Below are 56007 nucleotides of genomic sequence, written 5' to 3'. Positions count from 1 at the left end.
GATGGCTGCGCCTGTAGCCAGCACGCGCCGCGGGCTGTGCCGGCCTGCAAGAATCCAGGCCCAAAGCAATAGGGCACACCAGAAGAGCAGCGCCGGCGTGCTGTAGCGCGAACTCGTGGCTTGGCCATATCCAAAGGTGAAGCGCCCAGCCGCTGTCGCTGCGGCCGACAGCACGATGAAGCCCGCGAGGCCGAGCAACACCCATTCGGCCGGCGCCACGCGCTGTCGTATGCGCAACGCTCGGATCCCCAGGAACGCCGCAAGCGCCAACCCCGCCGAGCCGATCACGGCAGAGGCCAGGATCGGCATTCCGCCAGGAGAGGGGATTCCCAGAACGTGCAACGGCCCCGCCCCAATATAGGTCGCAAGATAAATGGCGACCCGCCAGGGCTGCCGCAGCGCGTCGCCCGGGGAACTGTGACCTGGGACGGGGACATGCGTCGCGACGAAGCCGATGCCGACAGCAAGTGCGGCCACGCTCAGCGCGGCCACCTGCTTCCAGGGCCGGCCAGCCAGAAAAGCCAGCACCGTCGCGATCGGCAGGATGAAGACGCCGTTGGCCATGGTGAGCACAGCGGCGGCGCCGAGCAGGCAAGCCCCCGCCGTCGCTCCCGCGCCAACGCCGCCGAATAGCAGAACGGCGAAGCAGGAGGTGGCCAGGGCGAAGACCCCGACGAACTGGGTCTGGAAGCCCCAGCTCAGATTCTCGAATTGCTGGGCCGAGAAGACGATGCAGAGCGAGAGGCCGAGGGCGAGCGGATCGGGCCATCGCCTCTTGGTGGCGATTGCCGGATCGTCCGACGCGACATTTCGCCCGGCCGCTGCCACCCAGGCCAGAAGCACGGCGTGAAAGGCCTGGATCAGCTGTATCGTCGCGATGTTCACCCCGTTTCCGCCGCGCGTCAGCGCAAGGTCCAGTAGGAAGCCCAGCCGCGGCAACACGATCAGGTGCTCGTTATGGCGCTTGAACAGGTCGCGCTGGATTTCGCCCGGCGTTGGGAGGTCCAGCTGGTCCCAGACCGGAATCGCCGTATGCAGCGCGACCAGCGCTGCCAGGAGTTGCGCGACCACGGCGACCGCGGCAACGAGCGCGACAGCAGCCAGTACCGCCATGGTCCAGCGTGCGTGGTACGGCCTGATCGCGAACAGCCCGTCGATCATGCTCATCGTGTTCCCCGCCGACGGAAGGTGAAGGACTTATGGCCCCGGAAGCTCAACGCGACGGGGCTGAGCACGCCGATCACATGCGCCACGGTCTCGGCGTGCCACGTGAAGCCCATGGCGGGGAAGACCAGCCGCGCCAGCCCGACGCTGACCAGCCAGACCACTGCGAAGGACACCGCGTTCACGGCGGCGAAGCGCAGGAACTCGCCCTCAACGCGCCCGCCGGAGGCGCCGAAGACGAAGCGGCGGGCCAGCAGGAAGGCCGTGACCATGCCGATCAGATAGGCGATCGCCACGGCAAGCTCGAAGGCCATCAAGGGCTGCAGCACGTAGCGCGAGCCCATATTGGCCAGCGCCGCGACGCCGCCGGTCAGCAGGAAGCGCAGGAACTCAGGCATCGACAGGCCCCTTCGCCGTCATGTCCTCCGCCATGCGCCGGCCCATCCGCACGCTCTCGGCGATGCCGCGGTCCTCGGGGTAGTAGAAGCAGGTATCGGCCACCTGCAGCCCTCCGATAGCGGTCTGTACGGGCGGCAACTTCGCCAGGAAATCCGGGCCACAGACGGGCTGGGCGTACCGAAGCCGCCCGACGCGCACGCCGCGTAGGTCGCCGTCCGTCAGGGTGGGGTTCACGCGGCGGATCGCCGCAAAGGCCTCGTCCACGAAGGCGTCGTCGCCCCAGCTCCATTTGGAATTCGTGGTCGGCATGTAGTACGGAACATACACGAAGGTCCCATCGAGCGGGCGCAGGTTGGAGAACTCGATGATGCCCGGAATCGGGATCTCCGGGTCCACGATGTTCACCCAGAAATGTCGCGTCACCGGCCGTGCCAACCGGAACAGCAGGCAGACCACCCCCATGTTGGGGATCGCCGCATAGGCATCCTTGGCTGCCTGCGGCAGGTCCGGAACCAGTTCCGGCACCAACTGCACCGGCACGGTGGAGATCACCGCATCCGCGGCGTAGCGCCGGCCCGATTGCGTACGCACCGCGACGACGTGCCCGCCTTTCGTCTCCACCGCCGCGGCGGCGTCGCCCAGGTGGATCCGTCCGCCCTTCGCCTCGATCGCCTGGACGAGGGCCTGCACGAGCGTCTCCGACCCGCCCTCGATGTAGCCGAGTTCCTCCTGGAAGATGGAGCGGCGGGACGTGCCGACGCGGCGGATGCGCGTCGCGATCCAGGATGCCGAGATGCCGTCTGCCAATTCGTGGAACTTCAGATCCATTAGGCGCCGCCACAGCGTCTCGTACACGGTGCGGCCGGAGCCGTGCTCAAGCCATTCGCGCGCGGTCAGGTGTTCGATCGCGGCGAAGTCGCGGGCGCGTGTGGTCACGAACATCTGCAGCCCGGTGCGGATCTTCGATACCAGGCCGAGATGCGGGAAGGCGAGCAGCGCCAGCGGGTCCCCCCACCGGTGCACCCGCCCGCCCATGAAATAGCCCATCGAGGTCGGCATCCAGCACATCCGGTCACCTATGCCGAGCTCCTCCATCAGCGCGAAGGTCGGCGCGTCGGAGCGGCAGACGAAGTGGTAGAAGCGCTCTATGGAGGTGCCGTCGAAGTCGAAATGCGCGGCCATGCCGCCAGCCACGGCGCCGGCCTCCAGCAGATCGACCTCGTGGCCGAGCCCGACGGCGCGGTGCGCCGCCGCAAGTCCCATCGGCCCGGCCCCGAGCACAAGGATCCGCGCCATGCCAGGCCTACTCAGAAATCCAGGACCAGCGTGCCGTAGCGCGGGTCGAGGTAGGTCTCCTCTAGCGCGGCGCGCAGCGGCGTCGTCGCCACGCCAAACAGCGTCGGCCAGTCGATGACGGGGAAGGTCTCCGGCAGCGCGAGCGCCTCAAGCTGCCGGGTGGTGAAGGGCGGGTTGCGGTCGATCAGCGCGTAGGCCCAGAGCATTGCCCAGAACGCGGCATAGGGCACATGCACGATGCGGGCGCGCGGGCGCACTATGTCGTGGATCAGCCGAATCAGGTCGATATAGGTCACCTGCTCGCTGCCGGAGATATCGTGCACTCCGGCGGGCCGGTGGTCGAGGCAGGCGGCGATGACCGCTGAGAAGTCGCCTGCATAGAGCGGTTGGCGGATGTAGCGGCCGTGCCCGGGTACCGGGAAGACGGGCGTGCGGTCCATGAAGCGGCGAAGCCATCCCAGATGTTTGCGGTCGAACCAGCCGAACATCAGCGTCGGCCGCAGCACCGCCATCGGGATGCCGCTGGCCAGCGCGATGCGCTCCTGCTCCACCTTGGTCTCCACATAGAGGTCCTGGGCCATCGAGTTAACGACGGAGGAACTGATGTGAACGATGTAGGGGACGCGATGGCGCGCAGCGGCCTCCAGGACGCGCTCGGTCGCTGTGAGGTTGTTCCGCACGAATTCCTCGCGCCGCAGTCCGCCGATCTGCGCTTGGTTCAGCACCACGGCATCGGCGCCCGCGAGGGCCTGCTGCCAAGGGCCCGGCTCGGCGAGGTCGGCCTCGATCACGGTGATGCTCGGGTGCAGGCGGCGCAGGATGGCCGTGTTGGTCGGATGCTTGTCGATCGCGACGAGGTCGAGCGCCCGCTGCTCGACCAGGCGCGCCACTAGGTTCTGCCCGACCAGTCCGGCGGCGCCGGTGATGACGATTCGCCGTGCCATTCAGATGTCGAGCCTGTTGAAGATGCGCGCGGGGAGATGGCGGATGACCAGCATGATGGACCGCCAGCGCCCAGGCGCGTAGATGATGGGCCCGCCGCGGTCGGCGGCGCGTCGGATGATGCGTGCGACATCCTCCGGGTCGGCCCAGGTGGCGCCCTCGCGCATCATGCCCGCCGTCATGGCAGTGCGCGTCGGCCCCGCCTTCACCAACACGGCGCGGATGCCGGGCGGCGCCCCTGGTCGGCCGAAGCGGTGCGCGATGCCCTCAATCAGGACGGCGATCCCAGCCTTGGCCGCGCCATAGACGAAGTTCTTGCGCCGCCCGCGATCCCCCGCGACCGAGCCCAGCACGATCAGGCTGCCCCGGCCCTGCGCCTCCATCAGGGCAGCGGTGGCAAGCGCCCAGAGAGCGGCGGAACTGAAGTTCACATCCAGCGTGTGCCGTGCGGCGGCCAAGTCGCGCTCATTCTCGGCCTGGGGGGCCATACTGCCATAAGCCAGCAGAACGTCGTCCAGGCCGCCAAGCGTGGCATTCATCTCCCTGAGCCGCGCCGCCGGATCGGCCTCGTCTGCGAGGTCGAGCACGAAGATCGGGGCTACGGTGGCACCGCGCGCCATGAGATCGGCGGCCACCGCCTCCAGCCGCGCGCCATCGCGCCCAGCCAGCCCGATCGCGGCGCCCTCGGCGGCATAGAGCCGCGCGGCCGCCACCGCGATGCCCGAGTTGCCGCCCAGGATCAGGACGCGTCGCGGCGCCGTCATGGCTGGGACACGCGCCGCCAGAAGGCGGAAGAGAAATGCGGATCCATGTGCTCTTTCAGTCGTTCCCACGCCGGGTAGCCGGCGCGGAACATCTTGGCCGACATGCGACCATCCTTGGCAGGATAGAGCCGTCCCCCCGCCTCGCGCGTGATCGCATCGAGCCGGGCAAGCAGCGCCAGTGTCGGCGTGCCCTTGTTGGCGAAATCAAGCGCCAGCGTCGTGCCCTCCATCGGGAAGGAGAGCAGCCCGGGCGAAGGCAGCGCGCCGAAGTTCTTAAGCACGGCGAGGAAAGATCCCTCGCCGGCCGCGGCGGTCGTGGTCAGCATCTCGCGAACTGCATCGCGCGAGGCAGCGGGCGGGACGACGCACTGGTATTGGAAGAAGCCCCGCTTGCCATAGAGGCGGTTCCATTCCGCAATGCCGTCCAGCGGATAGAAGAAGGAGAGGTAGGGGGCGTTGCGCGCGCGCCCCGAACGCCATCGCCCCATAGCCAAATAGAGCGTGTTGAAGGCAGTGAGCGTGAGGCGGTTCAGCGCAAAACCGGGCGCGTCTAGCGGCATTCGCCACAGCTTGGTTGGCTCCTCGGCGCGAAGCCCGCCCGCGGTCGCATGCCGACCGCGAGAGAAGATGCCGCGCCCGAGGGCCGCGCCTTGCCCCAGGCAATCCACCCAAGCCACGGTGTAGTCCCAGGTCGCCGAGGCCTCCGCCAAGCGGAAGTAGCCGTCCAGATCCTCGAAGACCTCGTCTTCCACTTCCATCCGGGAACTGGCGATGGGCAGCAACGTCAGCTCGACCCAGGTGATCAGCCCGGTAAGGCCAAGGCCGCCGACTGTGGAAGCGAAGAGCGCGTCGCCCGGCACCAGCGTGTGCACCGCTCCATCCGAACGCAGCAGGCCAATCGCCCGCACCCAGCGCCCGAAGGTACCTGCGCCGTGGTGGTTCTTGCCGTGCACATCGTTGGCCACAGCGCCACCCAGCGTGACATGCCGCGTGCCCGGCGTGACCGGCAAGAAGAAGCCGTTCGGCACCAACCAGGCCAGCAGCGCTTCGAGGCTGTGCCCGGCCTCGGCGCGTAGGATTCCCGCCTCAGGATCGAAGGCGATGGTGCGGTCCAGGCCCGCGGTCAGCACCACTGCACCGTCGGGGTTGAGCCCGCTGTCGCCATAGGAACGGCGCAAGCCCATGGGCAGCACGCCATGCTCCGGCCGCGCTGCCGCCGCCGCACGCAGCGTCGCCGGCAACTCGTCCGGCCAGGAGGGAACGAAGGCAAGCTGCTGCGGCCGCAGCAGGCGACCCCAGCTTGTTAGCTCCGAGGTCTCGACACCACGCACTCGGCTCATAGGGCGAGCAGATAGGCGACACCGACCGCCGTCCCTAGGACCCAGCTTGTCCGGTCACGGATGGCGAAGCTCACGGGGTCGTCCAGCATCTCGCCGCGATGCGACAGCAGCCAGATGCGCCCCATCCAGATGGCGATCAGCAGGGGCGGCACCCAGAGCCACGAGGGATCGGCATAAGGCACGCGCACGAAGGCATCCTGCATCAGATAGACCACGAGCACGATCAGCGAGCCAAGCGCCGAGGCTACGCCGACCATGAGCGTCAGCTCCGAATCGGCTGGCCGGTAGCCGCGGGCTGCCAGCGCGGCCGCGCCATCCGGCCGGGCGCGCAGGATCTCGGTGTGCCGCTTCGCAGTCGCAAGCGAAAAGAAGAAGAACAGCGCGAAGGTCATCAAATAGGGCGAGACCGGCTGCCCCAGTGCGGCCACGCCCACCAGGATGCGCAGGCCAAAGAGCAGCGCGATGATGAGCGTGTCGAGCAACGGCACGCGCTTCAGCCCGAAGGAATAGGCGAGCGTCAGCACCAGGTAGGCGGCGAGGCCGATGAAGAGCGGCACGGAGACCAGAAGGCCCGCAAGCAGTACGACCGAGACACCGCCCAGGCCGCTGGCGAGAGCGGCACGGATCGAGATGCGCGCGCTGCTGATGGGCCGATGGCGCTTTGACCAATGGGCGCGGTCGGCGCTCAGGTCTGCCAAGTCGTTCAGCAGGTAGGTGGAGGAAGTGAGAAGCAGCAGCAGTGCGAAGCCCAGCAGGGCCTCCATCACACTGCCCATGTCCCGCCAGCCCTGGCCCAGCACAAGAGGCAAGAAGACGACCAGGTTCTTCGGGGCATGGTGCAGCCTAGCGGCGCGAAGCCAGTCTCGCGGCGTGGCCTGTTCGCCCACAATCTCGGCAATGATGGGTGGGCCGAGCCGCCGTGCTGCTGCGGCCGTCGCCGGCGCGGCGTTGACCAGGACGATCCCGGCCGCCTGTCGCCATACCTCGAGGTCAGCGCGGCTGTCGGCAGCATAGATGAAGCCGCCGGGAAAAGCGCTCGTCAGGGCTGCGGCCTTGGAGCACCCCTTGAGGTTGTGCTCGGTGGAGCCGGTCACGCTCTCGAAGAGGCCAAGATGCCCCGCCACCGCATCGGCAACCGATTGATGCGCCGCCGTGCAGAGATGCAGCGCGTGGCCTTCCGCAGCGCGGCCGCGCAGCCAGGCGAGCAAGTCCGCGCGCACCGGCAGGCTGGCCGGGTCGAGCGGGACCGCGCGGGCCAGGACCTCCTTTACGGCGAGCCTGCCGCGGGGCATGGCGAAGAGCGCAGCGGTGGCCGTGGCGGGCTGGTGGAAAAGGGCACGCACAAATGTCTCGTCCAGCGTGTCGGTCCGCAGAAGGGTATTGTCCAGGTCTACAACGATAGGAAGCGGGGCTGGCTGCACGACCATGCCTGAAGCGTCATTCCTCTTCGCAACGGGTCGGGGAGACGGTTGCGCAACGACCGTGGCGGGCTGGTTGGCAGCATCATGTCCGCCGCGGGCGGCGTATGGTTGACTGACCTGCGGCATTTCAGGCCCTATCCGCGCGCGTTTCGGCCATGTCGCTCCCTGCCGCGCGGCGCCGGACAGAGTCCTGGCTTAGCTTGTGAAGATTGTGCGGGGCGGCCTGCAGATCCCACTCGCTCTTGCACGCCGCGAGGCCGTGAAAAGATAACTGCCCAGCGCGCTGGCGGCTCTTTAGCTGGCCGAACACCGGCTCTACCGAGGCGCCACGCAGGGCGTAGCTAGCGGCACCGCGCTTTGTCCGATGCTTGCGTTGCATGAACTGGCGCGCCGACGACGTCTTCGGCATCCGCCCGCGTGGTGATGCCGCATCGTTCCACTCGGCCCGCTGCCTGCGGTCCTGGCGCGTGGCGATCAACAGTTCGCATTCTTCCGTCACGCTCGTCGCATGCGCCGGCGACCAGTGGACGACGTCCGCAACCGCGCCACCTGGCACGCTATCCTCGCCAAGCACCAACTCGACCATGCCCAGCCTCCTGGTGAGTATCACCCCCAGCTGTCGCCAGTCGTTCCGTACAAGGAACAAAATACTCGCCTTGGGATTGGGCTCGGAACGCTCTCCAGGAGCAGATTCTTGCCGTTTCGTATTGATCGATGGCCTCTTTTCGCGTGATAGAGGACCAGCAGATAGGGCAAGCGCTCTGTTCTTATCTCGAAGCGCCTCCGTTGCGGTCAGGTCGAGCAAATCAGTGCCCCCCCCCGCTCGGTCGAGGTCAATGCAGGCAGTAAGGAAATGCGCATCTCAGATCAACCCCCGGTAAAATGCCGCGCGTTTCCATCCAACGAGGTAGTTGCCGCCATAGGGTTTGGAAAACATCAGGCGTCTGAAGTCATTCGACTCCTGCGCGCTCAATTGATGTGCAATACTTTCCACATCCGCCACCGAAAGCATGCCGCGATAAAGCGCATCGAGCTTCACGAGCGGCATGCCAAGGTGATGAAGAAGAATGTTGTTCTGATGAATTTGAGAGCCGCTCAGAAAGCATTCCATCAGATCGTTTTTAACCTCTTCGAAGACTCGTTCTTTGAGGTTCTCCACGTTTGATTCCTTAACCCACGTTTCTATTGCCTTGATGAGTCCCTCTACTCTATCAACGAAATAGATCGTCTTGGCTTCCAAGTTCGCTTCTATGCTAGCCTCAATATTCGCCAAGCCTGGATCAATATGCAGGTATTTATTCATCAGGCGCCCGGCGGCTGCTTTTAAAGATGGTCGCTTCCAGCCATTGATTTCGCAGACGCGATAGAATTCGGAAATGCGAGACAGAAATTCTCGATCTTCCGTGAGGCGGCTGGCCAGCCAGGAAAGATTAAAGCGCGCCGCGAATTGATCTGGGGAGCTGACACAGCCACGTAGTGTCTTTGACAGCTTCATCTCACCCCTTTTTATTACTTTTGGTCTAATATCTGTGTTTGAATAATTCTCCCAATATCGCCTGAACTGGTTCTGCTGAAGTATGCTTTGGCCGATGGATATGCAAAAAGATCCCACGTGGTGCTCTATTTCGTGGTTCTCGGTAGCGCCCAAAACCTCGATGCGCGTATCAATCATCTGCCGCAGAAATGGCTCGAGATTCGATTTGCTGTAGAACAGGCTGTCGTTGAGCATCAACAACCGTTCGCATTGTCGCATCCACTCGTTCCGATAGGCGTGCAAAAATCCTGCTTTATAGCTGCCGAAATCACGCCCGAAATTCGGTCGCTCGATATAACAGTCGATCTTGTCTCTCAGGCGATCTGGATCAAGCAGGCTCAATGTATTGACTGCCAATACATACATATCCAGTGATTTAGCCGTCGCGACCAAATTTTCAATGTCAGGGCGCAGGCGCCCTTTTTCATATAGCGCCAGCAATAGAATTTTCTGGCCTCGATAGGGTTGCCCGAAATGGACAATAGGTTTTTTGCCGGCGGCTTTCACGCGTGCTGCAACTGATTGAGCCGAAATAATTGAATGCGCCACCGCATACGGCAGCGCATCGCTGATTTTTGGGACGGAACTCATGAAGAAGCCTTCGCGTCTGTAAATCTGACAGAAGCTGCGTCGTAACCGCTCAACTCCCTCTCCTTTGGAACCGACCGTGCGGAACAGGGATGCGTTGGCGTACTCGACGTGACCACGGCGGCGTTAATTCACGATCGGGATGGAGCGCCTGCCCGACCTGTTGACCCTTTCCCCCGAGCAGAAGGACGCGCTGATGCACCCGCTCTAGACTCACGTGCAGGCGCTGCGAGCGCAGGTTGGGATCCGGGCGCCGGGAGTCAGGCGCTCGCGCGCCGCCTCGAGCAGCACCTGCGCACCGCGACGTTGGTGCGGATGAACTCCGCCGGCCCCTTGATCGCGCGGTACACACGGCTTTCGGCAGCCAGGTACATCAACACTTGCGGACGTCATTTGGAAAAGGCTGCGCGCACCTCTTCCGCATCGCAGATGTCTGCCTTGAGGTGGACATGCCGCCGATGCCCGCGCGCCCCCTCCAGAGCGTCGTTGCTCGCCGTGTGGGTCTCCTTGTCCACGTCTACAACCACGTGGTCTGTGGTGCGGACCAGCCAGCGATCACTGCGGAGCCGACGAAGCCGCGGCCGCCAGTCGGCAGGATGTTCATTGCCCCTTGTCCTCCGTCGCCAGCAGGCCTTCCAGGTAGCGCCGAGAGCTCAAGAAGCCATCGCCATTGTTGTCCCCGCTTGCCCGCGCCGCCTGTTCACGGGCTCGCGCCGCACTTGATGGCGCGGCGTGATGCCGCGTGCCCGCAACCGGCTGACCCCGCGTGACGGTCGCACAGCATTGCGACGACTGCTCGAAGACTCTTGTTGACTCTACGGCAGCGCGCGAGGTGCCTCGGTTCGGGCCCAGTTGGAGTCGGGGTTGACGCGGTTTCGTGGACACCCCGAGGCTTGTGCACGGCGGAGAGAAAGTCGGTTGCTGAAGCGGCGGCGGTTCTGTTGCATCCTTTGCTGCCCGGTCAGGTTGAGGCGAAGCTTCGGCATTGCTGGACGACAACTGCAGAAGCTTCGAGCGGAGTAGACCTTCAAGGGCCGGCAGTTCACCGCCGAGGTGATCCTAGGTCGTGTTCCGGGGCGTGGTGTAGGAGGGACGGAGCCCGGGGCGCGAAGCGAAGCCCCTGGGCGAGCGTAGCGGAGCGCCCCGCGATGGCCGAGACGCTGAGGCCCTGCCGGGCGAGATCCAGGACCGTCGCGAACTCCCCAAGGGTGACCACCGCCTGCTCCCATGATCCGGTCGGCATCCTGGCGCATGGTAGGCGCCGCCCGCGCCCGACGGCTCGCCACAGTTCAGGACGGCGTGTCGCCCATGGCGGTTGCCAGCTGAGTTGCTCGCGGATTTGCCACGGCTGATCGACCCGGCGAGGTGCGGCAGGCACAGCTTTTCGTGGCCCTGCTCGGCGCCTCCAGCCTGATCTACGCGGAGGTGCGGTGGAGCCAGGGGCTGGCGGATTGGGTCGGCTGCCACGTCAATGCGTTCGCCTTCTTCGGCAGCGCGGCGGGGCAACTCATCTGCGACAACCTCAAGGCCGGCGTCACCGCGGCCTGCCGGCATGAGCCCGGGATCAACCGCACCGACCAGGAGAGGGCGGCGCATAACGGCGCGGCCGCCGGCACTTCCAGGGGTAGGGCGCCCTGAATTCCGGCATCCCCGACACCTCCGTCTGAAGCCTCCGGGTGTCCACGAAAACAGGTGGACTTCAAGTTCATGGCTCCGATCAGGCGGGGGTGGCGGGAGTCTTGTCCAATGGAAGTGGAGGCAGCAGGCCACCGCAAATATGTAACCATAACGATTACAACCGATCAGTCGGATCGGCATCGACGATATTATTACAAACGACCTACTAATAGTTTGGTAAATGAAATGTAATTGCTTTTCGCTCCCCGAATTTCGTATCAAGTATTCGTGAAGACGGAGGAGGCGTGGGTGATTGGCTGGCCTCCGCATCCTCCTTCAAAGGCGGCCATCATTGGATTTGTCGCCGCGGTGCTGTGGGCCTGCGGCCTGCTCTACACGGCTGAGGTGGTCGGCGACTGGCTCATTGAAGACGCGCTGACCGACGCGGAGCATCGGGCAGAGGGGATGTCCCGCGCGGCAGAGCAATTCGCTCTGCGTACCCTCGGCGACGCCAGGGTGCCGCACGCGCTTGCCCAACGCTGGGCTGAGTTGGCCCCAGACGCCCCGCAAGCTGCCAGGGCCGAACTCGAAATCATGATGAACAGGCGGCTCATGAGGCATGGGCAGAGCGTGCAGTACATCGTGATTTTCGATGCGAAGGGAGAAGTGGCCTGGGCGTCACCAGGCGCGCCGCAGGCCATGCGGGATCCCGATTTCGCATCGATCCGGAACCACCCATTTTTCCTGGACCACCGCGATCGCGGCATCCGCGAAACCGTGGCGACGAGCCGCATCAGCAGCATGACCGGCGCCATCATACTGCCGTTCTCAGGCCGACTGGACGATAGCCAAGGCAACTTTGCCGGTGTGCTCTACGCTCCGCTCACGTCGAGTAGCCTGAGCGCAGCCCTGGCCACTGTGGATTCAAGGGCTGGCGATGTCGCCAGCATCGTAGGTGACGACGGGTACATCGTTGCGCGCAGCGCAGGCATGGATGGCATGGTCGGCCAGTTCGTCCTGCCGCCAAACACCACCGTCTCCGACGCGAATTTCTTCAGGACGACCCAAACGACCGGCGCCGTTTCCGGCCGGCCCGTCACTGTAGCCAGGCGGCGTGTCGAAGGCACCCAACTTGTGGCCGTATCCACGGTCGACATGGCGACGGCAACCGCTGAAGCGGCGTTCTCGCGCAATCTGACAAGGGCACTGGCGGTCGGCATCGGAGGCAGTGCTTTCGCGACGGTCATCGTGTTCTTCGTCATGCAGCGGCGTCGGTCGCGTGAGATGGCGGCGGAGGCTTGGCGTGCCGGGCGAACCGAGATCGAACGTCTTCTGGACGGGTTGCCGGCGGTGATTTTCTTGCGTGTCATCGACAAGGATGGCCGGTCAGAGCAGCTCTATCGAACCGGCGACCAGGAGGGGGTTTCGGGCTGGCCGCGTTCGGTCCTGGCGCCCGATGGCGACTTGTCGCATCTCGCCGAGCCAGGCACGGATTTCAGTGAATTGCTGGGCGCGATGGTTCTGGCCGAAGAAGCTGTGAAGGTATGGCGCATTCGTCAACCCGATGGCTCACTGGCCTGGTTGCGGGCCACGTTGCGCCTGCTGGAGCGGCGGCCTGATGGAAGCAGCCTCGTGGTCGGCTACATCGTGAATATCACAGCGGAGCGTGACGCCGAGGCGAGGTTGATGATGGCAACACGCATGGCATCGCTTGGGGAAATGGGTGCGGGGATCGCGCATGAATTGAAGCAGCCCTTGACCGCCATTTCCCTGGCCGCCGACGTCGCGGCCATGTTGTTGCGCAAGGGTGACTACGAACGACTGCCGCAGCGCCTGGATCGGATCATCGAGCAGACACAGCGCGGTGCGGCGATCATCGAGAACCTTCGTCGCTTCGCTCGCGGTGTCGATGAAAGCGAACAGCCGGGCATCGTCTCACTGGATCAGGCCATTGCGAATGCGTTGGCCATGATAGGCAACAACCTTCGCGCCGATGAAGTGGGCATCGAGGTTGTCAATGGCGAGCCACCACCACTGGTCGTCGGGCACTCAATTGCGCTGGAACAGGTGATCGTCAACATCCTCTTCAACGCCCGCGATGCGCTGCTCTCGCAGGAATCTGGGCAAGACAGGCAGATCCGGATCGACACGACGGGCCGGGACGGAAACTTCGTCATTCTTGAGATCTCGGACAACGGGACAGGCATTGACCCCGCCATCATCGGCAAGGTTTTCGATCCCTTCTTCACGACGAAAGCTCCAGACAAGGGCACCGGCCTGGGGCTCTCCATATGCGATGGGATCGTGCAGTCGATGGGCGGCAGGATCCAGGCGCGAAACCTGCCTCGCGGCACCTGCTTCACCATCATGCTGCCTGGCCACCAGCCTGACGATGTCGCGCCCAATTCAGCAGGCGACAACCAGGTCGAGCACGCGGCTTGATGAGTGCCGCTCCAGGAGTGGCCGACGTTACTCCTACACCGGCGCTGAATCGCAAGATGGTTAAGGTGAACGGCGCTCTGCCCATAGGCTTGGCAGCGCTCCTGCGGCTTGTCGCTTTGGCCGCCTTCGCCACGCTCTCCGCCTTGGGATCCTATCGCGCCTCCGACGAGGCGAGCCTGCGCGACACCGCGCGCGCGTTGGCCGCGGCGGCGGACGCGAAGCTCGGCGCCTACGTGGCGGCGCTCGAGACGCTGGCGACCTCGCCGCTCCTCGATGGAGACCTGGATCCGGAAGCGTTCGAGGCGCGGGCGCGCCCCGTCGGTGCTCTCCTGGGTGGCACCATCGCTCTGCTAGGGCCGGGTCCCGAGTATGCAGTGCTTGTCACAACGGGACGTCGGCCCAATAGCCCCCTGTCGGACGCGCTCCAGATGGCGCTTTCCGCAACGATAGGGGCAGGCGAGCCAGGGATTTCAGACCTGTTCGAGGGACCAGCCGTCCCGCGGCCATTGCTTGCCGCCGCAGTGCCCGTGGATCGAGTGGGACAACCACGGCGCGGTCTCGCGTTGACTTTCGAGCCTGCCACTTTGCACGCCTTGCTGGCTCGGCAGACCTTCTCGTCTGGCACGTTCGCAGCTGTTGCGGATGGGCAGATGCGCATCCTGGCGCACAGCGCCGACCCGGGAGGCCGTCTGGTCGGCGTGCCGGCACCCGAGTGGGTCGCTCCCGGCTGGAGCGGGCCGGACAACGTCTATGCAGTGGAGCGCCTGACGCGGGCTCCCGATTGGGCGGTCGGGGTCTACGAACGCCGCGCGGCACAGCAGGCCTCCGCCTGGGCGGCCTTGCGCTGGCTGATCGCCGGCGGTGCCGTTCTCGGTCTGGGGCTTGCAGTCGTGGTCTGGGCCAGCCGGCGCGAGGCGGTGCGCGATGCCCGCCGCGAGGCCGAGGCCATGCGCGCCGGCCGCGCCGAAGCGGAAAGGCTTCTCGGCGGGCTGCCCGCGGCGATCTTCCTGCGCGAGGTGGCGGCGGACGGCTCCTCCCGGCTGGTCTATCGCGGCGGCAACCTTGAGACGGTGATGGGTTGGCCAACGGCGGAGTTGGCGACGCGACAGAACTTGGAGGGCCTGATCCATCCTGAGGACACAACCCTGACGCGGCAGATGCCGCAGCTGCTGCGCGAGGGCCAGGTGAGCTACGAGTGGCGGATGCGCCAGCCCGCTGGCGGCTGGCGGCTGGCGGACGCTGCATACCCTAGCCCGGGTGTTGGCGCGGCGGCCCGACGGCGGCGCCGAGATCGTTGGCTACACCGTCGATGTGACGGCACAGCGCCAGGCGGAGAGCCGGGCCGAGGCAGCCCAGCGAGAACTGGAGCAAATGCTTCAATACGCACCCGTCGTCGTATTCCGTGGTCGGGTGTGGCCGGACGGGAGCTGCTCCCGTTCGTACATCAGCCCGGCGATCGAGAGGATGACCGGCTGGCCGATGGACCGGGTAAGCGGGCCTGGCCAATTGTCACAGCTCTTCGCGCCTGAAGATCGGGCGGGCGCGCCTGACGACATGCGTGGCTTGGTACGCAACGGCTCGGCCGCCTGCGACAAGCGTCTGCAGCACGCTGACGGACGCTGGCTGCTTGTGCGCATGCAAGCGTCCGTCATCGGTCGGTACGAGGACGAGAGCGTCGATGCAGTGGGCTACATCCTTGACGTGACAGCAGAGCGTGAGGCGCAAGCGAGGGCTATAAACTCCACACGCCTTGCTTCGCTCGGTGAAATGGCGGCTGGCCTGGCGCATGAGATGAAGCAACCGCTGCAGGCCATCTCCCTCGCCGCCGAGATCGCCCAGATTGCGTCCCACCAGGGCAACGCCGCGACCGTGGACGAGCGCCTCAATACCATCGTCGAGCAAGCGGGCCGCACGGCTGACATGATCGACCATTTGAGGCGCTTCGCGCGCGGCGCGGAGCAGGATGCCGCGCCGGAGGCAGTACCGCTCGAGGCCGCCATCCGGGGTTCTCTTGGTCTGGCAGGCGCTGCGCTGTACGAAGCGGGCATCACTGTTGAGTTGGCGCTCGGCGATCCTTCACCGACCGTACGTGGGCAGTTGATGCTGCTTGAGCAGGTGTTGACGAATCTGTTGCTGAACGCTCGCGACGCGGTGGCCTCGCGACCTGCAGGCATGCCGCGACGGGTCCGCATTGCAGCCGCGCTGGGCGCGGAAGGTACGGTGCACCTGACCTTGGCGGACACGGGCGGCGGCATCGCGCCGGAGGTGATGGGCCGCCTGTTCGAGCCATTCGTCACCACCAAGGGGCCCGATACGGGCACCGGCCTAGGGCTGTCGCTCACCTGCAGCCTGATCAAGGGTATGGGCGGCACCATCGAGGCCCACAACGACACCGACGGCGCGGTCTTCGTCATCACGCTGCCGAGCGCGTAGGTATTGATATCTGTTGCTATCGCATACCGATCAGAAACCAGATGCCGAGGCGCGTTGCTTGGTGGCCATGAATGTGGGGTCGTGTCGCGGACACCGCCCAAGAGACCGTTTGAGAACACCGGCGGGTCGGTTTCGCTGGGATTTTCCGCGCTGGGCTTTTCCGCGCCGGGGTCGTGCCGGAGGCACGCCTGCGGCGCGTCTCCGGACTTGCCGATGCAACCAGCATCGGCGGCGCCCGGCTCCTCCCCAGGACGAAAAATCCCCCACGAATCCTCAGCCGCTGGCATTCTCAAACAGTCACTGACCCAATGACTGTCCACAAAAGCGGGGCAAGTCCACCTGTCGGTGTGTCGGATCGTGAAGGGGCTTCCTTCGGCCAGCACTCATACGCAGGCTGGCACATTCCTGATCAGTAGAGAGACGAACTGTCAGCGAGCCTATGCACGACCGGTGATGCCATGGTCAGGCCTTCGCCTCTATCAGTGCCCAAGGTGGCTTGATCGAAATGAAGCTCGACGCGGACGCCTGCGCCGACATTAGCCACTGTCACCTGCCCACCCATGGCAAGAATCGCCTGCCAGCATTTGGCGAGGCCAAGCCCGCCGCTCGGTGTCCAGGTGCGGATCGGCGCAAACGGCACGAAGACCTGGTCCATCAGCGCTTCGGGGATCGGCCCGGCGGCGTCACTGACAGTCACCACCGCCTCATCCTCCGTCAGTCTGGCTGCAACAGTGATGGCCCTCATCGCGTCACCATCCGGCGCTGCCTGATACGCAGCGATGGCGGCGCGCGCAGCGCCTGCGCATGAATGGGCCACCCCTTCGATGCACGGTGAAACCACGGGCCATGATGGGCGGGGGTATGTACGATTTGAGTAAATCGTCGAAATGTTTCGCCGATTCTCTGATTTCGCGTTATGTTTTTCTTGGTTTGTTCTTTCTGGCGCGCATGAAAAAGGCCGGATCGCGTTAGACATGTCGCGATCCGGCCCAGCATCTTCAGGCACTTAGTGACACCTGCCGCTGCGTGTCGCGGCTAACGTCAGGTGTCCCTAAGTGAATGTTCCGACAAGGAAAATCTTGTCAGACCGAGTAGTACATCTCGAACTCGACGGGGTGCGGGGTGTGTTCGAACTTGTACACATCCGTCCACTTCAGCTCGATGTAGCTCTCGATCTGGTCCTTGGTGAACACGTCGCCGGCGAGCAGGAACTCGTGGTCGGCGGCGAGCGCACCCAGCGCCTCACGGAGCGAGCCGCACACCGTGGGAATGCCCTTCAGCTCCTCCGGCGGCAGGTCGTACAGGTCCTTGTCCATCGCCTCGCCCGGATGGATCTTGTTCTTGATGCCATCGAGGCCGGCCATCAGCATGGCGGCGAAGGCGAGGTAGGGGTTCGCACCCGGATCCGGGAAGCGGACCTCGACGCGCTTGGCCTTCGGGCTCGTCGCGTAGGGGATGCGGCAGGAGGCGGAGCGGTTGCGGGCCGAATAGGCCAGCAGCACGGGGGCCTCGAAGCCCGGGATGAGGCGCTTGTAGCTGTTGGTCAGCGGGTTCGTGAAGGCGTTCAGCGCCTTCGCGTGCTTGATGATGCCGCCGATGTAGTACAGCGCCGTCTCGGACAGGTCGGCATAGCCGTTGCCCGCGAAGATCGGCTTGCCGTTCTTCCAGATGGACTGGTGGACGTGCATGCCGCTGCCGTTGTCGCCATAGATCGGCTTCGGCATGAAGGTCGCCGTCTTGCCGTAGCTGTGGGCGACGTTGTGCACGCAGTACTTGTAGATCTGCATGAAGTCGGCCTGTTCGACCAGCGGGCCGAACTTGGTGCCGAGCTCGTGCTGGGACTGCGCGACCTCATGGTGATGCTTCTCGATCGGCAGGCCCATCTCGCCCATCGTGGAGAGCATTTCGGCGCGCAGGTCGGTCTCGCTGTCCACCGGCGGGACGGGGAAGTAGCCACCCTTGACGACAGGGCGATGGCCCATGTTGCCTTCCGGGTAGTCCTTCATGTTGGCGCCGGGGCCTTCGATCGACTCCAGCATGTAGTGGCCGAAATTGCCGCCCGTGCCGAACTTCACGCTGTCGAACACGAAGAACTCGGCTTCCGGGCCGAAGAAGGCGGTGTCGCCGATGCCCGTGGACTTCAGGTACGCCTCGGCGCGCTTCGCGGTGGAGCGCGGGTCGCGGGAGTACATCTGGCCCGTAGAGGGCTCCACGATGTCGCAGAACAGGATCATCTGCGGCTTGGCCGCGAAGGGATCCATGACGGCGGTGGAGGCATCCGGCATGAGGATCATGTCGGACTCGTTGATCGCCTTCCAGCCGGCGATGGAGGAGCCATCGAACATGATGCCGTCGGTGAACACGTCCTCATCGATCGTGGAGACGTGCTGCGCGGTGTGCTGCCACTTGCCGCGCGGATCGGTGAAGCGGAAGTCGACGTATTCGACGCTGTGCTCCTTGATCATGTCCATGACCTTGGAGACGGCGGCATTGGCGCCCCCGGCTGCCGGCTTCTTCGCCATCGTGTGTGGTCCTGTTTCCGTGCTCAACCCCGGTCCCTGTGCCGCGCGGCGTTACCGGTCCCCACCGCGCGCCCGGATCGTGCCGACCCCCCAGAGGGGGCTCCCGGCGATCCAGCCAGCCTTCCCCGGCATTGCTGCCGGTCCGGCCCGTCTCCCCCCGGCCCGCTTTTGCGGGCCGGATGGCATTGCCTGGCCCGGGCCGCCAAGGACGGCCCGGACGCTGGTCTCAGACCGCGTCCTCGCCCCGTTCGCCGGTGCGGATGCGGATCACTTCCTGCACGTCGCTGATGAAGATCTTGCCGTCGCCGATCCGGCCCGTGCGCGCGGCCTGCGTGATCGCCTCGATCGCGCGGTCCAGCAGCTCATCCGGGCAGACGACCTCGATCTTCACCTTGGGCAGGAAGTCCACGACGTATTCGGCGCCGCGGTACAGTTCGGTATGGCCCTTCTGCCGGCCGAATCCCTTGGCCTCCACGACCGTCAGCCCCTGCAGGCCGATCTCGTGCAGCGCGTCCTTCACCTCGTCGAGTTTGAAGGGCTTGATGATGGCCTCGATCTTCTTCATCGGCTCCGTCGCTCCGCACGCGTCTGAGTTGCGTGCGCTCATTCCCCCCGGCGCCCGCCACACCGGCGGGTCCGGCCCGCTGGCCTGCCTCGGCCTTGCGGCCGCGGCTGTGCAGGCGCTCCTGCTGCGCGTCGTTTTGCATGGCACGTGCCACCCCGGCAACGCCGCCGGAGGCGGATTCTAGGGGGGGTAGGAGAAAAATAGCCCTTGCATTGTGCAATTCGCCCAAAAAACGGGCTTTCGCCCGCCGCGACATTGCGCCTCCGGCCCACCCCTCCCATCATCCCTCGCCGAACCCGCCGCGCATGCTATGCGGTCACCACCCGCCATACCCCGAGGCACCGACGTGAAGCCCCAGAACGACCTGCTCTCCGCCACCGGCACCACGATCTTCACGGTGATGTCCGCGCTGGCCAACGAACACGGCGCCATCAATCTCGGCCAGGGCTTCCCGGATTATGACGGCCCCGCGGATGTCATCCACGCCGCCGCCGCCGCCCTGCTCGACGGCCGCAACCAGTATCCCCCGATGTCCGGCGCGCCCGAACTGCGCCAGGCCGTCGCCGCCGCCAACAAGCGCTTCTACGGGATCGAGGTCGATCCGAATGCCGAGGTCGTCGTCACCTCCGGCGCGACGGAGGCGATCACCGCCTGCCTCATGGCCGTGCTGAACCCCGGCGACGAATGCGTGCTGATCGAGCCGCTCTATGACACCTACCTGCCGGTGGTGAAGCTGCTGGGCGCCATCCCCAAGCTGGTTCGCCTGACGCCGCCGAAATGGGAACTTCCCCGGGCTGAATTGGCCGCCGCCTTCGGGCCCAAGACCAAGGCCATCCTGCTCAACACACCGATGAACCCGACGTCGAAGGTCTTCACCGCGGCCGAACTCGCCTTCATCGCGGACCTGGTCCAGAAGCATGACTGCTACGCCGTCTGCGACGAGGTCTATGAACACCTGACCTTCGACGGCTGGAAGCACATCCCGCTGATGACGCTGCCGGGCATGCGGGAACGCTGCATGCGGGTGGGGTCCGCCGGCAAGACCTTCAGCCTGACGGGCTGGAAGATCGGCTACGTCACCTGCGACCGCTCGCTCGCGCCCAATGTCACCAAGGCGCACCAGAACCTCACCTTCACCACGCCGCCCAACCTGCAGCGCGGCGTGGCCGTTGGGCTCGCCAAGGACGATGCCTATTTCGAGGGCCTGTCCTCCTCCCTCCAGGCCAAGCGGGACCGCCTGGCGGCGGGGCTCTCGCGCCTCGGCTTCGGCGTGCTGCCGACCCAGGGCAGCTACTTCATCACGACCGATTTCCGGCCTTTGGGCTTCAACGGCGACGACGTCGCCTTCTGCCGGGCCCTGACGATCGAGGCCAAGGTCACGGCCATCCCCGTGACGGCCTTCTACGCCAGCGCCGACGCGCCCAACCACTACGCCCGCTTCGCCTTCTGCAAGGGCGATGCGGTGATCGATGCGGCCCTGGCCCGCATGGAGGCCTGGATCGCCAGCCGTGCCGGGGGCGTCCGCGCCGCAGCCGGGTAGAACCCCCCCTGTTGACGCAAAGCCCCCCTCGGCCTTATCACCCGCCGCCCGGGCTCCACCCCGGGCAAGGCGTGTGGCGGTCGTAGCTCAGCTGGTAGAGCGCCAGGTTGTGGTCTTGGATGTCGCGGGTTCGAGCCCCGTCGATCGCCCCACTCGCCCTTCCCCCGCCGGGGGGATACCTTCCCCCCCGGATAATCCCGGGGGGACACCAGACATGCAGATCAGGCTCGATGGGCGCGTGGCGCTCATCACCGGCGGCTCCAAGGGCCTCGGCCTCGCCATCGCCACCCATTTCGTCGAATCGGGGGCCTCCGTCGCGCTGGTCGCGCGGGGGGACGAAGCCCTGGCGACCGCGAAGGCGGGCATAACGGCAAAATTCCAGGGCGCCCGCGTGGCGGCCATCTCGGCCGATGTCGGCACCGCCGAAGGCTGCGCCCGCGCCGCCGCCACGGCCGCTGCCGAACTCGGGCCCATCGACATCCTGGTGAACAACGCCGGCACCAGCCAGCGCGGGCCGTTCATGAAGGTGGATGACGCGCTCTGGCAGGCGGACCTCGACCTCAAGCTCTTCGCCGCCATCCGGCTGACGCGCGCGGTGTGGCCCGGCATGCAGGAACGCCGCTGGGGGCGGATTATCAACGTGCTGAACACCGGCGCCAAGGCGCCCGCCGCCCAGGGCGCGCCCACCGCCGTCTCCCGCGCCGCGGGCATGGCGCTGACGAAGGTGCTTGCGGGGGAGGGCGCGCCCCACAACATCCTCGTCAATGGCATGCTCGTCGGCATCATCGAAAGCGACCAATGGGTGCGCCGCCACGCGGCCGACCCGCGCGGCATTTCCTGGGAAGACTGGAAGGCCGAACAGGGCAAGGGCGTGCCGCTCGGCCGCATCGGCAAGGCGGAGGAATTCGCCTCCCTCGCCACTTTCCTCGCCAGCGAGAATGCCGGCTACATCACCGGCACGGCCATCAACGTCGATGGCGGCCGCAGCCCCGTCGTCTGAACCAGGCGCCCGCCCGGGATGGTGATCCTCGTCATCCTGGGCGGCGTGCTGCTGCTGGCCCTCATCTTCGGCCCGCAGCTGTGGATCCGCCACGTGCTCTCCCGCGCCCAGGCGGATCGCCCGGACCTGCCCGGCACCGGCGCCGACCTCGCCCGGCATCTGCTGGACGAGGCCGGGCTGCGGGCGGTGCGCGTGGAGGAAACGCCCGATGGCGACCACTACGACCCTGATGCGCGAATCGTCCGCCTGACGCCGCCCCACTACGCCGGCCGATCCATCGCCGCCGTGGCGGTCGCGACGCATGAGGTCGCGCACGCCGTCCAGCATGACCGCGGCGAGCCCGGCTTCCGCCGCCGCCAGGCGCTGGTGCAGGTGGTGGCACCGGTCTTCCGCATCGCCCAGATCGTCATGGCGACCATCCCGCTGCTGGTCCTCGTCGTCCATTCGCCGGCCTTCATCGCCCTCCAGATCGCCGCCATCGTCGCGCTGCTGTCGCTGCGCGTCGCGATCCATGCGGTGACGCTGCCGGTCGAACTCGACGCCAGCTTCGGCAAGGCGCTGCCCGTGCTGGAACAGGGCGGCTACCTGCCGGCCGAGGACATGCCGGAGGCCCGCCGCGTGCTGCGCGCCGCCGCCTTCACCTACGTCGCCGCGGCGCTCGTCACGCTGCTCGACGTGCTGCGCTGGTTCCGGCGCTGATCGGTCCGTGCTAGCGGGCGCCAATCACCAGGAGGACCCGCCATGGCTCGTGAACTCACCGTCGGAATCGCCGGCCTCGGCGCCATCGGCCTGCATCTGGCCCGCGCGCTGGATGCGGGCGTGGAAGGCCTGAAGCTCCACGCCGTCTCCGCGCGGGACCACGCCAAGGCGCGCGCCAATCTGGCCGGCTTCAAGACGCAGCCGCCCATCGTCTCCCTCGCCGAACTCGCCGCCGCCGACATCGTCGTCGAAGCAGCCCCCGCCTCGGTGTTCGAGGAAGTCGCGACCGCCGCCATTGAGGCCGGGCGCATCTTCGTCCCCAGCAGCGTCGGCGCCCTGCTGCCGCGCATGCACCTGGTGGAGCGCGCCCGCGAAACCGGCGCCCGCATCATCGTCCCCACCGGCGCGCTGCTTGGCCTCGATGCCGTTCGTGCCGCGGCGGAAGGGGATGTCGCCTCCGTCACCATCGAGACGCGCAAGCCCCCCCGCGGCCTGGTCGGCGCGCCCTACCTCGAACAGCACGGCATCGATGTGCTGGCCGTGAAGGACGAGAAGAAGCTGATCTTCAAGGGGAACGCCTTCGACGCCGCCCAGGGTTTTCCCGCGAACGTCAACGTCGCCGCCGCGCTGGCGCTGGCCGGCATCGGCCCGCAGCGCACGACGATCGAGATCTGGGCGGACCCGCATGTGACGCGCAACACCCACACCATCCGCGTGGAAGCCGCGAGCGCGCGCCTGACCATGACGATCGAGAACGTGCCGAGCGAGGAGAACCCCCGCACCGGCAAGATCACGCCGCTGTCGATCCTGGCCTGCCTGCGCGGGCTGACGAGCACGCTGAAGGTTGGCAGCTGAACGGGGAGGGCGCTGCCCTCCCCGAACCCCACCCGCCAGGGGCGTGACGCCCCTGGACCGTCTTCAGTGTAGTCGCGGTAGTGAGGGGGCCTCGGCCCCCGGCGGGGTGGGTCCGGGAGGGGCTGGCCCCTCCCGGGACTGCGCCCCCTCAGCCGCGCGGCATCACCTGCTCCGCCAGCGTCGCGAACCAGCTCGCCCCGATCGGCAGGATATCGTCGTTGAAGTCGTATTTCGGGTGGTGGACCATCGCGTCCCCCTCGCCCTTGCCGCCGCCGAGGAACAAATAGGCGCCCGGCCGCTCATTCAGCATGAAGCTGAAATCCTCGCCCCCCATCGTCGGCTGCGGCAGTTTGCGGGACCGAGCCTCGCCCACCACCATCGCCGCGGCGCGCGCCGCGATCTCCGTGCTCTCGGGCTCGTTCACCGTGGCGGGATAGGCGCGGGTGAAGCTGCATTCGGCCTTGGCGCCGAAGGCGGCGGCCACGCCGGTGACGATGTCCTTGAACTTCGCCTCCAGAAGGTCGCCCACTTCCGGCAGGAACCAGCGCGCCGTGCCGCGCATCTTCACGCTCTCGGGGATGACGTTGAAGGTGAAGCCGCCCTCGATATGGGCGATGGTGATGACGCCGGCTTCCAGCGGGTTCACGTTGCGCGCCACCACGGATTGCAGCGCGGTGACGATGTGGCTGGCGATCAGGATCGGGTCGATGCCGTTATGCGGCATGGCGCCATGCGCGCCGCGCCCGGTGATCGTGGCTTCCAGGTTCGCGACCGCTGCCATGACGGGCCCCGGCGCATGCAGGAAGACGCCTTCCGGCGCGCCCGGCCAGTTATGCATGCCGAAGACGCGGTCCATCGGGAAGCGGTCGAACAGCCCTTCCTTCACCATCACCTCGCCGCCCGCCAGATTCTCCTCGGCCGGCTGGAAGATCAGGTAGACGGTGCCGTCGAAGTTCCGGGTTTCCGCCAGGTACTTCGCCGCGCCCAGCAGCATGGTCGTGTGGCCGTCATGCCCGCAGGCATGCATCAGGCCCGGCTTCTGGGACGACCAGGCCTTGCCCGTCGCTTCCTCGATGGGCAGCGCGTCCATGTCGGCGCGGAAGCCGATGGCGCGGTTGGACAAACCGTTGCCCCGGATCACGCCGACAACGCCGGTCTTGGCGATGCCGGTGATGACCTCATCGACGCCGAATTCGCGCAGCTTGGCGGCGACGATGCCGGAGGTGCGGACCTCCTCGAAGCCCAGTTCGGGATGCTGATGAAAATCCCGGCGCCATTCGGTCATCTCGGGGTGGAATTCGGCGATCCGGTTGACGATCGGCATGGGGGCGGCCCTTCACGAGAACTGGCTCTTTGATGGGCCCGCCTCCCAGAAGGGTCAACCTCAGGGTCAACCTCGTCCGCTACCCGCGAAAGGTGGCCGCCAGCCCCTCCGCCAGCGGCCGCCCGACCACGCCGAGGCGATCGCGCATCTCCGTCACCGGGAAGGCCTTGTCCTCCACCAGCCGCCGCACTTCCTCCGCGCCGATTGTCGGCACCCGCGGCACCCAGCGCGTCAGCGGCGCCACCGCCTCCAGCAGCGCCACCGGCAGGTCAACCACGCGCGGCGGCTTCAGCCCCGCGGCGGCGGCGACCGCCAGCAGGAAGTCGCGATAGGGCAGGGGCTCCGGCCCCGCCACCACCATCACCTCCGGCCTGGTCCATTCGATGTCGATCGCCGCCAGGATGCAGCGGCTGAGGTCCGCCTGGTGGATCGGCTGTACCAGCGCCCGCCCGCCGCCGGGCAGCGGCGCCACCGGCAGGCGCTTCAGCAGCGCCGCCAGCCGCTGGACGTTATCCTCCCCCGTCGCGCCATAGATCATCGTGGGGTGCAGCATCACGCCGGCCCGGCCGGAGGCGACGAAAGCCGCTTCCCCCGCCCGCACGCCATCCCCATGCGCATCCGCCCATTGCGAGAATCGCCGCGTGGAGCCGAGGAACACGAAGCGCGCCCCCTCCGGCGCCGCTGCCAGCACGGCGGCCGCATGGCGCGCATGGGCGGTGTTCACCACCACCGTGGCACCGGCCAGTGCCACGCGCAGCGCCCGCGCATCCTCCAGATCGGCAAACACCCCCTCGCCGGAGATGCCGGTCGCGATCCAATGCGCTGCATTGCGCACCACGGGAATGAAGGGCCGCCCCGCGGCCTTCAGCGCGCGGCACAGCGCCGCCCCGCTACGGCCGGAAGCGCCGATGACGGCGATCAAGGCGCCGCCTGCAGGAACCGCAGATCGGCCCCCTCCGGCGCTTGCGTCACCTGTTCATGCACCAGGCGGTCCCAGCCCCGCTTCGGCGCCGGCGCCGGCTGCCAGGCGGCGCGCCTGGCCGCCAGCGTGGCCTCATCCACCAGCAACTCCAGCCTGCGGTCCTTCACCGACAGCCTGATGCGGTCGCCCGTCTCCACCAGCGCCAGCGGCCCGCCCACGGCGGCCTCGGGCGAGATGTGCAGCACGATGGTGCCGAAGGCGGTGCCGGACATGCGGCAATCGCTCATCCGCACCATGTCCTTCACGCCTTGCCGCGCCAGCTTCTTGGGGATGGGCAGGTAGCCGGCCTCCGGCATCCCCGCCGGGCTGCGCGGTCCCACATTCTTCAGCACCAGGATGTCCTGCGCCGTCACGTCGAGGTCCGGATCGTCGATCCGCGCGGAGAGATCGGCCAGGCCGTCGAACACCAGGCAGCGCGCCTCCGTCTCGAACAGCGACGGCGTCGCGGCGCTGCGCTTGAGGATCGCCCCATCCGGCGCCAGCGATCCGAACAGCGCGATCAGGCCGCCGACCGGGCTCACGGGCTTGGCGCGTTCCCGGATGATCCGCCGGTCCACGAAATGGCTGCCGTCCCCGATGCGGTCGGCCAGCGACACGCCATCCAGGTCCTTCGTCGTCAGGTCCAGCAGGTCCCGCAGCTCCCACAGCAGCGCCTGCATCCCGCCGGCGGCGTGGAAATCCTCCATATAGCCATCGCCGGTGGGCTTGAGGTCCACCAGCACCGGCGTCGTCTCGCTCAGCGCATCCAGCCGCTTGAGGTCGAGGTTCAGGCCCGCCCGCCCCGCGATGGCGGCCAGGTGCACGATCGCATTGGTGGACCCGCCCAGCGCCAGCAGCACCCGCGCCGCGTTGTCGAGGTTGCCCTGCGTCATCAGCGACAGCGGCGCCACGGGGTTGCGGATCAGCCGCACCGCCTGCGCGCCCGCTTCCTCCGCGATCCGCAGCCGGTCGGCATGGACGGCGGGGGCGGAGGCCGCATCCAGCGGCATGAAGCCCAGCACCGCCGCCAGGCAGGCCATGGTGCTGGCCGTGCCCATCACGCCGCAGGTGCCGGCGGTGGTGGCCAGCTTGCCCTCCAGCAGCCCGATCTTCTCCTCCGTCACCTCGCCCGCGCGGTAGCGGGCCCAGTAGCGGCGGCAATCCGTGCAGGCGGACAGGCGCTCACCCTCGAACGCCTGGGCCAGCATCGGGCCGACGACGAGCATGACGGAAGGCGTGCCCGCGCTGATCGCCGCCATCAACTGCGCCGGCACCGTCTTGTCGCAGCCCCCCACCAGCACCGCGGCATCCATGGGCTGGTTGGCCAGCATGGCTTCCGTGTCCAGCGCCATCAGGTTCCGGTAGTGCATGGAACAGGGGCTGAGCGAGGGTTCGCAGATGCTGATCGTCGGGAAGGACAGCGGCAGCCCGCCGGCGGCCAGCACGCCGCGCTTCACCGCCTCGATCAGCTCCGGGATGGTGCGGTGGCAGTTGTTGTAGTCGCTGGCCGTGTCCGCGATGCCGACCACGGGCTTGTCCAGCATCGCCTGGGAATAGCCCATCGACTTGGCGAAGGACCGGCGGAGATAGAGGGCGAAGGCCGGATCGCCGTAGTTGGAGGCATTGCGCCCCAGCCCGAATGCCTTCTTCCCGCTCATACCGTCATCCATGGCGCTATCCCCTTGGGCCGCGCGGGCCGCCGCGCCCCTATCCGGGCCCGTGGCAGGCGCAGCCAATCTTGTTGCCGTCGGGGTCGCGCAGATACGCCCCGGCCCGGACTTCCCGCCAGGGCGGGCGATGATCGCGCCGGGATCGGTGGTGCCTGGCATTCAAAGGCGCGCAGCCAAGACTGGTAGTCTTGGCGAGCACCGGGGAGTGCCAGGCGCCGCCGAGACCAAGCGAGGGCGCCCGCCCTGGCGGGAAGCCCGGGCTACAAGTCGGCATGATAATGCGGTCGCAGCCCGGGGCTACCCTCGTCCCGACCGCCCGCGGCGATCCCGGCGGCATGGAAGGCATCGACCGTCGCGCGGTCCGCGGCTTCGAAGGCCAGCGTCACGCCATTGCCGACGGTGGCGGCCCGCCCATCGATGGGGCGCATCAGCCAGAGCTGCGGCGTGCCCTCCGCCGCCCGGGCATAGCCGGCCATGCCGTGTTCCAGGCTGGTCTCGTGCCGCACGATCCCCAGCGGGGCCAGCGCCCGGTCGAAGAAGGCGATGGCGCGGGGCAGGTCGTTGGTGCCAAGGGTGACGTGGCTGAGCATGGAGGTCTCCTTCCCATGGGGTCCTCTCTCTGCCACGGCCCCGCTTGACGGGGGTTGCGGAGTTTGGTGGTAACGGGATACCGCCACGCGCAAACCGGCCTTCCGGCTTGACTTTCCGGCCCCCACCCCCGATAAGCTGCCCCCAGTTCACACCGGACAACCGACACACCAATGCTCACGCGCCAGACAACCTCGATCAAGCCTGCGGAGGTCTCCAAGGGCTGGATCCTGATCGATGCGGAGGGCCTCGTGCTCGGCCGCGTCGCGGCCCTCATCGCCAACCGCCTCCGCGGGAAGCACAAGGCCACCTTCACCCCGCATGTCGATTGCGGCGACCATGTCGTCGTCATCAACGCCAAGAAGGTGAAGGTCACCGGCCAGAAGGCCGAGCAGTCCGTCTTCTACTGGCACACCGGCTACGCCGGCGGCATCAAGGGCCGCACGGTTGCGGAACGCCTGGCCAGCCCGCACCCGGAACGGGTGCTGGAAAAGGCGGTGGAGCGCATGATCACGCGCGGCCCGCTCGGCCGCGCCCAGATGCGCAACCTGCATGTCTATGCGGGGCCGGAGCATCCCCATGCCGGCAACACCCCGACTGCCCTCGATGTCGGTGCCCTGAACCGCAAGAACCTGGCCGGTGGCCCGGCGAAGAAGGTTGCCTGAGATGAGTGATTCTCCCCGCACCGGTGGTTCGCTGGCCGAACTCAAGGACTTGGTGAACGCGGCCGGTGGCCCCGCCGCCATCGGCTCCGCCGCGCCGGTCGAGCCGAAGCGCGACGCGCTCGGCCGTTCCTACGCCACGGGCCGCCGCAAGAACGCCATCGCCCGCGTCTGGGTGAAGCCCGGCAAGGGCACGATCCAGATCAACGGCAAGCCCTCCTCCAAGTACTTCGCGCGCCCCGTGCTGCGGATGCTGATCAGCCAGCCCTTCCTGGTGGCGGACCGGTACCAGCAGTTCGACGTCTTCGCGACCGTCGTCGGCGGCGGGCTCTCCGGCCAGGCCGGCGCGCTGCGCCACGGCATCTCCCGCGCGCTCACCTACTACGAGCCGGGCCTGCGCAGCATCCTGAAGAAGGCGGGCTTCCTGACGCGCGACTCGCGCGTGGTCGAGCGCAAGAAGTACGGCAAGGCCAAGGCCCGACGTTCCTTCCAGTTCTCCAAGCGCTGACGCCCGGCGGACCGGGCGCCACGCCCGGCCGCATGGCTGGTTTATCAGGGGGGCAGGTCCGCAAGGGCCTGCCCCTCTTGCTTTTTCCGCCCGTTTCCATCCCCATCCCCGTCGCGTGACAGGATCAGCACCATGCCCAAGGGACCCATTCCCAGCGTCTTCATCGATGGCGAGGCCGGCACCACCGGCCTGCAGATCCGCGAGCGCCTGGAACGCTTCCCCGGCATCGCGCTGCGCAGCATCGCGGAAGCCGACCGGAAGAACCCGGACGCCAAGCGCGCCCTGATGGCGGAGGTGGATGTGGTGGTGCTCTGCCTGCCCGATGCCGCCGCGAAGGAAAGCGCCGCCATGGCCGCCGGCCTCGGCGCGCAGGCACCGAAGCTGATCGATGCCTCCACCGCGCATCGCACGGATCCCGACTGGGTCTATGGCTTCGCCGAACTGCCCGGCCATGCCGCCGCCATCGCCGCGGCCGCTCGCGTGTCCAACCCCGGCTGCTACCCCACGGGCGGCATCGCGCTGCTGCGCCCGCTGGTCGACGCCGGCATCCTGCCGAAGGACTATCCCGTCACCATCAACGCCGTCTCCGGCTACACCGGCGGCGGCAAGTCGATGATCGCGGAGTTCGAGCCCGCCCGCACCACCGCGCCCTTCTTCCTGTATGGCCTGGGGCTGGAGCACAAGCATGTGGCCGAGATCCAGCACTACAGCGGCCTGGCGAGGCGGCCCCTCTTCGTCCCCTCGGTCGGCGATTTCGCGCAGGGGATGCTGGTCAGCGTGCCGCTGCACCTCGACCTGCTGAATGGCGCGCCCAAGCCCGCCGACCTCGAAGCCTGCCTCCGCGCCGCCTATGCGGGCTCCGGCTGGGTGCGGGTGGAAGACGCCGACGGCAAGGCGCGGCTGGCACCGGAGGATGTGAACGGCACCAACTGGCTGGAACTGCGCGTCTTCGGGAATGAGGCGCGTGGCCAGGCCGTGCTGGTGGCCAGGCTCGACAACCTCGGCAAGGGCGCGTCCGGTGCCGCCGTGCAGAACATTGGCCTGATGCTGGGCGTGGATGTCGCGGGCGCCCTGCCGCTGGCCCAGGCCGCCGAATAGGAAACGACCATGACCGAGAACAATGTCCCAGGCGCGCTCCTCCCCTTCGAGGACAAGCAGCCGAAGCTCCACCCCACCGCCTGGGTCGCCCCCACGGCGGTCGTCATCGGCGATGTCGAGATCGGGGAGGAGAGCAGCGTCTGGTATCACTGCGTGCTCCGCGGCGACACCAACATCATGCGCATCGGCGCCCGCACCAACATCCAGGATGGCAGCATCCTGCACCTGAATGCGGGGGCGGAGCCGCTGATTATCGGCGATGACGTCACCATCGGCCATGCCTGCATCATCCACGCCTGCACCTTGCACAACCGTGCCTTCGTCGGCATGGGCGCCACCGTGCTGGACCGCGCGGTGATCGAGGAAGGCGGCATGCTCGGCGCCGGGGGCATGCTGCCGCCGGGCAAGCGCATCGGCCCGAACGAGCTCTGGATGGGCAGCCCCGCCAAGCTGGTGCGCGTGATGGATGCCGAGGAACGCGCCCGCTTCGACCGCACCGCGCCCGCCTATGTCGCGCTGGCCAGGCGCCATCGCGCGAGCCTGGCGAAGGGCTGACGCGAGGCGGAACCGGCGGCACCGAAGGAGGCTGCGATGCGCCGCCGATTCCTGATCCTCCTCCCGCTCCTCGGCGCATGCACGCCGGTGCCGCCGCCGGAATCGGTGCAACTGCCCGCCACCGCCGCCTTCCCCGGCGCGGGTGACCCCAGCCGCGGCGCCATCCTCGCCGCCGCCTTCGCCTTCGCCAGCCCGGGCAGCCTGGCCGGCGACCCCGCGGGGGTGGCGACGGCTCTGGCGCAGCTTGAATACCTGGCGGTCGCGCTGGATGGCGGCGCCTGGCGGGATCTGGACCCGCTGGTGGTGCCAATGCTCCGCCAGGGAAGGGCGGAGGCCCGCCGCGCCTTCGGCTTCCGCGCCGATGCCAGCGCCCAGGCCGCGGTGGATGCGCTCTACGGCGCCGCCGCCGCGCTCCGCCTGCGCAACCCCGTTGCGGCGGAGGCTGCGCTGCTGCCCCTGGCGCCGGATGGGGCCGCGCTGTCGCGCCTCGCCAGCCTGCCGAGCCTTCCGCAGGCGATCGCCGGAACCACCCGGGCCCGCGCCGCGCTGGTGGAGCGTGATCGGGGAGAGCGCCGTGGCCGCCCGCTATTCTGACCTGCCCCGGCTGATCGCCGCCGCGCTGGCGCTGGCGCTGGCCGCCTGCACCGCCCCGGCCGCGCCGGGCCCGATGGCCGGCCTGGACACCGTGCCGCTGCCGCCGATGCAGGGCGCCGGCGATCCCATGCGCGCCACCGTCACCAGCGCCGCCTATGCCTTCGCCGATACGCGCCGCCTCGATGGCCAGCCGGCGGAGGCCGCGCGCGCCGTCGCGCGGCTGGAATGGCTGGCGACCGAACTGCCCGCCGATCCCACCTGGAACGCCACCGCCCCCATGATCGCCGGCCTGCTGCGCCAGGGCCGCGACGAGGTCCGCGGCACCATCGGCATCCCCCCCGCCCTGCCGGCCGATGCCGTGGCGCGCGCGATGATCGAGGCCGCCGCGGCGCTCGATGCCGGAAACCGCCAGGCCGGCGCGGCCGCGCTGGCGCCGGTGGCGGGCGGCCAGCCCGCCGGGTTGCTCGCCAGGCTGGACCGCCTGCCGCAATCCCGCGCGGCGAATGCCGCCACCGCGCTGGCCTATGGCGAGCTCATCCGCCTCGGCCGCGACACGGGACTCGACGAGTAGCGCCCTTCCGCGACGCCGCCCGCATCGGCTACACCACGGGGGTCGGGAAGGGGAGCAGCCCATTGCGCCGCGGCCGGAATGCCCTGTTGTTGCTGGCCTTGCCGGTGGCGCTCTCCGCCTGCGCGGAAATGCGCACGCCATCCCCGGTCGCCCGCATCCCCGCCGTGCTGGCCGCCGGCAGCGCCGATCCCGTGCTGGACCTGGTCAACCAGGCCGCCACGGATTTCGATGATGCCGGCCGGTCCCTGGCCAATGACCCGTCCCGCATGGCCCGCGCGGCCGCGCGGGTGGAGGTGATCGCCGCCGAATTCGCCCGCGATCTGCGCTGGGCGCCCCTGTCGCCAAGCGTGGGGTTCGAGATGCGGGGCGCGCGCACCGAACTCCGCGCCGCGCTCGGCATCCGCGCCGGGGCCTCGCCCGATGCCGTGGCCCGGGCGCTGTCCGCCGCCCATGTGGCGCTGGCGCGCGGCGACCGTCCGGCCGCCATCCGCGCCCTCAGCCCCGCGATCTTCGAACCGGGCGGGGAGGGGACGCTGGCCTTCCTCGCCAGGCCCGGCCCGCTGTCCCAGACGCGCATCGCCACGGCGCTCGCCCGTGACGAGGCCAGCCGCCTGGCGCGCAGCAATGTCTGGGGCCTGTCCGGCGCGCTGGACCCCGATAGTGGCTGGCTGGACCCGCTGCCGGGGCGCGGGATGTCGATCGGCCCTCGCTGAGGATCCTGGCCGAGGGGGGGACGGCTACCGCCGCCACTCCTCCCGCAGCTTCAGCACCACCTCGGCGAAGATGCCGGCCACCACGGCGGCGTGGTCGGGGTCCCGCAGCAGCGCGCCTTCCTGCCGCTGGCCGCCCAGCAGGGATGGCAGCACATCTGCCCTGATGCCGTCGAGGTAGGCCCCCGGATCGGTCTGACCGCGCAACGCGTCCCGCAGCGCCGCTTCCAGCGCCTGGGCCAACGCCGACCGCACATCGTCGCTCATGGAAGCAGATCCACTCGGAGCCCCGGGCAACCCATCTTTCGCTGCTGTGCGGTGGCTCGACCAGCGGTCCTGTTGACCGCTCACCCGTCACAATAGCGTAAAGTAAAAACCGAGTAATGGCGCAATCGATGAAAACATGATCGCGCCATGGTAGTCTCGGAACGCTTCAATCGCGCCTGGGTAGCAAAACATCAAGGCCGAAATCGATCAACTCAACCGGAGCGGGATTTCGATGCCGCTCGCGCGCGGCCGCCGCTCCGATGACGGCGGCCGCGGGCGGGTGCTCAATCCTTGGCCATCACCGTCACATAGGTGCCGGGCGCCTCCGCCAGCGGCTTCAGCGCGCCATCGCCTGGCATCCGCGCCGGCACCATGGTCCGGTCCTGCGCCATCACCCAGCGCTGCCAGTCCGGCCACCAGGAACCCGAAAGCTCCGTCGCGCCCTTGAACCAATCATCCGGGTCCGCGGGCAGGCTCTCATTCACCCAGTGGCTGTATTTTCCCGAATCCGGCGGGTTCACCACGCCGGCGATGTGGCCGGAGGCCGCGAGCACGAAGCGCGTCTTGCCGCCATAGATCTGCGTGCCGCGATAGGTGGATTTCCACGGCGCGATGTGGTCCTCCCGAGTCGAGATCATGTAGGTCGGCACCTTGATCTTCCGCAGATCCAGCGCGACGCCATCCAGCTCGATTCCCCCCGGCTTCACCAGATCGTTCTGCTGGTACATCCGCCGCAGGTAGAAGCTGTGCATCTTCGCCGGCATGCGGGTGCTGTCGTCGTTCCAGTAGAGCAGGTCGAAGGGGAAGGGCTCCTGCCCCATCAGGTAGTTGTTCACGACGAAGGACCAGATCAGGTCATTGGCGCGGAGCATGTTGAAGGTGGTCGCCATCTCCCGCCCCTCCAGGAACCCCTTCTTCTGCATCTTCTCCTCGAGGCCCTGGAGCTGTTCCTCGTCGATGAAGACGCCGAGTTCGCCGGCTTCCTCGAAATCCGTCATGGTGACGAAGTAGGTCGCGGTCTTGATGCGCGTGTCCTTGCGCGCGGCCATATGCGCCAGCGTGCAGGCCAGCAGCGTGCCGCCCAGGCAGTAGCCGATGGCGTTGATCGCCTTCTCCCCCGTCGCCTGCTCGATCGCATCGAGCGCGGCGTAGGGCCCCTCCCGCATGTAGTCCTCGAAGCCCTTCTCGCTCAGATGCTCATCCGGATTGACCCAGGACGCCACGAACACCGTGTGCCCCTGCTCGGTGGCCCAGCGGATGAAACTGTTCTTGGGGCGGAGGTCGAGGATGTAGAACTTGTTGATCCAGGGCGGCAGGATCAGCAGCGGCCGCTTCAGCACCGTCTCCGTCGTGGGCGCGTACTGGATCAGCTCCATCAGGTCGTTGCGGTAGATGACCTTGCCGGGCGTGACGGCGATGTTCTCGCCCACCTTGAACTTGGTGTCGTCTGTCATGCGGATGCGAAGCTGGCCCTTGCCGCGTTCCAGGTCGGACAGCAGGTTGGACAGGCCCTTCAGCAGGTTCTCGCCGCCCGTCTCCGCCGTCCGGCGCAGCACTTCCGGGTTGGTCATCAGGAAGTTGGAAGGGCTCATCGCATCGACGAATTGCCGCGTGTAGAAATCGACCTTCTGCGCGGTCTTCTGGTCCAGCCCCTCCGCCCCCTGCACCACATTGGTGAAGTAGCGGGCGGACAGCAGGTAGGATTGGCGGATGAAGTCGAAGACCTCGTTCTCCCGCCAGGCGTCGTCCTTGAAGCGGCGGTCGCCCTTCGGCTCCTCGATCACCGGCGCCACCGGGTCGCCCATCATGCGGCGCGCGGTGTTCTGCCACAGGGTCAGGTAGTCCTGCCAGAAGCCGATCTGCGCCTGCATCAGCCGCGCGGGGTTGGTCATCAGCCGCGTCGTCATGTCGAGGAAGGCGGAGCCGATATGCGCGGGGTCCGGTCCCGCTGCACTGCCTTCCGCCTGGCGCTTCAGGAAATCCGTGACGATCCGCTGCCCGCGTTCCGCCACATCGGCCATGGTGCGCGACACCAGGGCCGGGTCCGGCAGCCTGAAGGCGCCCTTGTCGACACCCCGATCCGCGCCGCCATTCTGCGCCCCGCCCTGAGCCATGCGCCCCCTCTTTGCCGGGATGGTCCCGGCGAACCGTGTTGGCCTGATTATGCGCCGCCGCCGGGCGTCCCGCCATCCGGGCCGGCATGAGCGTCTGCACACTGACGCTTTCGCGGGCGGGTGGTTCGCGGTAACCCTCTGGCCGCACCCTCGGGTCGCGAAGGATGGGAAGCCATGCACCCGCGCGTCGATCGCCCCGCCATCTCCCTGCCCGCCCGGCCCCGGCTGGGTGGCCTGCTGCTTCTGCCGCTGCTGGCGGCCTGCGGCGATGTGCCGCGCGACCTGCAGCCGAGCTATTGGTGGCGCAACGTCAGCGGCGCCTACCTCGATGAACGCCTGCCGCCGCCGGGCATGACGGCGCCCTACCCGAACCTGGCCACCGTGCCGGCGCGGCCGGTGCCGCCCGATGCCGCCACGCGCGCGGCGTTGACGGCCGCCCTGGCCGGGGACCGCGAATTCGCCCGCACCGATCCCGCATCGCGCCCGGCCAGCCCGCCCGGCGTGCCGGCGCCCCTGCCCGAAGGCGCCGCGCCCCCGCCGCCGCCGCGCCTGGCCGCGGCACCCGCCATCCGGTTCGAAGCGCCCCGCCCCGCCGCGCCAGCGGCATTCCCAGGCGCCGCCGCCCCGCGCGCCACGGTCCCAGGCGCCGGCGCGCCCGCGGAAACCATCCAGCCGCGCGGCGCCCCGCCCGCCCCGGCCCTGCCCGAAATGCTCGGCCTGCCGCCCGCACCCACCCGGGACCTGCTGGCGCCTCGCACGCCCTAACCTCGCATGGCGGGACGGCCTGCTGTATATCGCCCCCTCCCTCATCCCATCACCTTCATCTGGGCGGACGACGAGAATGACCGAGGAGTTCCACCGCATCCGGCGCCTGCCGCCCTACGTCTTCGCCGAGGTGAACTCGGCCAAGGCCAAGGCCCGTGCCCATGCGGAGGACATCGTCGACCTCGGCATGGGTAACCCGGATACGCCCACGCCGCCCCATATCGTCGCCAAGCTGATCGAGGCGGTGCAGGACCCCCGCACCCATCGCTATTCCATGTCGAAGGGCATCCCGGGCCTGCGCAAGGCGCTGGCCGGTTACTACGCCCGCCGCTTCGGCGTGAAGCTGGACCCGGAGACGGAGGTGGTCGCCACCCTCGGTTCCAAGGAAGGCCTCGCCAACCTCGCCCAGGCCATCAGCAGCCCGGGCGACACCATCCTGGTGCCGAACCCGTCCTACCCCATCCACCAGTTCGGCTTCATCATCGCCGGCGCCTCCGCGCGATCCATCCCCTACACCCCCGATGACACGATGCTGGAGGCGATCGACCGCGCGGTGCGGCATTCCGTGCCGAAGCCGACGGCCGTCATCGTCAACTTCCCCTCCAACCCCACCGCCCTCCTCGCCAGCCGCGAATTCTACAAGGATCTGGTGGCGCTGGCGCGGAAGCATGAACTCTTCATCCTCTCCGACCTCGCCTATGCCGAGCTCTATTTCGACGAGGCGAACCCGCCCCCCTCCGTGCTGGAAATCCCCGGCGCGAAGGATGTGACGGTGGAATTCACCTCCATGTCCAAGACCTACAACATGCCGGGCTGGCGCATGGGCTTCGCCGCCGGCAACCAGCGCCTGATCTCGGCGCTGACGCGGGTGAAGTCCTACCTCGACTACGGCGCCTTCACGCCCATCCAGGTCGCCGCCGTCGCCGCGCTGAACGGCCCGCAGGATTGCGTGGCGGATATGCGGGAGCTCTATCGCGAACGCCGCGACGTGCTGGTCAAGGGCCTGCATGCCGCCGGCTGGAACGTGCCGAGCCCCGATGGCTCCATGTTCCTCTGGGCGCCGATCCCCGACCGCTTCAAGCATCTCGGCTCCGTCGGCTTCTCCAAGCTGCTGCTGGAGAAGGCGAAGGTCGCCGTCGCCCCGGGCCTCGGCTTCGGCGAACATGGCGATGACCATGTCCGCATCGCGCTGGTGGAAAACAACCACCGCATCCGCCAGGCGCTGCGCGGCATCAAGACCTTCCTCGCCGCCGACAATGCCGGCCCCGTGGACGGTATCGACGTCGACGCCGCCTGACTCATCCAACCCCTCTCACTTGAGAACCCTCTCCCCCCCAACGGGGGGAGAGGGCAGGGTGAGGGGGGGCTTCGCGGGATCAACACCACACCCGCCCCGCCTTCCTGGGATCACCTCAATGACCAAGCCCCTTTCCGTCGGCGTCGCCGGCCTCGGCACCGTCGGTGCCGGCGTCCTCACCTTGCTGCGGGACAATGCCGCGACGGTCGCCGCGCGCGCCGGCCGCCCCATCGCCGTCACCGCCGTCTCCGCCCGCGACCGCACGCGGGACCGGGGCGTCTCCATCGCGGGGCTCCGCTGGTACGATGATGCCGCGGCGCTGGCCAACGACCCTGGTGTCGATGTGGTGGTGGAAACCATCGGCGGCACCGAAGGCCCGGCCGCCGATCTGGTCCGCGCGGCACTCGCCGCCGGCAAGCCCGTCGTCACCGCCAACAAGGCGCTGCTGGCGATCCACGGCGCCGAACTCGCCGCCACCGCGGAAGCCAAGGGTGTCGCGCTCTGCTTCGAAGCGGCCGTCGCCGGCGGCATCCCCGCCATCAAGGCACTGCGCGAAGGCCTGGCCGCGAACGACCTGACCCGCGTGATGGGCATCCTGAACGGCACCTGCAACTACATCCTGACGCAGATGCGGGAGCGGGGGATCGAATTCGCCCAGGCGCTCACCGAGGCCCAGAAGCTCGGCTATGCCGAGGCCGATCCCAGCTTCGACGTGGATGGCATCGACGCCGCCCACAAGCTGGCGATCCTGGCGGCGCTGGCCTTCGGCCGTCCGGTCGATTTCGCCGGCGTGCATGTGGAAGGCATCCGCAGCGTCAGCGCGCTCGACATCAAGCTGGCGGAGGAACTGGGCTACCGCATCAAGCTGCTGGGCATCGCGCGCCGCACCGATGCGGGAATCGAGACGCGGATGCACCCCTGCATGATCCCGGTCAGCCACCCCATCGCCCGGGTCGATGGCGTCTTCAACGCGGTGGTGGCGGAAGGCGATTTCGTCGGCCGCGTGGTGCTGGAAGGCCGCGGCGCCGGTGCGGGCCCCACCGCCTCCGCCGTGGTGGCGGATCTGATCGACATCGCCCGCGGCCGCACGACGCCGGTCTGGGGCGTCGCCTCCGCCGCCCTGTCCCACGCGCCCTCCCTGCCCATGTCGCAGCGCGTCGGCGCCTATTACCTGCGGCTGATGGTGGTGGACCGTCCGGGCGTCATCGCCGATGTCACCGCGGCGCTGCGCGACAATGCCATCAGCCTCGAATCCATGCTCCAGCGCGGCCGCGCGCCTGGTGAGGCCGTGCCGGTCGTCGTCACGACCCATGATTGCGAGGAAAGCCAGATGCGCGCCGCCATCGCGCGGATCGAGGCGCTGGAAGCCGTGGTGGAGAAGCCCGCCATGATCCGAATCGAGGCGCTGTGAGGGCCTCGGCCGCCCTTCTCCTGCTGCTCGCGCTGGCCGTGCCGGCGCGGGCGGAAGACAGTCGCTTCGCCGGCGACTGGTCCGGCACCTATGTCTGCACCCAGGGCTCCACCGGCATGAATCTCCGGCTTCGGCCCCAGGGTGATGGCCGCCTGTCCGGCGTGTTCCATTTCTTCCCCCTCGCCAGCAACCCGCAGGCGGCGGAGGGCTGCTACGAGATCGCGACAACGCCGGATGGCGACACCGCCACCATCACCGCCGGGCGCTGGCTGATGCATCCCCCCAACTACGTCACGGTGGATTTGGACGCGGAACTGGATGAGGACGGGACGCTGTTCGGCCAGGTTATCGGCCCGGGCTGCACCCTCTTCGCCGCCCGCCGCGCGGCCCCGCGCAACCTGCCCGCTGCCTGCGGGGCGGTTGTCTCTACTCGCTGACGCAAACGTCCTCTTCACGTCCGCCCCGGTTCGGGGCAACAAGCCAACACCGAAGTGACGGGTGCCGCGCCGCCCCCGGCCGCGTTACCCTGCCGCACCGATCCGGAGGAACTGCCCGTGGCTGAACACGACCGCCAGGTTCATGTGGACCGCAACCTCGCCCTGGAACTCGTCCGGGTGACGGAGGCCGCGGGCCTCGCCGCCTCCCGCTGGATGGGGCGCGGCGACAAGAACGCGGCCGATGGCGCGGCCGTGGAAGCCATGCGCAAGGCCTTCGACACCGTTGCCATCTCCGGCACCGTCGTGATCGGGGAAGGGGAGATGGATGAGGCGCCGATGCTCTACATCGGCGAGAAGGTCGGCCTCTACGCCAAGGCTGGCGGTGGGCCCGAAGTGGACATCGCCGTCGATCCGCTGGAAGGCACGACGATCACCGCCAAGGGCGGCCCCAACGCCATGGCCTGCGTGGCGCTGGCGCAGCGCGGCGGCTTCCTGCACGCGCCCGACGTCTACATGGAAAAGATCGCGGTCGGCCCGGGCCTGCCCGATGGCGTCGTGCACATCGACGCCTCGGTGGAGGAGAACCTGAAGAACCTCGCCCTCGCCAAGAAGTGCGAGATCACGGACCTCGTCGTGTGCCTGCTGGACCGCGACCGGCACAAGGACATCGTCAAGCGCGCCCGCGCTGCCGGCGCCCGCATCATGATGATCCCGGATGGCGATGTCTCCGGCGTCGTCGCCGTGTCCCAGGCCGATACGGGTGTCGACATCTACATGGGCAGCGGCGGCGCGCCGGAAGGCGTGCTGGCGGCGGCCGCGCTGCGCTGCATCGGTGGCCAGATGCAGGGCAAGCTGCTGTTCGAGAATGACGAACAGGTGGCCCGCGCGCGGGAGATGGGCATCATCGACCCCAACCGCGTCTACGGGCTGGAAGACATGGCCAAGGGCGATGTGATGTTCGCCGCCACCGGCGTCACCACCGGCCCGATGCTGCGCGGCGTCCGCACCGTCCCCGGCGGCGCGATCACCCATTCCATCGTGATGCGCAGCAAGTCCGGCACCGTCCGCTACGTGGAAGGGCACCATAATTTCGCGCTGAAGCCCGCCGCGTTCCAGGGGTGATCCAAGGGGGGATCATGGACGGGGTGGCGCCCGCGGCGGCAGCCGCGATCGCACTGGGCGTCGCGCATTCCGCCACCGGCCGCCGCTGGATCTGGCGGCAGGGGGATGCGCGGACCGGCGCCGCCATCGCCCAGCGCCTGGCGCTGCCCGAACTGGTCGGGCGGTTGCTGGCGGCCCGCGGCGTCGGCATCGACGGCGCCGCGGATTTCCTCGAACCCACCTTGCGCGCCCTGCTGCCCGATCCCTCCTGCCTGCGGGACATGGATGTGGCCGCCGCGCGCCTGGCGGATGCCGCGCAGCGTGGCGAACATGTCGCGGTCTTCGGCGATTATGACGTGGACGGCGCGTGTTCCGGCGCGCTCACCACCCGCCTGCTGCGCGAACTCGGCTGCGCCGTCACCCACTACGTCCCCGATCGCATCCGCGAAGGCTACGGCCCCAATGCCGGCGCCATCTCCTCCCTCTGCGACCGTGGCGCCACGCTGATCGTCACCGTGGATTGCGGCATCGCGGCGGAGGCCGCGCTGGCCGTCGCCCACAACCGCGCCGACATCGTCATCCTCGACCACCACAAGGCCGAGGGCCCGATCCCCCGCGTTCGCGCCGCGGTGAACCCCAACCGCCCGGACTGCACCAGCGGCCTCGGCCATCTCTGCGCCGCCGGCGTCGCCTTCCTGGCCGGCGTCGCGACCTTGCGCGAGCTCCGCCGCCGCGGCCATTTCGCCAACCGGCCCGAGCCGAAGATGCTCGACCTGCTGGACCTGGTGGCCCTCGCCACCGTCTGCGACGTGATGCCGCTGACCGGGCTGAACCGCGCGCTGGTGACGCAGGGCCTCAAGATCATGGCCCGCCGGGGCCGCGCCGGCATCGCCGCCCTGCTCGACGTCGCGCTGGCGAAGGACAGCCCCAGCGCCCACACCCTCGGCTACCTGCTGGGCCCGCGCATCAACGCCTCCGGCCGCATCGACGAAGCCGATATGGGCCTCCGCCTGCTGCTGGAGGACGACCCGATCGAGGCCCGCGCCATGGCCGAGAAGCTGGATTCCGTGAACAAGCGGCGGCAGGAGGTGGAGGCCGATGTGCTGACCGCCGCCATGACGGAAGCCGCCCGCCAGGTGGAGCACGGCCACCCCGTGCTGCTGGTCGTCGGCGAAGGCTGGCACCCCGGCGTCGTCGGCATCGTCGCCGGCCGGATGAAGGAGAAGTTCAACCGCCCCGCCTGCGTCGCCGGCCTGTCGGACGGCCTGGCGAAGGGTTCGGGCCGGTCACTCCCCGGCGTCGATCTCGGCGCCGCCATCATCGCCGCGCGCCAGATGGGACTGCTGCACACCGGCGGCGGCCACGCCATGGCGGCGGGCTTCTCCTTCCATGCGGCGAAGGAGGGCGAATTTCATGCGTTTCTCGACGAACGCCTGGCCCATGCGGCGGACCTTCCGGGCGCCGCCGACCTCGCCGTCGAGGGCTCGCTCACCGTCCAGGGCGCCACGATGGAGGTCGCGACCCAGGTCGCGCGCCTGGCCCCCTTCGGCGCGGGCAATGACGAACCGGTCTTCGTCCTCAACCGCGCCCGCGTGGTGCGCGCCGACCGCGTCGGCAAGGAAGGCGCCACCATCCGTGCCTTCCTGGAAGGGGAGGGCGGGGGCCCGCGCCTCAAGGCCGTGTGCTTCCGCGCGAAGGATGGCCCGCTCGCCGCCGCCCTGCTCGGAGGCGGCACCATGCACCTGGCGGGGCATCTCCGCGCGGAATCCTGGAACGACAACGTCACCCTCGGCTTCCACGTCGTGGATGCCGCGCCGGTCTGATACCAACGGCCGGACGGAGTGACCTGCGGCCGGCGAAGCCGGCCGAGGCCGCGAATGCGGCCCGCCAATGGTCCGTCACGCCGCAGGCGTGCCTTCGGCACGGCGAGCCAAGGCCGCGGAGCGGCCGCCCGGCGCTTGAGGGCGGCAAAAGAATACCAACGGGTTGCTGCAAGCGGCCGTTGGTGTGAGGCCCGCTACTCCGGCTGCACGCCGAGTTCGCGCAGGATGCGGCCGTAACTCTCGTATTCGCCGCGCACCCATTCCTGCAGCGCCGCCCGCGGCACGAAGCGAACGGGTGAGCGGCTGTTGGCCAGCACCCGCAGCACGGTCGCATCCTGCAACGCGGCCTGGCACGCACTCTCCAGCCGGTCCAGCACCGGCGCCGGCGTGCCTCGCGGCGCATAGATGCCGACCTGGGAGAACAACTGCGCGTCGATCCCCTGTTCCCGCGCCGTCGGCACATCCGGGAAATCCGGGTGCCGGTTGGCGGAGAACACCGCCAGCAGCCGCATCCGCCCCGCCATCACCAACTCCGCCGCCGAACTCACGATGGCGGCGGAAAAGTCGAGCCGCCCGGCCAGCGTGTCGTTGATATGCGGCGGCTCGCCGCGATAGGGGATGTGGTTCAGCTCGATCCCCGTGGCCTGCTGCACCTTCCAGATCGCGAGTTGCGGCAGCGAATTCGGCCCCGGGCTGCCGAAGGACAGCGGCCGGCGCCGCGCTTCCGCCACCAGGCCGGGCAGGTCCCGCATCGGGCTGTCCGCCCGCACGGCGACGGTGATGACATTCTCATTCGTCCCGCAGACGCCCTCGAAGCTCGCGGGCCCGATGCCGGCATTGCGCAGCAGATGCGGCTGCACGGCGATGGCGGTGACGGGCGTGTGGCCAAGCGTGTAGCCATCCGCCGCCGCCCCCGCGACGACGCGCATGCCCACCACGCCCGATGCCCCATCGCGCGTCTGCAGCACCAGGGGCTGGCCCGTGGCGCGCTGGAAATGCTCGCCCACCGCGCGCATCAGCGCATCCGCCGCGCCGGGCGCATAGGGCATGATCATCGTCACCGGCCGTTCCGGGAATTCCGCCCGCACGGCGGGGACGAAGCCGATCAGCGCGGCCGCTGCCGCCAGAAGAATCCTGCGCATGGCTCTCACTCCTCGAAGATCGCGACAGCGCGGGTCCAGCCCGCGGAACCCCGATGCACCTTCACGGGGAAGCAGGCGATCATGAAGCCGGTGGCGGGCAGCTTCTCCAGCCCGTTCAGCTTCTCCATGTGGCAGTAGCCGATCTCCCGCCCCGCGCGGTGGCCTTCCCAGATCAGCGATGCATCGCCGGTTTCCTGCACGCGGCGCTTCGTGTGGCTGAAGGGCGCGTCCCAGGACCAGCCATCGGTCCCCGTCACCCGCACGCCGCGTTCCAGCAGCCACAGCGTCGCCGCCTTGCCCATGCCGCAGCCGCTGTCGATGTAGTCGTCCTCGCCATAGCGTTCGCCCGCCCGCGTGTTCACCACGACGATCTCAAGCGGCTTCAGCTCATGGCCAATGCGCTTCAGCTCCGCCTCCACATCGGCGGGCTGCACGATGTAGCCATCCTCGAACCCGCGAAAATCCAGCTTCACGCCGGGCTGGAAGCACCAGTCCAGCGGCACCTCGTCGATGCGCATGGAAGGCTCTCCCCCCGGCACCGTACGTTCATTCATGCGGGAGAAGAAGTGGTAGGGCGCGTCGAGGTGCGTGCCGTTATGGGTGCTGATCTGCACCCGCTCCACCGCCGCGTATTCGCCTTCCGGCAGGGCATCGAGCGGCACGCCCATGTAATCCGCCATGGCGGGGCCGCTCATCTTGTGATCGACATAGTCGATCTTCGGCAGCATGTGCGGCGGGTCGCTCGCGATGCCGGCCTTCAGCGCGGACGAGATGTCCAGGATTCGTCGTGCCATTGTCTTGTGTGTTTCCTCCGCTGGAACTGGGGGCGGCTGCTCTCCCTCCCCCGCGCTTGCGGGGGAGGGTCGGGGTGGGGGTCGCCCCGCGTCAACCCATCGGCCAGGATTTCGCCGGATCGATCCTCGCCCGGCATTCGCCGAACCCGATCGGCACATATCCCGCTCGTTCCGCCCGGCCCGTGAACCAGACCTCGTCGCCATCCTCCAGGAAGGTCCGGCGCTCGCCGTTCGGCAGGGTCAGGCCGCCATCCTCCAGCACCACCTCCGCCAGGCAGGCGCGGCCCTCGGCCTCGGGGCCGGAGACGGTGCCGCTGGCCAGCAGATCGCCGGTCCGCAGATCGCAGCCATTGCTGGTGTGGTGCGCCACCATCTGCGCGAAGGTCCAGTGCAGGTGCCGCGCGCTGGTCGCCACGATCCGCGCCGGCGCCGCACCTTCCGTTCGCATCCGCGGCGTCGTCATCCAGCAATCCAGGCTGACATCCAGCCCGCCCGCCGCCTGGTCCGCCGCCGCCATCAGATAGGGCAGGGGCTCCGGGTCGCCCTCCAGCCGCGCGAAGGCGGGCGCGGCAAAGGGCGCCAGCGCCTCCGCCGTCACGATCCAGGGGGAGATGCTGGTGGACAGGCTCTTCGACAGGAAGGGGCCGAGCGGCATCATCTCGAACCGCTGCACATCCCGCGCGGACCAGTCATTCACCAGGCAGAAGCCGAACAGCGCATCGCCCGCCCGGGCCACCGGGATGGGATCCCCCATCCGGTTCGCCGGTCCGATCACCGCGCCGAATTCCAGTTCGAAATCCAGCGCCAGCACCGGCCCGAAGCGCGGCTTGCCGTCCGGCCCCAGGCTCTGCCCATGCGGCCGCGCCACCGCTTCCCCGCTGACGCGCACCGTCGTCGCGCGGGAATGATAGGCGATGGGCAGATGCAGGAAGGATGGCGGCAGCGGGTTCGCGGGGTCCCGCTTCGCCCCCATCCGCGCGGTGTGGAAGCGGGACGCCATGAAATCCGTGAAATTGCCGACCTCGACCGGCCGGTGCAGCCGCAACTCCGCCATCGGCACCAGGCAGCGCGAAGCCACCGCCCGGTCCGCGCTGCCTTCCGCGAGGATGGCGGAAACCCGCCGCCGCAGCGCCCGCGACGCGCCCCGCCCCAGCGCCAGCAGCGGGTTCAGCACGGGGCCGGAGCCCGCATGCGCGGCCTCCCCGGCCTCGCCCTCGAACAGCCCCGCGGCCAGCCCCGCCGCCAGATCCAGCACCTGGTCGCCGATCGCGACGCAGCCCCGCCGATCCCCCGCCCCCCGGCTGAACACGCCGAGCGGCAGGTTCTGGATGGGGAAATCGGTGCCCGGCAGGTTCGCCGCGGCTACCCAGCTTCGCCGGGCCGGGTCATGCGTTTCGTCGAGCAGGCCATGAGGCATGGAAATGATCGCTTCCTCCGTGTTATCCCGATCATGCGAGGAATCATCGATCATGCAAGTCAAAATATATTTTCCGGCCAAAATCGATGGCTGACGGCGACCACACCGCCACCGCCGCCGAGGCCGTCGCCCACCGCCTGCGCCAGGACATCGTGGCGGGCGACCTGGCTCCGGCCGCGAAGCTCCGCCTGCGGGATCTGGTGGAGCGCTACGGCATCGGCACCACGCCGCTCCGCGAAGCGCTCTCCCGCCTGGTGGCGGAGGGTTTCGTGAATGGGGAGGGCCAGAAGGGCTTCTCCGTCCCCCCCGTCACCCGGGCCCATCTCCTCGACATCACCCGCACCCGGCAGATGCTGGAGCCGGAGGCGCTGCGCCTGGCGATGCAGCACGGCGACGCGGCGTGGGAGGATGGGATCGTCGCCAGCCTGTCCCTGCTGAAGCGGGAGATCGAGCGCCGCGACCCCGCCAACCCCGCCTGGCAGGACAGCTATGAGGCCAAGCACCACCGCTTCCACCGCGCCCTGATCGCCGCCTGCCCGCTGCGCTCCCTGGCCGGATTCTGCGATGAACTCTATGTGCAGATGACGCGCTATCGCCGCGTGATGAAGACCGTGCTGGTGGACTGGAACCGCGCCATTCCCGTGCATGAGGAACTGGCCAGCCTCGCCCTGGCGCGGGACGAAGCCGCCGCCATCGCCGCGCTGCGCCACCACATCGGCACCACCGCGGACCATGTGCTGCCGGTGCTCTTCGGACCCGATGGCGCGGACCCCCGAGACCATCCGTAACAACCCCGCCCTTGAACCCCGGGCGCAGACAGGCAACATCCCGGCCATGGACCCGCATCGCACACCGCCTGTCCTCGACATGACGCCGGACGGCCAGTTCCGGGACACGCCCACCGGCAATCCCGGCATGAATCCGGGCGCCAACCCAGGCGCGTACCATGGCGCGTCCCCTGGCGCGTCCCCTGGCGCGCCCCCGCCCGGCATCCGCCCGGCGACCGCGCTTGACCGCATCCTCGGCAAGGTGGGCGGCGTGGCGCTGCTGGTGGCCCTCGCCGCCGGCGGCCTGCTGCTGGCGTCGCTGGCGATTCTCTTCGTGGGCCTGGTCCTGCCCGTGCTGATCGTGGCCGGCGCCATTGGCGCCGCGTCCCTGTGGTGGCGCATCCGCCGCCTGCGCCGCCAGGGCGTCCCCGTGCGCTTCGTGGTGGTCCGCCGCTGAGCGGACCACCCTTTCAGGTCGATCAGGACCGCCTCTACGACGTCTCCGCCCGCGGCACCGCCTGGACCGAGGGCGACCCCGCGGAAGCCGCCGCCCGCCTGGCCCGGCTGCGCTGGCTCTTCGCCATCGGCCTCGGCGCCAATGCGATGACCTGGACGCTGGCCGGCCTGGCCTTCGTGCTGGGCGGCCGCCTGTGGGGCGCCGCCTTCGGGCTGCTGGCGCTGGCGACGGTGCCGCTTCTGGCGCTGCCCGCGATCGTCGAGGCGCTGGCCCGGCACCGTGCCCGCAAGCGCCACCGCGTGCGGCCGGAAGGGTTCGGGGGCGGCTGAGGGCCCAGCAGGGGGACCCTGTACCGCGGGATTTCGGCTTTCGCCTATCCATCGGCTGCCCGCCTGCCTAGGGCACCCTGCGTTCGCTTGAACGCAGCTCGTGCTCTAGAAGTTATTGAATCTAGAGCAAGAAATGCGTTCAGATGATGCCATCTGAACGCATATTGCTCTAGGGTCCGACGCATGGCCCGTTCCCCTGCCGCCGACCTGGCGCCCCTCATCAAGCTCCTGCAAGCAGGCGTCCCGCCCGCCCGCGCCGCCAACGAGTTGGCGCGCGTCCTGGCCATCTGGACCGCCGAACTCAAGGACGACGGCGAACAACTGCAGGACCGCCTCTCCGGCCTGGCCGAGCAGCTGACGACCGGCATCGAGGAAATGCACGAAGGCATCGCCGAGGCGAGCGACAAGGGAAAACCCACGCTGCGCCGGATCCTGGCGACGCATGAGGCGGTGCTGGAAGGCGTGCGCAAGGCGCTGGAGGCTGGGTAGGCATCCCATCGGTCTGCCGGTGACGCGACCGCGGCATGCGACCCTGAGCGGACGCCTTCCGCAGGGGCGGCGGTCAGGGCAGGGCTAACGTCCCCTCCATCGCCGGAACGCAACGTCCGCCCACGGTGGCGGTGAGCCGCCCGTCCGCGCCACGCGCGGCACGCGCCAGAAGCCGGCTCGGCCGGCCCATATCCACGCCCTGTCCGACGCGCAGCGCCAGTTCCGGCACACCCCGTAGCTCGGCCAGCAGACCCGTGGCGGCCGCGGTGGCGCTGCCCGTCGCGGGATCCTCTACGATGCCATCGAGGGGCGAGAACATGCGGGCCTGGATGTCCGTGCCCGGCTCGCCGGCCGCGTCGCGCGTGTAGGCGTAGACGGCGTCCGCGCCGCCCAGCGGCAGGTGAGCCCCATAGGCAGCAAGGTCGGGCTTCGCCCGCCGGAGCGCCTCCCGCGAGGCCAACTCGACGACAAGGAAGGGCAGGCCGACAGAGGCAACCTCCGGCCCATGGGTGTCGGTCCGCACATCCTGGGTTCGGACAGAGAGGAGCGCCGCAGCCACGTCGGGCGAGACCCGCCCCCGGCGCGACAGCGGCTGCGGTGCGGTCAGTTCGGCACCGACTACCCCGCCTTCCTCGAACAGGAGCCGAACCGGCACGAGGCCGGCTGCCTCCTCGAACGTGAAAGCGTCCGGTAGAGCTTCGCCGCGCGCCGCCATCAGGCGGGCCAGCACTAAAGCGGTACCGACGTTGGGGTGCCCCGCGAAGGGAACCTCGACGCGTGGGGTGAAGATGCGGATGCGCGCGGTGTGGGCGGGGTCGCGCGGGGGCAGAACGAAGGTTGTTTCGGACAGGTTGAACTCGGAAGCGACAGCCTGCATCGCGCTGTCCGTCAGGCCCTCCGCATCCAGAACGACGGCCACGGGGTTGCCGCCGAACAGGCGGTCGGTGAAGACGTCGGCAGTGACGAAGCGGCGGCGCATGCGCATTCCTTAGCGCAGCTACAAGCGGGCAGGGAGACCTGACAATATCCCGATGTCCGCTTCCCGCCCGTGCGGGCACCAAGCCACGCCAACGCCCTGGTGGCGCGCACGCTGGCGGCCGGAGCCTACCCCGGTGGCGTCGAACTCTCCCCCTCGAAGGGATTGGCCCAGGCCAGGATCACGTTGTCCCCGTAATTGTAGTGGTCCAGCTCCCGCTCCACGAAGCGCCCGGTCCGCTTGCCGTTCACGCCGGGGAAGGGCCAGTAAGGCTCCATGCACCAGACCTTCCCGGGCTCGCTCGGCCAGATGACGTTCATATGGGCGAAGCCCGTGACGTGCTTGAAGGCAATGCAGACCGGCGTCGGCCCGATCGGCAGCCGGTCCAGCGTGGCATGGGGCGTCTTGAACACCATCGTGCCCATCTTGAGCCGCTGGTCGTTCCGCCAGGCCTGGACCATGTATTCCGGGATCATCGCGCCATCCCCGTCCAGGCTGCGGCGATAGATCTCCATGATCTTCGCCTGCGTCCAGGAAGGCCGCCCACCCCCCACCGCCTTCAGCCACCAGGCGAGGCAGGCGGCCCAGCAGGAATTCTCATGCATCTGCCCGATGCTGGGGATGGTCCGATAGGACATGGCGCCTGCGCTCCGCGGTCACACACGCTGCGGTTGCGCCGGTGGCGCGGTCAATGCCGCCAGGTCCGAGGTGAAACACCGCGCAATGGAGGCGCCCGGCGGGCCTTGACAACTAGGAAAAAATGCCGCACCATCGGCGGTCGTCAAGGGGCGATCCATGGTCTCCCGGGCGCGCTCCGGGGGGCTCAGCCGCCGCCGGCACCCCCCGAAAACGGTGCTAAATGCACTAAAAGGGCTAAAAGCATTTAGTGACTAAAAAGCCACATCACGCCGCCTTCGCCATCGCCGCCGCATTCGCCTCCGCCAGCAGCCGGTAGGAATCCCGCCGCGCCGCCGCATCGTGGCAGGGGGTCAGCACCGCCACCTCCTCCACCCCATGGGCGGAGGCCAGCGCCCGCAGCCGCGCCACCACCTGCTCCGGCGCGCCGATGATCGCCCGCGCGCGCATCCGCTCGATCCGCGCCAGATCGTCCGGCGTGTAGGGATAGGCCTCCGCCTCCTCCACCGTGGGCAAGGGCGGGAACACGCCCTTGTCCCGGAACAGCCGCCACAGCGCGCGGGACTGGAACAGGCGATGCGCCTCGGCCTCCGTCGCCGCGGCCAGGGCGAAGACCGCGACGGCTCCCTGCGGCGCGGCGAGGCGCCCGGCATGGCCGGGATGCGGCCGGAAGCCCTCCCGGTACAGCGCCATCGCTTCCTCGCTGCCGCGGCCATCGGTGATGAAATGCGCGAAGCAGTAGGGCAGCCCGAAATAGGCCGCGAGCTGCGCCCCGAAATCGGAGGAGCCGAGGATCCATACCGCCGGCCGCGTCGGCACCACGGGGTTGGCGGCGACCATGCGGAAGGGATGGCTCTCCGGCAGCCCGTCGCCGAGCCAGCCCATCAAATCCTGCACCTGCTGCGGAAACCTATCCGCCGCCTGCGCCGCATCCGGGTTCAGCGCATAGGCCGTGCGCCCGTCGCTGCCCGGCGCGCGACCGACGCCAAGGTCGATGCGCCCGGGTGCGATCGCCTCCAGCACCCGGAACTGCTCCGCCACCTTCAGGGCGGAATAGTGCGGCAGCATGATCCCCGCGGTGCCGATGCGGATGCGGCTGGTGGTGGCGGCGATGGCGGCGCAGAGGATCTCCGGCGCCGTGCCCGCATGGGACTGGCTGTTGTGATGCTCCGCCATCCAGTAGCGGTGGTAGCCCCATTGGTCCGCCAGCCGCGCCAGCGCCAGCGTCTCCCGGATCGCCTCATCGGCGCCGCGGCCGGATGCGATGGTGGATTGGTCGAGGATCGACAGTGTAAGCGTCATGCCATGGATGGTGGCGCTTCCGCGCCGGAACGTCGAGGGCTGGAGTGTGCCGATGACCGATGCCGACTTCATGCGCCAGGCGATCGAGGTCAGCCGCCGCGGCATGGCCTCCGGCGCCGGCGGCCCCTTCGGCGCCGTGGTGGTGATGGATGGCAAGGTGGTGGCGGAGGGCTGGAACCAGGTCACCTCCACCAACGACCCGACCGCGCATGCGGAGGTCGTCGCCATCCGCCGCGCCTGCGCCGCGCTGGGCCGCTTCGACCTGCGCGGCGCGACGGTCTACACGAGTTGCGAGCCCTGCCCGATGTGCCTGGCCGCGCTCTACTGGGCGCGCGTCGATGCCGTTGCCTATGCGAATGACCGTTTCCAGGCCGCCGCCATCGGCTTCGACGATGAGCTTCTCTACACCGAACTCCCCAAGCCCATCGAGGCCCGCAGCCTGCCCATGCGCCGCCTGCTGGCGGCCGAGGCGCTGGAGGTCTTCGAGGCCTGGGCCGCCAAGCCCGACAAGGTCGCCTATTGAGTGACCGTTTGAGAACACTGGCGGGTCGGTTTCGCTGGGCTTTTCCGCCCCTGGTGCGTCGCCGGACTTGCCGATGCAACCAGCATCGGCCGCGCCCGGCTCCTGCCAGGGACGAAAAATCCCTCGCGAACCCTCAGCCGCCAGTATTCTCAAACGGTCACTGAGGGCCCCTCACCACACCGCGTCGCGCAGCGCGACATTGTCCAGCAGCCCGCCATAGCTGTCATTGCCGGAGGCGTCCTCGACGAAGGCCAGGATGTCCATGCCCTTGCGGCCCTCGACGATGAATTCGTAGCTGGTCCATTCCTTGGTCGTGGGCTGGATGAAGGCCAGCTTCTCCTCGTTCCACACCACCACGAAACCCTCGGTCTCCGGCTTATCGGTGCGGGCAAGCGCATCGAAGGTCAGGACGTACCTGGCACCCGCCTCGACATCGATCTTCTGGCTGATGCGGTCCACGGCGCGGTCATGGTCCAGCTCGATATGCTGGCGGCCATCGCTGGCCTTCACGCCGCCATAGCCGGCCCAGACCTCGACCGCGCCGCCATTGTTGCTCCAGCCCTCCACCTCCTTCACCGCGGACCAGGCGCCGTCCTTGATGGCGGGCTCCTCGAAGCTGCCATTCACCAGCAAATTGGCGCCCTTCTCGCGCGTCGCCTCGATGGTGACCGTCACCTCCTGGGTCGTGCCGCCATCGGCGGAGACCACCACCAGCGTTTCCACCAGCGCCTCGCCCTTCGCCATCTCGCGCAGCTTGTCGGCCGGCATGTCGAGCACGTAGGTCCAGTCGCCGGTCTTGGCGTCGAAGTCGAAACGGCCGTAGCGGCCCTCCAGGGTCTTGGCGCCGCCGAACACTGCCTCCCCGGCGTCGATGTCGGTGATGGAAAGGCGGCCGCCGACCTGCTCCTCCGCCCCGGCGCGGATCGTGCCCTCGGTCTCGCCGCCGATCGTGGCCGCGTCATTGGCGCCCAGGATGGTGATGGTTGTCACCGCCGTGCCCGTGTCGCCATCGGCATCCGTCACGCGGTAGCTGAAGGTGACCTCGGCGGTCTGGCCGGCGCCCAGCGCCTGGAAGGCATCGCCGCCCGTCCAGCTGAAGGCGCCATCCGCGCCCAGCACCAGGCTGCCGCCGCTGGCCGCCGCCATCAGCCGTACCGCGGCCACCAGGTCGGCCACGCTGTCATTGGCCGTGACGTTGCCGGCCACGCTGGCCGCATCCTCGGAGACGGTGAAGCGGTCCGCCACCGCCACCACCGAATCATCCGCCGCCGTCAGCGCCACGCCATCCACCGTCACCGCCGCGGCTTCGAAGCTGCGGACCGTGAGGGACTGGGCCGCAAAGCGGAAATCCGCCCAGGGGGTGCTTGCGGAATGCGAGAGGAAGCGCGCCAGGTCGCCCTGGAAGCCGGCGCCCATCCAGTCGGCCCGGGCCAGGGAGAAGACCAGGGTGTCCACCCCCGCGCCGCCGTCATAGACATCGCCGCGGGCGCCCGCGACATCCATCACCACGCGGTCATTGCCGCCATCGGCGAAGACCTGGTCGGCTCCCGTGCCGGCGGAGATCAGGTCGTCGCCCTCTCCGCCATACACCGTGTCATTGCCCGCGCCGGCCAGGATGGTGTCGGCGCCCATGTCGCCGCTGGCCAGGTCATTGCCGGCATCGAGGTCCACGTAGTCGTTGCCGCCATTGGCCCAGACCACGTCGTTGCCGGCGCCGGCCAGCACGGTGTCGTTGCCCTCATCGGCCCCGATCGTGTCGTTGCCGGTGCCGCTCGTGATGCTGTCGGCGCCCTGGCCGGCCCAGACGGTATTGTTGCCGTTGCCTGCCGCCACCGTGTCATTCCCGGCATCGCCGACGATGCTGTCATTGCCGGCGCCGGCGGTGATGCGGTCATGGCCCTCGCCGCCCACCACCGTGTTGCGGCCCTCGCCGGCCAGGATGGTGTCGTCCCCGGCATCGCCATACAGGGCATCGTCCCCCGCGCCGCCATCGACGCTGTCATTGCCCGTGCCGCCCCAGACGCTGTCATTGCCGCCGCCGGTGACGAAGCGGTCCGCGCCATCCTCGCCCCAGGCCATGTCGTTGCCCTCGCCGAGGTTCATCGTGTCGTCCCCGGCGCCGCCCCACATCAGGTCGTTGCCCGCGCCGCCATCCAGGCTGTCCGCGCCCGCGCCGGCCCAGAGCTGGTCGTTGCCCGCATCGCCCGTCAGCGTGTCCGCGCCATCCTCGCCCCAGAGGAGGTCGTTGCCCTCCCCGCCGCGGATCAGGTCGGCGAAGGCGCTGCCGAAGACGCCGTCATCGCCGGCGCCGGTCAGCACCTCGATCGCGCCACTCGCATTCTGCAGATGGAGCCAGTCGGCCTGGTTGGTGGCGGTGCGGATGATCGTGCGGGGCATCGGGGGCGTGTCCTGGTGTCTCGGCTCGCAGGGTGCAGTTGCGTTTTGCAACCGGACTGCGTCCTGCCGTGATCAGTGCAGCCGCCGTGCCAGGCGGGGTGCCAGGCGTTGCGCGGCTACATCGCCACCCGCCCGAACACCGCCGTCAGCAGCGCATAGAGCGCGCCGCCCACCAGGAACCCCACCAGCGTGCCGTTGATGCGGACGTATTGAAGGTCCTTGCCGACCCGCAGCTCGATCTTCTCCGTCACCGTGGCCGTGTCCCAGTTCCGCACCACGCCGGCGATGAAGTCGGAAAGCTGGGTGCGGGCCGCGGGTAGCAGGGCGATGAGCACGCGCTCCGCCCCCTTGTTCAGCCGCGCCCGCGCGCCCTCATCCTCCGCCAGCATGGTGCCGACATTGGCCAGCGCGCCGGCCAGCACCTGCACGGTGCGGCCTTGCGGGTTGGCCGCATCTGCCTCCAGCGCCACGCGCAGCCGGTCCCAGATGTCGCCAAGCCAGGTGGCGACGGCGGGGTGGCGCAGCGCCTCCCGCAATGCGCGGCCGAGGGCGGCGGCGCGTTCCGGGTCATTCTCCAGCCGCGTGACCTCGGCCTTCACCCAGCCCTCGAAGGCGATGCGCAGGTCGCTGTCGCCCGGCTCCACCTTGTCCAGCTCGGCATTGAGGGCGGAGAGCACGCGCCGCGCGATGGTGGCGCCGGCCAGCCAGCCCATCAGCGCGCCGCCCTCCGCCCGCACGCGGGCGGCGATGGCGGCCTGCAGCTGGTCCTCCTTCGCCGCCAGCAGGACCTTGAGCTGGCCGATGGCGAGGTTGAACACCTCCTGGTGCCGCCCACCCTCGATCAGCGCGGTCAGTGCGCGCGCCACCACCCGGGCGGCGCCGGGCCCGCCGGCGATGCGCGGCAGCAGGCGGGAGAGCAGGCGCCGCGCGCGGCCATCCTCCAGGCTGGCCAGGATGCGGGGCATGGCGCGGGCCAGCGCGGCCGCGGCGGGTTCGACCGAGGCCGGGTCGTTGAACCAGCCGCGCAGGATGCCCGCCAGGTCGAGCCGCGCCAGCACGCGCGCGACCTCGGCTTCCGTGAAGACGTGGTTCGCCACGAAGCGGCCGAGCCCCGCGCCCAGCCTTTCCTTCTGGCGGGGAATGATCGCGGTATGCGGGATGGGCAGGCCGAGGGGGTGACGGAACAGCGCCGTCACGGCGAACCAGTCGGCGATGCCGCCGACCAGCCCGGCCTTGGCGGAGGCCTGCAGCAGATCCGTCCCGTAGCCCGGCGGCAGCCAGTAGCTGCCCACCAGCAGCCCCCCCATGCCGGCCAGCAGCAGCGACGCCGCCCGCCGGTGTTTCGTCAGCGCGCGCCGCAGCGCGATATCGGGGTCTTCGGGGGGCGGAGGGGGGAGGGGCTGCATCACCCCCCGCAGGTAGTCCCCCGCCCGTCGTTTTCCCAGCCATGCAGCAAGCGGGGCTTTGAATGTCATCCCGGGGGCGCTACATCCGCCGTGACGTTATAAGGTAACCATGCGCCCCTCGATCCCCGACCCCCTGGCTCTGTCCTCCGGCGCCGGCGCCCGCCTGGCGCTGGCGGGCCTGGTGCTGGGCGTTCTCTGGGCGGCTGTGGCCTGGGCGATGGCGCTGTGACGGCCCGCGGACCTGCCGTCGAGGTCCGGGACCTGACGGCGACGCATCAGCGCCACCCGGCGGTGCACCACGTCTCCGCCCGGTTCGAACCGGGCAGCCTGACAGCGATCGTCGGGCCCAATGGCGCGGGCAAGACCACCCTGCTGCGCAGCATCGCGGGCCTGCACCGCATCGATTCCGGTCGCGTTGCCATCACGGGGGCCAGCCCCCGCCTGGCGCTGCTGCCGCAGCAATCCGGCATGGACCGCGCCTTTCCGATCCTCTGCCTCGATGTCGTGATGCAGGGGATGTGGTCCAGGCTCGGCGCCTTCCGCGGCGCCACGGGTGCGGACCGGGACCGCGCCCAGGCGGCGCTGGAAGCCGTGGGCCTGGGCGGCTTCGCCCGTCGCCCGGTGGGCGCCATGTCCGCCGGCCAGTTCCAGCGCCTGCTCTTCGCCCGTCTGTTGGTGCAGGACGCGGATTTGATCCTGCTGGATGAGCCCTTCAACGCCGTCGATGCCCGCACCGCGGCCGATCTGCTGGCCGTGGTCCGCCGCTGGCACGGGGAAGGGCGCACCGTGATGGCCGTGCTGCACGACATGGATCTGGTGCGGGACGAATTCCCGCACTGCCTGCTGCTGGCCCGCGAATGCGTCGCCAGCGGCCCGACGGACCAGGTCCTGTCCGCCGCCAACCGCCTGCGCGCCCGCCGGATGGCCGAGGCCTGGGACGAAACCGCCCCCGCCTGCGCGGCCTGATCCCTTGGAAGCGCTGTTCGGCCCCTTCATCGAATTCGGCTTCATGCGCCGGGCGCTGGTGGGTTGCCTGGCGCTGTCCGTCGCGGCGCCCCTGCTCGGCGTCTTCCTCATGCTCCGCCGCACCAGCCTGACGGCGGAGGTCCTGGCCCATGGCGTGACGCCGGGCATCGCGGCCGGCTTCCTCATCGCCGGGCTGTCCGTGCCGGCCATGTCGCTGGGCGGGCTGGTGGCGGGGCTGGCCGTGGCGGTCGGCGCCGGGGCGCTGTCCCGCGCCACGGGGGGGCGGGAGGATGCGGCGCTGACGGCGCTCTATCTCATTGCCCTCGCGCTCGGCGTCACGCTGGTGTCGCTGCGGGGCGATACGGGGGATCTGACGCATCTGCTGTTCGGCCAGGTGCTGGGGGTGGATGACCCCGCTTTGCTGCTGATGGCCGGCGTCGCGACGCTGACCCTGCCGGTGCTGGCGCTGGGCTGGCGGCCGCTGGCGCTGGAATGCTTCGACCCCGGCTTCGCCCAGGCCGAGGGTGTGGGCGGCGGCGCCTGGCACTTGGCCTTCCTCGGCCTGGTGGTGCTGAACGTGCTGGCCGCCTTCCAGGCCATGGGCACGCTGATGGCCGTCGGGTTGATGATGCTGCCCGCCGTGGCGGCGCGGCACTGGTCACGGGAACTGGCGGGGCTCGCCTATGCCGCGGTGGGCCTGGCCGCGGCCGCCAGCCTGGGCGGGCTGCTGGCGAGCTACCACCTGGACCTGCCCTCCGGCCCCGCCATCGTGCTGGCGGCGGGGGGGCTCTGGGTGGTCTCCGTGGTGGCGGGGCCGGTGGACGGGCTG

General features: G+C 68.8%; 55 protein-coding genes and 1 tRNA gene (2 of these 56 only partly in view). 29 read left to right on the top strand and 27 right to left on the bottom strand.

Going from position 1 to position 56007, the window contains the following annotated elements; genetic code table 11:
- From ACTIE5_RS15505 to ACTIE5_RS15460, 10 genes are all read right to left on the bottom strand, one after another.
- A protein-coding gene (locus ACTIE5_RS15505; protein ID WP_439550601.1) for a hypothetical protein crosses the window boundary here: on the bottom strand, positions 1-1167 show its 5' portion. 645 nt of this gene lie to the left of the window's left edge; 1167 of the gene's 1812 nt are visible here — the first part of the coding sequence; the start codon lies at positions 1165-1167; its stop codon lies beyond the left edge, outside the window.
- Positions 1164-1562, bottom strand: coding sequence for a GtrA family protein (locus ACTIE5_RS15500; RefSeq protein WP_439550600.1), 399 nt, complete (start codon positions 1560-1562; stop codon positions 1164-1166). The genes ACTIE5_RS15505 and ACTIE5_RS15500 overlap by 4 nt, the downstream gene beginning before the upstream one ends.
- Entirely contained in the window at positions 1555-2859 is a 1305-nt protein-coding gene (locus ACTIE5_RS15495) for an NAD(P)/FAD-dependent oxidoreductase (protein WP_439550599.1), read from the bottom strand. Before ACTIE5_RS15495 ends, ACTIE5_RS15500 begins: the two co-directional genes overlap by 8 nt.
- A gap of 11 nt (positions 2860-2870) precedes the next feature.
- Positions 2871-3803, bottom strand: coding sequence for an NAD-dependent epimerase/dehydratase family protein (locus tag ACTIE5_RS15490; RefSeq protein ID WP_439550598.1), 933 nt, complete (start codon positions 3801-3803; stop codon positions 2871-2873).
- Positions 3804-4565, bottom strand: a complete 762-nt coding sequence (locus ACTIE5_RS15485; protein ID WP_439550597.1) for an SDR family NAD(P)-dependent oxidoreductase — start codon at positions 4563-4565, stop codon at positions 3804-3806.
- Entirely contained in the window at positions 4562-5896 is a 1335-nt protein-coding gene (locus tag ACTIE5_RS15480; RefSeq protein ID WP_439550596.1) for an FAD-binding oxidoreductase, read from the bottom strand. The genes ACTIE5_RS15485 and ACTIE5_RS15480 overlap by 4 nt, the downstream gene beginning before the upstream one ends.
- 5 nt (positions 5897-5901) lie before the next feature.
- Positions 5902-7332 (bottom strand): UbiA family prenyltransferase, encoded by a 1431-nt coding sequence (locus tag ACTIE5_RS15475; RefSeq protein ID WP_439550595.1) that lies wholly within the window; start codon positions 7330-7332, stop codon positions 5902-5904.
- A 121-nt stretch (positions 7333-7453) separates the two neighbouring features.
- Positions 7454-7912 carry a transposase gene (locus ACTIE5_RS15470; protein ID WP_439550594.1) on the bottom strand — a complete coding sequence of 153 codons (459 nt, stop codon included), beginning with the start codon at positions 7910-7912 and terminating at the stop codon, positions 7454-7456.
- 276 nt (positions 7913-8188) lie between these two features.
- Positions 8189-9451 (bottom strand): rhamnan synthesis F family protein, encoded by a 1263-nt coding sequence (locus ACTIE5_RS15465; protein ID WP_439550593.1) that lies wholly within the window; start codon positions 9449-9451, stop codon positions 8189-8191.
- 386 nt (positions 9452-9837) lie between these two features.
- Positions 9838-9963 (bottom strand): hypothetical protein, encoded by a 126-nt coding sequence (locus ACTIE5_RS15460; protein WP_439550592.1) that lies wholly within the window; start codon positions 9961-9963, stop codon positions 9838-9840.
- Positions 9964-10834: 871 nt separating this feature from the next.
- Here ACTIE5_RS15460 and ACTIE5_RS15455 point away from each other — a divergent pair.
- The 4 genes from ACTIE5_RS15455 to ACTIE5_RS15440 all read left to right on the top strand — a co-directional run bounded on the left by ACTIE5_RS15455 (position 10835) and on the right by ACTIE5_RS15440 (position 15940).
- Positions 10835-11086, top strand: a complete 252-nt coding sequence (locus ACTIE5_RS15455; RefSeq protein ID WP_439550591.1) for a hypothetical protein — start codon at positions 10835-10837, stop codon at positions 11084-11086.
- Between the two features lie 267 nt (positions 11087-11353).
- Positions 11354-13507, top strand: coding sequence for an ATP-binding protein (locus tag ACTIE5_RS15450; protein ID WP_439550590.1), 2154 nt, complete (start codon positions 11354-11356; stop codon positions 13505-13507).
- Positions 13508-13563: 56 nt separating this feature from the next.
- Positions 13564-15036, top strand: coding sequence for a PAS domain-containing protein (locus ACTIE5_RS15445; RefSeq protein ID WP_439550589.1), 1473 nt, complete (start codon positions 13564-13566; stop codon positions 15034-15036).
- Positions 14972-15940 (top strand): sensor histidine kinase, encoded by a 969-nt coding sequence (locus tag ACTIE5_RS15440; protein WP_439550588.1) that lies wholly within the window; start codon positions 14972-14974, stop codon positions 15938-15940. Before ACTIE5_RS15445 ends, ACTIE5_RS15440 begins: the two co-directional genes overlap by 65 nt.
- Before the next feature lie 409 nt (positions 15941-16349).
- Here the strand turns inward: ACTIE5_RS15440 and ACTIE5_RS15435 are convergent, their stop codons facing one another.
- The 3 genes from ACTIE5_RS15435 to ACTIE5_RS15425 all read right to left on the bottom strand — a co-directional run bounded on the left by ACTIE5_RS15435 (position 16350) and on the right by ACTIE5_RS15425 (position 19027).
- Complete coding sequence (locus tag ACTIE5_RS15435) at positions 16350-16685, bottom strand: ATP-binding protein (RefSeq protein ID WP_439550587.1); 336 nt, start codon at positions 16683-16685, stop codon at positions 16350-16352.
- Between the two features lie 337 nt (positions 16686-17022).
- Complete coding sequence (gene glnA, locus ACTIE5_RS15430; protein WP_439550586.1) at positions 17023-18462, bottom strand: type I glutamate--ammonia ligase; 1440 nt, start codon at positions 18460-18462, stop codon at positions 17023-17025.
- Positions 18463-18688: 226 nt separating this feature from the next.
- Positions 18689-19027 carry a P-II family nitrogen regulator gene (locus tag ACTIE5_RS15425; protein WP_092963044.1) on the bottom strand — a complete coding sequence of 113 codons (339 nt, stop codon included), beginning with the start codon at positions 19025-19027 and terminating at the stop codon, positions 18689-18691.
- Between the two features lie 346 nt (positions 19028-19373).
- Here ACTIE5_RS15425 and ACTIE5_RS15420 point away from each other — a divergent pair, with 346 nt between their 5' ends.
- From ACTIE5_RS15420 to ACTIE5_RS15400, 5 genes are all read left to right on the top strand, one after another.
- A complete protein-coding gene (locus tag ACTIE5_RS15420; protein WP_439550585.1) occupies positions 19374-20567 on the top strand; it encodes an aminotransferase in 1194 nt (397 codons plus the stop codon).
- Positions 20568-20643: 76 nt separating this feature from the next.
- Positions 20644-20719: transfer RNA gene (locus tag ACTIE5_RS15415), tRNA-His, on the top strand.
- 62 nt (positions 20720-20781) lie between these two features.
- Entirely contained in the window at positions 20782-21567 is a 786-nt protein-coding gene (locus ACTIE5_RS15410; RefSeq protein WP_439550584.1) for an SDR family NAD(P)-dependent oxidoreductase, read from the top strand.
- A gap of 18 nt (positions 21568-21585) precedes the next feature.
- Positions 21586-22266: a zinc metallopeptidase gene (locus ACTIE5_RS15405; RefSeq protein WP_439550583.1), complete on the top strand. Its 681-nt coding sequence runs from the start codon at positions 21586-21588 to the stop codon at positions 22264-22266.
- A 42-nt stretch (positions 22267-22308) separates the two neighbouring features.
- Positions 22309-23121, top strand: coding sequence for an aspartate dehydrogenase (locus ACTIE5_RS15400; protein WP_439550582.1), 813 nt, complete (start codon positions 22309-22311; stop codon positions 23119-23121).
- Between the two features lie 148 nt (positions 23122-23269).
- Here ACTIE5_RS15400 and ACTIE5_RS15395 read toward each other — a convergent pair whose 3' ends face one another.
- From ACTIE5_RS15395 to ACTIE5_RS15380, 4 genes are all read right to left on the bottom strand, one after another.
- Positions 23270-24445 (bottom strand): M20 aminoacylase family protein, encoded by a 1176-nt coding sequence (locus tag ACTIE5_RS15395; RefSeq protein ID WP_439550581.1) that lies wholly within the window; start codon positions 24443-24445, stop codon positions 23270-23272.
- 79 nt (positions 24446-24524) lie between these two features.
- Positions 24525-25367, bottom strand: a complete 843-nt coding sequence (locus ACTIE5_RS15390) for an SDR family oxidoreductase (RefSeq protein ID WP_439550580.1) — start codon at positions 25365-25367, stop codon at positions 24525-24527.
- The gene (locus tag ACTIE5_RS15385) at positions 25364-27076 is read right to left on the bottom strand and encodes a dihydroxy-acid dehydratase (protein WP_439550579.1); all 1713 of its coding nucleotides are present in this window, start codon (positions 27074-27076) and stop codon (positions 25364-25366) included. The genes ACTIE5_RS15390 and ACTIE5_RS15385 overlap by 4 nt, the downstream gene beginning before the upstream one ends.
- A gap of 260 nt (positions 27077-27336) precedes the next feature.
- Entirely contained in the window at positions 27337-27666 is a 330-nt protein-coding gene (locus tag ACTIE5_RS15380) for a VOC family protein (RefSeq protein WP_439550578.1), read from the bottom strand.
- 171 nt (positions 27667-27837) lie between these two features.
- Between ACTIE5_RS15380 and rplM the strand changes: the two genes are divergently transcribed.
- From rplM to ACTIE5_RS15345, 7 genes are all read left to right on the top strand, one after another.
- Positions 27838-28329, top strand: coding sequence for a 50S ribosomal protein L13 (rplM, locus tag ACTIE5_RS15375; RefSeq protein WP_439550577.1), 492 nt, complete (start codon positions 27838-27840; stop codon positions 28327-28329).
- Between the two features lies 1 nt (position 28330).
- On the top strand, positions 28331-28834 hold the full coding sequence (gene rpsI, locus ACTIE5_RS15370) for a 30S ribosomal protein S9 (RefSeq protein WP_439550576.1): 504 nt from the start codon (positions 28331-28333) through the stop codon (positions 28832-28834).
- Between the two features lie 132 nt (positions 28835-28966).
- Positions 28967-29932 carry an N-acetyl-gamma-glutamyl-phosphate reductase gene (argC, locus tag ACTIE5_RS15365; protein WP_439550575.1) on the top strand — a complete coding sequence of 322 codons (966 nt, stop codon included), beginning with the start codon at positions 28967-28969 and terminating at the stop codon, positions 29930-29932.
- Between the two features lie 9 nt (positions 29933-29941).
- Complete coding sequence (locus tag ACTIE5_RS15360; RefSeq protein WP_439550574.1) at positions 29942-30487, top strand: gamma carbonic anhydrase family protein; 546 nt, start codon at positions 29942-29944, stop codon at positions 30485-30487.
- Positions 30488-30523: 36 nt separating this feature from the next.
- Positions 30524-31081 (top strand): hypothetical protein, encoded by a 558-nt coding sequence (locus ACTIE5_RS15355; RefSeq protein WP_439550573.1) that lies wholly within the window; start codon positions 30524-30526, stop codon positions 31079-31081.
- On the top strand, positions 31062-31652 hold the full coding sequence (locus ACTIE5_RS15350) for a hypothetical protein (RefSeq protein ID WP_439550572.1): 591 nt from the start codon (positions 31062-31064) through the stop codon (positions 31650-31652). The genes ACTIE5_RS15355 and ACTIE5_RS15350 overlap by 20 nt, the downstream gene beginning before the upstream one ends.
- 89 nt (positions 31653-31741) lie before the next feature.
- Entirely contained in the window at positions 31742-32365 is a 624-nt protein-coding gene (locus ACTIE5_RS15345; protein ID WP_439550571.1) for a hypothetical protein, read from the top strand.
- 24 nt (positions 32366-32389) lie between these two features.
- Here ACTIE5_RS15345 and ACTIE5_RS15340 read toward each other — a convergent pair whose 3' ends face one another.
- Both ACTIE5_RS15340 and ACTIE5_RS15335 read right to left on the bottom strand, forming a co-directional pair.
- Positions 32390-32629 (bottom strand): hypothetical protein, encoded by a 240-nt coding sequence (locus ACTIE5_RS15340; RefSeq protein WP_439550570.1) that lies wholly within the window; start codon positions 32627-32629, stop codon positions 32390-32392.
- A gap of 284 nt (positions 32630-32913) precedes the next feature.
- Entirely contained in the window at positions 32914-34743 is a 1830-nt protein-coding gene (locus tag ACTIE5_RS15335) for a PHA/PHB synthase family protein (RefSeq protein WP_439550569.1), read from the bottom strand.
- Positions 34744-34917: 174 nt separating this feature from the next.
- Between ACTIE5_RS15335 and ACTIE5_RS15330 the strand changes: the two genes are divergently transcribed.
- The 6 genes from ACTIE5_RS15330 to recJ all read left to right on the top strand — a co-directional run bounded on the left by ACTIE5_RS15330 (position 34918) and on the right by recJ (position 41577).
- Positions 34918-35508 carry a hypothetical protein gene (locus ACTIE5_RS15330; RefSeq protein ID WP_439550568.1) on the top strand — a complete coding sequence of 197 codons (591 nt, stop codon included), beginning with the start codon at positions 34918-34920 and terminating at the stop codon, positions 35506-35508.
- Positions 35509-35584: 76 nt separating this feature from the next.
- Entirely contained in the window at positions 35585-36805 is a 1221-nt protein-coding gene (locus ACTIE5_RS15325; RefSeq protein ID WP_439550567.1) for an LL-diaminopimelate aminotransferase, read from the top strand.
- 118 nt (positions 36806-36923) lie between these two features.
- Positions 36924-38216, top strand: a complete 1293-nt coding sequence (locus tag ACTIE5_RS15320; RefSeq protein WP_439550566.1) for a homoserine dehydrogenase — start codon at positions 36924-36926, stop codon at positions 38214-38216.
- On the top strand, positions 38213-38653 hold the full coding sequence (locus ACTIE5_RS15315) for a hypothetical protein (protein ID WP_439550565.1): 441 nt from the start codon (positions 38213-38215) through the stop codon (positions 38651-38653). The genes ACTIE5_RS15320 and ACTIE5_RS15315 overlap by 4 nt, the downstream gene beginning before the upstream one ends.
- Before the next feature lie 117 nt (positions 38654-38770).
- Positions 38771-39775 carry a class II fructose-bisphosphatase gene (gene glpX / locus ACTIE5_RS15310; RefSeq protein ID WP_439550564.1) on the top strand — a complete coding sequence of 335 codons (1005 nt, stop codon included), beginning with the start codon at positions 38771-38773 and terminating at the stop codon, positions 39773-39775.
- 14 nt (positions 39776-39789) lie between these two features.
- Complete coding sequence (gene recJ / locus ACTIE5_RS15305; RefSeq protein WP_439550563.1) at positions 39790-41577, top strand: single-stranded-DNA-specific exonuclease RecJ; 1788 nt, start codon at positions 39790-39792, stop codon at positions 41575-41577.
- Between the two features lie 194 nt (positions 41578-41771).
- Here the strand turns inward: recJ and ACTIE5_RS15300 are convergent, their stop codons facing one another.
- From ACTIE5_RS15300 to fahA, 3 genes are all read right to left on the bottom strand, one after another.
- Positions 41772-42719, bottom strand: coding sequence for a Bug family tripartite tricarboxylate transporter substrate binding protein (locus ACTIE5_RS15300; RefSeq protein ID WP_439550562.1), 948 nt, complete (start codon positions 42717-42719; stop codon positions 41772-41774).
- Positions 42720-42724: 5 nt separating this feature from the next.
- Entirely contained in the window at positions 42725-43513 is a 789-nt protein-coding gene (locus tag ACTIE5_RS15295) for a cyclase family protein (RefSeq protein ID WP_439550561.1), read from the bottom strand.
- Between the two features lie 91 nt (positions 43514-43604).
- Positions 43605-44930 carry a fumarylacetoacetase gene (gene fahA / locus ACTIE5_RS15290; RefSeq protein WP_439550560.1) on the bottom strand — a complete coding sequence of 442 codons (1326 nt, stop codon included), beginning with the start codon at positions 44928-44930 and terminating at the stop codon, positions 43605-43607.
- Between the two features lie 86 nt (positions 44931-45016).
- Here fahA and ACTIE5_RS15285 point away from each other — a divergent pair, with 86 nt between their 5' ends.
- The 4 genes from ACTIE5_RS15285 to ACTIE5_RS15270 all read left to right on the top strand — a co-directional run bounded on the left by ACTIE5_RS15285 (position 45017) and on the right by ACTIE5_RS15270 (position 46972).
- On the top strand, positions 45017-45718 hold the full coding sequence (locus ACTIE5_RS15285) for a GntR family transcriptional regulator (RefSeq protein WP_439550559.1): 702 nt from the start codon (positions 45017-45019) through the stop codon (positions 45716-45718).
- Between the two features lie 46 nt (positions 45719-45764).
- On the top strand, positions 45765-46154 hold the full coding sequence (locus tag ACTIE5_RS15280; RefSeq protein WP_439550558.1) for a hypothetical protein: 390 nt from the start codon (positions 45765-45767) through the stop codon (positions 46152-46154).
- Positions 46091-46483: a hypothetical protein gene (locus ACTIE5_RS15275; RefSeq protein WP_439550557.1), complete on the top strand. Its 393-nt coding sequence runs from the start codon at positions 46091-46093 to the stop codon at positions 46481-46483. The genes ACTIE5_RS15280 and ACTIE5_RS15275 overlap by 64 nt, the downstream gene beginning before the upstream one ends.
- A gap of 183 nt (positions 46484-46666) precedes the next feature.
- Positions 46667-46972 carry a hypothetical protein gene (locus tag ACTIE5_RS15270; RefSeq protein ID WP_439550556.1) on the top strand — a complete coding sequence of 102 codons (306 nt, stop codon included), beginning with the start codon at positions 46667-46669 and terminating at the stop codon, positions 46970-46972.
- Positions 46973-47045: 73 nt separating this feature from the next.
- Here the strand turns inward: ACTIE5_RS15270 and ACTIE5_RS15265 are convergent, their stop codons facing one another.
- The 3 genes from ACTIE5_RS15265 to ACTIE5_RS15255 all read right to left on the bottom strand — a co-directional run bounded on the left by ACTIE5_RS15265 (position 47046) and on the right by ACTIE5_RS15255 (position 49886).
- The gene (locus tag ACTIE5_RS15265) at positions 47046-47951 is read right to left on the bottom strand and encodes a PhzF family phenazine biosynthesis protein (protein WP_439550555.1); all 906 of its coding nucleotides are present in this window, start codon (positions 47949-47951) and stop codon (positions 47046-47048) included.
- A 125-nt stretch (positions 47952-48076) separates the two neighbouring features.
- Positions 48077-48586 (bottom strand): hypothetical protein, encoded by a 510-nt coding sequence (locus tag ACTIE5_RS15260; RefSeq protein WP_439550554.1) that lies wholly within the window; start codon positions 48584-48586, stop codon positions 48077-48079.
- A 265-nt stretch (positions 48587-48851) separates the two neighbouring features.
- A complete protein-coding gene (locus ACTIE5_RS15255; protein ID WP_439550553.1) occupies positions 48852-49886 on the bottom strand; it encodes an LLM class flavin-dependent oxidoreductase in 1035 nt (344 codons plus the stop codon).
- 52 nt (positions 49887-49938) lie between these two features.
- Between ACTIE5_RS15255 and ACTIE5_RS15250 the strand changes: the two genes are divergently transcribed.
- Positions 49939-50409, top strand: a complete 471-nt coding sequence (locus ACTIE5_RS15250) for a nucleoside deaminase (RefSeq protein ID WP_439550552.1) — start codon at positions 49939-49941, stop codon at positions 50407-50409.
- A 171-nt stretch (positions 50410-50580) separates the two neighbouring features.
- On the opposite strand, the gene ACTIE5_RS15245 is transcribed toward ACTIE5_RS15250, so the two are convergent.
- Together ACTIE5_RS15245 and ACTIE5_RS15240 are read right to left on the bottom strand one after the other, a co-directional pair.
- Positions 50581-52806, bottom strand: a complete 2226-nt coding sequence (locus ACTIE5_RS15245) for a VCBS domain-containing protein (protein WP_439550551.1) — start codon at positions 52804-52806, stop codon at positions 50581-50583.
- 116 nt (positions 52807-52922) lie between these two features.
- Positions 52923-54212 (bottom strand): DUF445 domain-containing protein, encoded by a 1290-nt coding sequence (locus ACTIE5_RS15240; RefSeq protein ID WP_439550550.1) that lies wholly within the window; start codon positions 54210-54212, stop codon positions 52923-52925.
- Between the two features lie 225 nt (positions 54213-54437).
- On the opposite strand from ACTIE5_RS15240, the gene ACTIE5_RS15235 reads away from it, so the two are divergent.
- Both ACTIE5_RS15235 and ACTIE5_RS15230 read left to right on the top strand, forming a co-directional pair.
- A complete protein-coding gene (locus ACTIE5_RS15235; RefSeq protein WP_439550549.1) occupies positions 54438-55178 on the top strand; it encodes a metal ABC transporter ATP-binding protein in 741 nt (246 codons plus the stop codon).
- Between the two features lie 4 nt (positions 55179-55182).
- A protein-coding gene (locus ACTIE5_RS15230) for a metal ABC transporter permease (protein ID WP_439550548.1) crosses the window boundary here: on the top strand, positions 55183-56007 show its 5' portion. It continues 39 nt past the right edge of the window; only the first 825 of its 864 coding nucleotides appear in the window; its start codon is at positions 55183-55185; its stop codon lies off the right edge, out of view.

It is taken from the genome of Falsiroseomonas sp., from assembly GCF_051859025.1.
Taxonomy (GTDB): domain Bacteria; phylum Pseudomonadota; class Alphaproteobacteria; order Acetobacterales; family Acetobacteraceae; genus Falsiroseomonas.
This window is presented reverse-complemented; position numbering and strand designations above follow the sequence as displayed.

Bases quoted from the DNA above. Each gene is read 5' to 3' on its own strand.
- ACTIE5_RS15240 (WP_439550550.1), bottom strand. From the start codon at position 54,212: ATGCAGCCCCTCCCCCCTCCGCCCCCCGAAGACCCCGATATCGCGCTG.
- argC (WP_439550575.1), top strand. From the start codon at position 28,967: ATGCCCAAGGGACCCATTCCCAGCGTCTTCATCGATGGCGAGGCCGGC.
- ACTIE5_RS15395 (WP_439550581.1), bottom strand. From the start codon at position 24,445: ATGCCGATCGTCAACCGGATCGCCGAATTCCACCCCGAGATGACCGAA.
- ACTIE5_RS15490 (WP_439550598.1), bottom strand. From the start codon at position 3,803: ATGGCACGGCGAATCGTCATCACCGGCGCCGCCGGACTGGTCGGGCAG.
- ACTIE5_RS15475 (WP_439550595.1), bottom strand. From the start codon at position 7,332: ATGGTCGTGCAGCCAGCCCCGCTTCCTATCGTTGTAGACCTGGACAAT.
- ACTIE5_RS15320 (WP_439550566.1), top strand. From the start codon at position 36,924: ATGACCAAGCCCCTTTCCGTCGGCGTCGCCGGCCTCGGCACCGTCGGT.
- ACTIE5_RS15335 (WP_439550569.1), bottom strand. From the start codon at position 34,743: ATGGCTCAGGGCGGGGCGCAGAATGGCGGCGCGGATCGGGGTGTCGAC.
- ACTIE5_RS15360 (WP_439550574.1), top strand. From the start codon at position 29,942: ATGACCGAGAACAATGTCCCAGGCGCGCTCCTCCCCTTCGAGGACAAG.
- ACTIE5_RS15425 (WP_092963044.1), bottom strand. From the start codon at position 19,027: ATGAAGAAGATCGAGGCCATCATCAAGCCCTTCAAACTCGACGAGGTG.
- fahA (WP_439550560.1), bottom strand. From the start codon at position 44,930: ATGCCTCATGGCCTGCTCGACGAAACGCATGACCCGGCCCGGCGAAGC.
- ACTIE5_RS15325 (WP_439550567.1), top strand. From the start codon at position 35,585: ATGACCGAGGAGTTCCACCGCATCCGGCGCCTGCCGCCCTACGTCTTC.
- ACTIE5_RS15340 (WP_439550570.1), bottom strand. From the start codon at position 32,629: ATGAGCGACGATGTGCGGTCGGCGTTGGCCCAGGCGCTGGAAGCGGCG.
- ACTIE5_RS15260 (WP_439550554.1), bottom strand. From the start codon at position 48,586: ATGTCCTATCGGACCATCCCCAGCATCGGGCAGATGCATGAGAATTCC.
- ACTIE5_RS15380 (WP_439550578.1), bottom strand. From the start codon at position 27,666: ATGCTCAGCCACGTCACCCTTGGCACCAACGACCTGCCCCGCGCCATC.
- ACTIE5_RS15280 (WP_439550558.1), top strand. From the start codon at position 45,765: ATGGACCCGCATCGCACACCGCCTGTCCTCGACATGACGCCGGACGGC.
- ACTIE5_RS15440 (WP_439550588.1), top strand. From the start codon at position 14,972: ATGACCGGCTGGCCGATGGACCGGGTAAGCGGGCCTGGCCAATTGTCA.
- ACTIE5_RS15435 (WP_439550587.1), bottom strand. From the start codon at position 16,685: ATGAGGGCCATCACTGTTGCAGCCAGACTGACGGAGGATGAGGCGGTG.
- ACTIE5_RS15470 (WP_439550594.1), bottom strand. From the start codon at position 7,912: ATGGTCGAGTTGGTGCTTGGCGAGGATAGCGTGCCAGGTGGCGCGGTT.
- rplM (WP_439550577.1), top strand. From the start codon at position 27,838: ATGCTCACGCGCCAGACAACCTCGATCAAGCCTGCGGAGGTCTCCAAG.
- ACTIE5_RS15270 (WP_439550556.1), top strand. From the start codon at position 46,667: ATGGCCCGTTCCCCTGCCGCCGACCTGGCGCCCCTCATCAAGCTCCTG.
- ACTIE5_RS15245 (WP_439550551.1), bottom strand. From the start codon at position 52,806: ATGCCCCGCACGATCATCCGCACCGCCACCAACCAGGCCGACTGGCTC.
- glnA (WP_439550586.1), bottom strand. From the start codon at position 18,462: ATGGCGAAGAAGCCGGCAGCCGGGGGCGCCAATGCCGCCGTCTCCAAG.
- ACTIE5_RS15485 (WP_439550597.1), bottom strand. From the start codon at position 4,565: ATGACGGCGCCGCGACGCGTCCTGATCCTGGGCGGCAACTCGGGCATC.
- ACTIE5_RS15330 (WP_439550568.1), top strand. From the start codon at position 34,918: ATGCACCCGCGCGTCGATCGCCCCGCCATCTCCCTGCCCGCCCGGCCC.
- ACTIE5_RS15285 (WP_439550559.1), top strand. From the start codon at position 45,017: ATGGCTGACGGCGACCACACCGCCACCGCCGCCGAGGCCGTCGCCCAC.
- ACTIE5_RS15265 (WP_439550555.1), bottom strand. From the start codon at position 47,951: ATGCGCCGCCGCTTCGTCACTGCCGACGTCTTCACCGACCGCCTGTTC.
- ACTIE5_RS15400 (WP_439550582.1), top strand. From the start codon at position 22,309: ATGGCTCGTGAACTCACCGTCGGAATCGCCGGCCTCGGCGCCATCGGC.
- ACTIE5_RS15295 (WP_439550561.1), bottom strand. From the start codon at position 43,513: ATGGCACGACGAATCCTGGACATCTCGTCCGCGCTGAAGGCCGGCATC.
- ACTIE5_RS15385 (WP_439550579.1), bottom strand. From the start codon at position 27,076: ATGGATGACGGTATGAGCGGGAAGAAGGCATTCGGGCTGGGGCGCAAT.
- ACTIE5_RS15255 (WP_439550553.1), bottom strand. From the start codon at position 49,886: ATGACGCTTACACTGTCGATCCTCGACCAATCCACCATCGCATCCGGC.
- ACTIE5_RS15250 (WP_439550552.1), top strand. From the start codon at position 49,939: ATGACCGATGCCGACTTCATGCGCCAGGCGATCGAGGTCAGCCGCCGC.
- ACTIE5_RS15300 (WP_439550562.1), bottom strand. From the start codon at position 42,719: ATGCGCAGGATTCTTCTGGCGGCAGCGGCCGCGCTGATCGGCTTCGTC.
- ACTIE5_RS15500 (WP_439550600.1), bottom strand. From the start codon at position 1,562: ATGCCTGAGTTCCTGCGCTTCCTGCTGACCGGCGGCGTCGCGGCGCTG.
- ACTIE5_RS15405 (WP_439550583.1), top strand. From the start codon at position 21,586: ATGGTGATCCTCGTCATCCTGGGCGGCGTGCTGCTGCTGGCCCTCATC.
- ACTIE5_RS15410 (WP_439550584.1), top strand. From the start codon at position 20,782: ATGCAGATCAGGCTCGATGGGCGCGTGGCGCTCATCACCGGCGGCTCC.
- rpsI (WP_439550576.1), top strand. From the start codon at position 28,331: ATGAGTGATTCTCCCCGCACCGGTGGTTCGCTGGCCGAACTCAAGGAC.
- recJ (WP_439550563.1), top strand. From the start codon at position 39,790: ATGGACGGGGTGGCGCCCGCGGCGGCAGCCGCGATCGCACTGGGCGTC.
- ACTIE5_RS15465 (WP_439550593.1), bottom strand. From the start codon at position 9,451: ATGAGTTCCGTCCCAAAAATCAGCGATGCGCTGCCGTATGCGGTGGCG.
- ACTIE5_RS15445 (WP_439550589.1), top strand. From the start codon at position 13,564: ATGGTTAAGGTGAACGGCGCTCTGCCCATAGGCTTGGCAGCGCTCCTG.
- ACTIE5_RS15495 (WP_439550599.1), bottom strand. From the start codon at position 2,859: ATGGCGCGGATCCTTGTGCTCGGGGCCGGGCCGATGGGACTTGCGGCG.
- ACTIE5_RS15355 (WP_439550573.1), top strand. From the start codon at position 30,524: ATGCGCCGCCGATTCCTGATCCTCCTCCCGCTCCTCGGCGCATGCACG.